The following is a 56,382-nucleotide window of genomic DNA, read 5'->3' on the forward strand; positions in this document are numbered from 1 at the left end:
AAGCCTTTCTCGCCCAGTCGCTTGGCCTTCACATAACCCCGTGAACTGTACTCATGCAACGCCCAATGGGGCATGCCGCATACGCCGCGACCGCTGGCCACCAGTTGCATCATCATCACTGTCAGTTCCGAGGTGCGCACCTGCGCCGGTTCAATGTCGGCCGGCTCCAGGAAGCGGGTGAAGATGTCCAGCCGATCGCGTTCCACCGGGTAGGTGATCAAGGTTTCCGTGAGCAGATCTTCGGGCACGATGTACGGCTTGCTCGCCAAGCGGTGCTGGTTCGCCACCGCGAGCATGGCTTCGTAGGTGAACAACGGCACGTAAGTGATGCCGACCAGTTCCAGCGGATCGGAGGTCACCACCAGGTCCAGGTCGCCTCGGGCCAGCGCCGGCAGCGGGGCGAAGGAGAACCCCGAGGCCAGGTCCAGTTCGACTTCCGGCCAGGCATCGCGGAACTGGTCGATGGTCGGCATCAACCACTGGAAACAACTGTGGCACTCGATCGCCATGTGCAAACGCCCTGCTGTGCCACCGGCCAGCCGTGCAATGTCACGCTCGGCACTGCGCAGCAACGGCAGGGTAGCGTCGGCCAGTTGCAGCAGGCGCAGACCGGCACTGGTGAAGCGCACCGGTTTGGTCTTGCGCACGAACAGCGGCATGCCCATGCGTTCTTCCAGCTCCTTGAACTGGTGGGACAGCGCCGACTGGGTCAGGTGCAGGCGGTCGGCCGCATCCACCAGGCTGTCGGCTTCGCGCAGGGCGTGCAGGGTTTTCAGGTGACGGATTTCAAGCACCGGGGGCTCCATGAGGAAAACTTGTGATCAACACGAAAAAGTTGAGTTTGTCTCATGTTGGGTGAGCTGTCGACAATAGCGCATCTTTTACAGGGAGGATTCTCATCATGGCATTGGCCCATACCCTAGGTTTCCCGCGCATCGGCGCTGACCGCGAACTGAAAAAAGCCCTCGAAGCCTACTGGAAGGGCGACCTCGATCAGGACGCGCTGAACAGCGTCGGTCGCCAACTGCGCGCCACCCACTGGCAATTGCAGAAAGACGCCGGCATCGACCTGCTGCCCGTGGGCGACTTCGCCTGGTATGACCAGGTGCTGACTCACTCGCTGACCTTCGGTGTGATCCCCGAGCGTTTCGACAGCGCCAGGGATGAACGTGGCCTGCCGACCCTCGACACCCTGTTCGCCATGGCGCGTGGTGCCACCGCGACCTGCTGCGGCGGCGAACATGCCAAGGCGCAATACGCCCAGGAACTGACCAAGTGGTTCGACACCAACTACCACTACCTGGTCCCGGAGTTCAGCGCCGACCAACAGTTCAAACTGAGCTGGGAACAGTTGTTCGATGAAGTCGAAGAAGCCAAGGCCCTCGGCCACAACGTCAAACCGGTGATCATTGGCCCGCTGACTTACTTGTGGCTGGGCAAAGCCAAAGGCAACGACTTCGACAAGCTCGACCTACTGGAACGCCTGCTGCCGATCTACGGTGAAATCCTCGGCCGCCTCGCCGCCCAAGGCGTGGAGTGGGTGCAGATCGATGAGCCGATCCTGACCCTCGACCTGCCGCAGGCCTGGAAAAACGCCTTCGAACGCGCTTACCACATCCTCCAATACTCGCCGCTGAAAAAGCTCGTGGCCACCTACTTCAGCGGCCTGGAAGACAACCTCGGACTGGCGGTCGGCCTGCCGGTGCAAGGTTTGCACATTGACGCGGTGCGTTCGCCGGATCAGCTCGGCCAGGTTTTGGATCGACTGCCAACCTACAAGATTCTGTCCGTGGGCCTGGTCAACGGCCGCAACGTCTGGCGCTGCGAACTGGAGCAAGCCCTGGCACAACTGCAATTTGCCCAGGAGCGCTTCGGCGATAACTTGTGGGTCAGCAGCTCTTGTTCGTTGCTGCACAGTCCGGTGGATCTTGCGCGTGAAGACAAGCTCGACCCTGAATTGAAAAGCTGGCTGGCGTTTGCCGTGCAAAAGTGCGGCGAAATCGCCGTGCTGCGCGATGCCCTGAACGATCCGCAAGCGCCGAAAGTGCAAGCCGCCCTGGCTGAAAGCCGTGCGATCCAGGCCAGCCGCGCCCAATCGCCGCGCATCCACAAGGCGGCTGTTCAGGCCCGAATCAACGCCATCGGCGCGGCGGACAGCCAACGTCACTCGCCGTTTGCCAAACGCATCGAGCAACAACAGGCGCGGCTGCAACTGCCGGCGTTCCCGACCACCACTATCGGCTCGTTCCCGCAGACCGCTTCAATCCGTCTGGCTCGCCAGGCCTTCAAGCAAGGCAAGCTCTCGGCCAACGATTACACCGATGCCATGCACAGCGAAATCCGCCACGCCGTGAAAATCCAGGAACGCCTGGGGCTGGATGTGCTGGTGCACGGCGAAGCCGAGCGCAACGACATGGTCGAGTACTTCGCCGAACAACTGGACGGCTACCTGTTCACCCGGTTCGGCTGGGTCCAGAGCTACGGTTCGCGTTGCGTCAAACCGGCGATCATCTACGGCGACCTGAGCCGCCCGAACGCCATGACCGTAGACTGGATCAGTTACGCCCAGAGCCAGACCGACAAGGTCATGAAAGGCATGCTTACCGGGCCCGTGACCATGCTGATGTGGTCGTTTCCGCGCGAAGACGTCTCGCGCAAAGTCCAGGCGCAGCAGTTGGCGTTGGCCCTGCGAGACGAAGTGGTCGACCTGGAAACCGCCGGCATCAAGATCGTGCAGATCGACGAAGCTGCGTTCCGCGAAGGTCTGCCGCTGCGCCGGGCGCAGTGGCAGGAGTATCTGGACTGGGCAGTGGAAGCGTTCCGCCTGAGCGCCTCCGGCGTGCGCGATGAAACCCAGATCCACACCCACATGTGCTACAGCGAATTCAATGACGTGATCCAGTCCATCGCCGACATGGACGCCGACGTGATCACCATCGAAACTTCGCGTTCGGACATGGAATTGCTGGAGGCCTTCGAAGCGTTCGACTACCCGAACGACATTGGCCCGGGCGTCTACGACATCCACTCGCCACGGGTGCCGGACACCGCTGAGATGGTCAAGTTGATGAGCAAAGCGGTCAAGCGTATTCCGGCGGAGCGGTTGTGGGTGAACCCGGATTGCGGGCTGAAGACCCGGGCGTGGCCGGAGACTGAGGCGGCGTTGGTCAATATGGTGGCGGCGGCGCGGCAGTTGCGGAGTCAGTTGGCCTAAATCCTGCGGCGCCTGTTCTGGCGCCTTCGCGAGCAAGCCCGCTCCCACAGGGGTAGAGGTCGATCACAGATTGTGTGTACGACATCAATCCTGTGGGAGCGGGCTTGCTCGCGAAGAACGATAACGCGGTCTTGAAAATGACCGTTCAGCACTCTTCATCAAACTGTCACGCAACTGTGGCAGCGCGCTTGAACAAACTTCATCAGACTCGCGCTCTACTGGGGTTCTGCGTTTCGGTGTTTTTCATGCGTGCACGATTTTTATCCACAGCGGTCTTTCTGATCGCTGTGTTGTTCAATTTCCCGTCTTTGGCGGCGTCTCGTTGCGACGTTAACGTTCCAACCGAATATGCCGATCTGGCGCAGGTGAGTCTGGCGTACCAGAGCATCGGCCGTGCGTCCGACCCTGCGTTGTTGCTGGTGATGGGCCTGGGCGGGCAGTTGATTCACTGGCCGGATGAGGTAGTGGTCGCGCTGTGTCAGCAGGGTTTCCGGGTGATTCGTTATGACAATCGCGATGTCGGCCTGTCCACTTGGCGCCAGGCGCCGGTCGAGGCCAACCTGACGTTCGAAGTGCTGCGCTACAAACTCGGTTTACCGGTGGCCGCGCCTTATACGCTGACGGACATGGCTGATGATGCACTGGGGCTGATGGACGCCTTGCACGTCGAGCAATTTCACGTGCTGGGTGCCAGCATGGGTGGGATGATCGCCCAGCATCTGGCGGCCATGGCGCCGCAGCGTGTCGAGAGCCTGACGCTGTTGATGACCAGTTCGGGGGCCGAAGGCTTGCCGGCGCCGAGTGCGGCGCTGGTGCAGCTGCTCGCGCGACGTGGCGCGCCGAATCGTGAAGTGGCGCTGGAGCAACAGGCTGATTTGCTGGCGGCGCTGGGCAGTCCTTCGGTCACTGATGATCGGCAGGCGTTGCTGCATCAAGCGGCGCTGTCTTATGACCGGGCGTTTAACCCTGAAGGCGTGAAGCGCCAGATCATGGCGATCCTTGCCGAGCGCAGTCGTGTGGATCTGCTCAACCAATTGCGCGTGCCGACGCTGGTGGTTCACGGCACCGCTGATCCGTTGTTGCCGGTGATGCATGGCGTGCATCTGGCGGCACACATTCGTGGCAGTCAATTGAAGTTGATTCCGGGGCTGGCCCATCGTTTTCAAGAGGCGTTCAAGGCGCCATTGCTGGCGGCGGTGTTACCGTATTTACAGGCCCATCGCGAAGACACCTCGCATTGGGCGCAGATTGCTCCGGTGGCTGAGCACAACCTTCTCTGATACCCCAATCCAATGAATGAAATGGTTCCCCCCGACCCCCGTGTAGGAGCTGCCGAAGGCTGCGATCTTTTGATCCTGATCTTGATCTTCAGCGATCTGGAAGAAGATCAAGATCAGGATCAAAAGATCGCAGCCTTCGGAAGCTCCTACGGGTGTATCGTTCGAATTTTGCGGCATGATTCAAGTCTGCGAGGTGAGCGATGAGTACCCCCCTGAAAATCGATTTCGTCAGCGATGTGTCTTGCCCCTGGTGCGTCGTCGGCCTGTACGGCCTGACCCGGGCCCTGGATTTGCTGGGTGACGAAGTCCAGGCCGAAATCCGTTTCCAGCCGTTTGAGCTGAACCCGAAGATGGGCCCCGAAGGGCAGAACATCACCGAACACATCAGCGAAAAGTACGGCTCGACGCCTGAACAGTCGCAGAAGAACCGCGAAATGATCCGCGCGCGCGGCGCCGAGGTCGGGTTTGCCTTTCGCACGGACGGCAACAGCCGTATCTACAACACCTTCGATGCCCATCGCTTGCTGCATTGGGCGGGGCTGGAAGGGTTGCAGTTCAACCTCAAGGAAGCGTTGTTCAAGGCGTATTTCACCGAGGGCGGCAATCCGTCCGATCACGGGCAATTGGTGCAGATCGCGCAAGGCGTGGGGCTGGATCGGCAGCGGGCCGAGGCGATTCTGGCTTCGGACGAATTCGCCAAAGAGGTTCGCGAGGAAGAACAGTTGTGGTTATCGCGCGGCGTGAGTTCAGTGCCGACGGTGGTGTTCAACGGGCAGTACGCCGTCACTGGTGGTCAGCCGGTGGAAGCGTTTGTTGGCGCGATTCGGCAGATCATGAGTGAAGAAAAAGGTGGACGCGTGAGCTGATCGCGGTAGCGGAGCGCTTTTGTGGCGAGGGAGCTTGCTCCCGCTGGGCTGCGAAGCAGCCCCAATAACGGCGACTGTTTCCGTCAGGCATACCTGGTACACCGGTTTTGCGGCTGCTGCGCACCCGAGCGGGAGCAAGCTCCCTCGCCACAGTTCACAAGTCTTAGATCTCAATGGGGTTAGCCGTGCAGGCGCACCCACACGCTGACCAGCACCGTCGCTGCCATCAACCACGCCACCGCCGCCACCGCCAACGAAGCCTCCAGCCGCATCCGGTCGACCATCACATACAAGGTCGCCAGATAGACGAAGTACGGAATGATCGACCACATGCCAAACACGATGGTGGTCTTCAGATCATCCAGCGAACGCCCCTTGCCGACGATGTAGTGAGCGATCAGCGCAAAGGTCGGAAACAGCGGCACCAGGCCTGCGATATAATAGTTTTTGGTCTTGGCCAGCATGGCGAGGATCACCACTACCGCCGCGCCCAGGGTTGCTTTGAAAATCAGGTCCATTAATGGCTCAGCCCGTATTTCTTCACTTTGTCGAACAGCGTGGTCTTGGCCATTCCCAGCTCCTGGCTGGCCTGGGTCAAGTTACCGCCGCTGCGTTGCAAGGCATCGCTGAGCAGGTTGCGTTCGAAGGCTTCCACCGCTTCGGCAAAGGCCAGGCCCTGGTTGCCGCCACTGGCGCCGGTTTTTTTGAAGGCCGGCAGGCCGAGGGCGAAGCGTTCGGCGACGTTGCGCAGTTCGCGCACGTTGCCCGGCCAGTCGTGACTCATCAGAATCGACACGGTCTGGTTGTCCAGTTCAGGCAGCGAGCGATCGAAGCGCAGGGATGACTGCTGCAAAAAGTGCTCGAACAATTGCAGGATGTCTTCGCGGCGTTCGCGCAGCGGCGGCAGTTCCAGAGTGACCACGTTCAGACGGTAATACAGGTCGCTGCGAAACTCGCCGGCCTTGCTCGACTCATCCAGATCGGACTTGGTTGCGGCAATCACCCGGCAATCCACCGCCACGCTCTGGTTCGAACCCAGGCGTTCGAGGGTGCGTTCCTGCAATACCCGCAGCAGTTTGATCTGCAACGGCAGCGGCATGCTTTCCACTTCGTCGAGGAACAACGTGCCGCCATCGGCGTGTTCGATCTTGCCGATCCGCCGCTTGCCGGCACCGGTGAAAGCGTTGGCCTCGTGGCCGAAGATTTCGCTTTCGAACAGGTTCTCCGGCAGGCCACCGCAGTTCAGCGCGACGAACTGTTTGGTGTGCCGGCGGCTGAAGTCGTGCAGGCAGCGTGCAACCAGTTCTTTACCGGTGCCGGTCTCGCCTTCGATCAGCACGTTGGCCGACGTATCGGCGACGTTGGCAATCAGTTCCCGCAGGTTCTGCATGGCCGGCGAGCGACCGATGATCCGGCCTTCGAGGGAATCGCGTTCCGCCAATTGCCGGCGCAACGAAGAGACTTCCCGCGCCAGGCTTCGTTGCTCCAGCGCGCGGCGGGCGACGTCCACCAGGCGTTCGGGGGAGAAAGGTTTCTCCATGAAATCGTAGGCGCCTTTCTGCATCGCGCCGACGGCCATCGAGATGTCGCCGTGGCCGGTAATCAGCACCACCGGCAGGCTGCGATCGCGCGCCTTGAGCCGGGTCAGCAGTTCCAGTCCATCGATGCCCGGCAGGCGGATGTCGCTGATGACGATGCCGGCGAAATTGTCGCCGACCCGCTCCAGCGCTTCTTCGGCGCTGCCGACGCCGATGCAGGGAATGTCTTCGAGCGTCAGTGCCTGTTGGCAACCGAGCAGCACATGGGGGTCGTCTTCGACGATCAGCACACTAAGGTCGTTGTTCATATTGGCTCGGCGGGAGTGGGGCTTACCAACGGTAAACTGAGGACGAAGGTGGTGCCACCGCTGGCCGGGTGTTCGACACCCAGATGCCCGCCCGTAGCGGCGGCCAGGCTCGCCGACAGGGTCAGGCCGAGGCCCAGGCCCTGTTCGCCGGGTTTGGTGGTGAAGAACGGTTCGAACAGATGCTTGCGCGCTTCGGCATCGATGCCGTGGCCGTTGTCGCGCACCCTCAGCCGATACTTGCCGTCGAATTCCTCGCCTTCGAGCCACAACGTCGGTTGGGGCTGCGACTGCATGGCATCGAGCGCATTGCCGATCAGGTTGACCAGGATCTGCTCCAGACGGGTCTGGTCGATCTGCACCTGCACGTCGGTGAAATCGCGATGCAATTGCAGCGGCAGGCTTTCCATCCGGCTGCCCAGCAATTGCAGGGCGGCGTCCACGCCTTTGCCGAGGCTGGCCTGGCCCTGGTCATCGCCGCGCCGGGCGAAGGAACGCAGGCTGGCGGTAATCCGGCCCATGCGGTCGATCAGTTCATTGATCGTCTTGAGATTGGTGCTGGCCACATCCAGTTGGCCTCGTTCCAGAAAGCGCACGGTGTTGCCGGACAAGGTCCGCAATGCCGCCAGTGGCTGGTTCAGTTCGTGGGCAATGCTGGTGGACATCTGGCCGATGGCTGCCAGTTTGCCGGCCTGGACCAGCTCATCCTGGGCGCGGCGCAAGGTTTCTTCAGCCTGCCGACGCTCACGAATCTGGCCCTTGAGCCGTTCGTTGCTGGCGCGCAGGTCGGTGGTGCGTTCGGTAATCCGACGCTCCAGTTGATTGTTGGCTTCCTGCAAGGCTTCCCGCGCCGCGAGGCGGGTGGCGATCACCTTGCGCCGCTCGTTCCAGGCGATCAGCAGGAAGGCCACCAGGGCAAACGCCACCGCTACCAGAATCCCCTGATTGATCGCTTCACGCCGCAGGTCTTGCAGGGGTGTGAGCAGGGTGAAATTCCACGGGGTGTCGCTCAGCGGCCGGGTTTGCGACAGGTAGCTGATGTTTTCTTCCTCGGACATCAGTTCGCTGTTGGCAGGGAAGGTCAGTTTTTCCTCGCCTTCAGCCAGTTTCTCCCGCGCCAGCGGTTGCAGTTCATTCAGCGGGAACCAGTAGTACTGGAGGCTGCGGGCCAGGCGTTCCTTGGTGTCGTCGCTCAACGGCAGCACCGACTTGAGCCGCCGCGCCGGATCGCTGGAGAGAATGATGATGCCGTTCTCGTCGCTGACGAACGCTTCCAGACGCGCGCGCTGCCAGCGTTCTTCCATGGCTTCGAGGCGCACCTTGACCACCGCGACGCCGGTGATCTTGCCGTGCTCTTCCAGGCCATGAGCCAGGTAATAGCCGGGTTCGCCGCTGGTGCTGCCAATGCCGTAGAAACGTCCCGGCTGACCGCGCACGGCGTTCTGGAAGTAGGCACGGAAGGACAGGTCTTCGCCCAGATAACTGTCGACATCGCGCCAGTTGCTGGTGGCCAGTACGCGACCGGTGGTGTCCATCACATAAATGGCCCGACTGCGGCTGCGCCGGTTCAGGCCTTCGAGGTATTCGTTGACTGTCTGCCGGTGCTCCGGCGACGGGTCGGCCAACAGCCTGGAAACACTCGATTCGAGTTCCAGAAGGCTGGGCAGGTAGGTGTATTTGCTGATCTCGCTCTCGACGGCACGGGCGTGCAGTTCCAGCTGACGCTGGCCATTCTCGCTGAGGCTGCGAATACCGTAGTGTTCACTGACCCAGAAGCCGATGTAACCCAATCCGATCATCAGGGCAATGATCAGCGGCGGCAGGAACAGATGGCGAATCAAACGGGGTTTCACGGCGAGTGATGGCGGCGCTGCGCGATAGAGGATGGAGTCGCATTTCATCACAGATGCCTTGGGTCAACCAGCGTGGTAACGGGCTTGTCCTGGTTTCCAGTCGAACACGGAACCTGTGGCGAGGGAGCTTGCACCCGCTCGGCTGCGAAGCAGTCGTAAAACCATCAAATGCGGTGTGTCAGACAAAATGCATTTGCAGGTTTTGGGGCCGCTGCGCGACCCGGCGGGAGCAAGCTCCCTCGCCACAAGGACAAGTCAGTACCGTCTTAGTGCTGCAGAATCTTCTCGAGGAAATGCTGCGCACGCTCGGAGCGGGCGTTGATATCACCGAAGAATTCTTCTTTCTTGCAGTCTTCGATAATCTTGCCGGCGTCCATGAAGATCACCCGGTCCGCGACCTTGCGGGCGAAGCCCATTTCGTGGGTCACGCACATCATGGTCATGCCTTCGTGGGCCAGTTGCACCATCACGTCGAGTACTTCGTTGACCATTTCCGGGTCCAGCGCCGAGGTCGGTTCGTCGAACAGCATGACGATCGGGTCCATCGCCAGCGCACGGGCAATCGCCACACGCTGTTGCTGGCCACCGGAAAGCTGGCCCGGGTGCTTATGCGCATGGGCAGACAGGCCGACGCGCTCAAGCAGTTGCAGGCCTTTCTTGGTGGCTTCTTCCTTGCTGCGGCCCAACACCTTGATCTGCGCGATGGTCAGGTTTTCGGTGATGGTCAGGTGCGGGAACAGTTCGAAATGCTGGAACACCATGCCCACGCGCGAACGCAGTTTCGGCAGGTTGGTCTTCGGGTCGGCGATGGAGGTGCCGTCGACCACGATGTCACCTTTCTGGAACGGTTCCAGGGCGTTGACGCACTTGATCAGGGTGGATTTGCCGGAACCGGACGGCCCGCACACCACAATCACTTCGCCTTTTTTGACCTCGGTGCTGCAATCAGTCAGTACCTGGAAGTCCCCATACCACTTGTTGACGTTCTTGATAGAGATCATACGGCGAACCTTTTTTGCAGACGCTTGACCAGCTGCGAGGCGGCAAAGCTGATGATGAAGTACGTGAGACCTGCGAAGATCAGGAACTCATTGGAGCGGCCGATGATGTCACCACTGGCACGCGAGGCATTGAGGAAGTCCACCAGGCCAACCGCGTAGACCAGCGAGGTGTCCTGAAACAGGATGATGCTCTGTTGCAACAGCAGCGGGGTCATCTTGCGGAACGCTTGCGGCAGGATGATCAACCGCATCATCTGGCCATACGTCATGCCCAGGGCCTGGGCAGCGCCCATCTGGCCCTTGGGAATCGACTGCACACCAGCCCGGACGATTTCGCAGAAGTACGCTGCTTCGAACATCATGAACGCCACGATGCATGAGGCAAACGCGCCGATCGGGGTGTCTTCGCCGGTGATCCAGCGCAGTACGAACGGCACCGCCAGGTAGAACCAGGTGATGACCAGCAGCAGCGGAATCGAGCGGAAATAGTTAACGTAGGCGCCGGCAATGTTCGACAGCAGTTTGCTGTGGGACAGGCGCATCAACGCCAGGATCGTGCCGAGGATGATCCCGCCGCTCACGCCCAGGGCCATCAGCTTGAGGGTCATGACCATGCCGTTCCACAAACCCGGCAGGGACGGAATGATGCCCGAGAAGTCGAATTCCATCATTTACCCCCTACGGAAATCAGGCCCGGTACAGCGACTTTCTTCTCGACCGCGCGCATCAGCAGCATCAGGCTCATGTTCAGGGTGAAGTAGATCAGCGTTGCCAGGGTGAAGGCTTCGAACAGGTTGGCGGAGAACTCGGCGGTCTGTTTGGTCTGCGCGAGCAGCTCCATCAGGCCGATCAGCGACGCGACGGAGGAGTTCTTGAACACGTTCAGGAATTCCGAGGTGAGCGGCGGAATGATGATCCGATAGGCTTGGGGCAGCAGCACGTTCCAGTAGATCTGCGGCAGCTTGAAACCCATGGCGCGGGCAGCGGATTCCTGGCCGCGGGGCAGCGCCTGGATACCGGTGCGCACTTGTTCGCAAACGCGAGCGGTGGTGAACAGGCCCAGGCAAACTACGACGCTGATGAAGGCCGAAGTCGTCGGGTTCAGGTCCTGCTTGAACCATTCCTGCAGGTTTTCAGGCAGCAGGTCGGGTACCAGGAAGTACCAGATGAACAGCTGAACCAGCAGCGGTACGTTACGGAAGAGTTCGACGTAGCAGGTGGCGATGCCCGATACGATGCGGTTCGGCACCGTGCGCATGACGCCCAGAATCGAGCCCAGTGTCAGGGCGATGATCCAGGCCATGACGGCGATGGCGATGGTCCAGCCCAGGCCGGAAATGAACCAGTCGAGATAGGTCTCGCTGCCCACGCCGGTGGACTTGAAGAACACGCCCCAGTCCCAGTTGTAATTCATTAGGGTCTCCCCTCGGATTCGATCGATATACAAGTGCCCGCTTGGGGAAGCTCCGTTCCCGCCCAACCATGATGGTCGGGCACACGCGAACGGCTCGACAACCACCGGTTCGAGTGTTTCCAAAAATGCCAGCAGGGAGTGACAACCCCCTGAAAGGGCAGAGGCCTTCTCAGGGGGATAAGGTTAGTCAGAAATCAGGATTTCTTTTCGTCAGCCGCTTTGTCGGTCGGATTTGCGATCAGGGTCTTGAGCTCGTTGCTCATCGGGAAGTTCAGGTTCAGGCCCTTTGGCGGGATTGGCTGCATGAACCATTTTTCGTAGATCTTGTTGATCTCGCCCGACGCGTAGGTGGCCTTGATGGCATCGTCCACAGCCTTCTTGAACGGCTCGTCGCCCTTGCGGACCATGCAGCCATAGATTTCGTAGGACTGTGGAGTACCGGTCACGGCCCAGTCATCGGCTTTCTTGGCCTTGGCGGCTTCACCAGCCAGCAGTGCGTCGTCCATCATGAACGCAACGGCACGACCCGATTCCAGCATCTGGAAGGACTCGCCGTGGTCTTTGGCGGAGATGACGTTCATGCCCATCTGCTTGTCGGCGTTCATCGACTTGAGGATGCGCTCGGACGTGGTACCGGCGGTGGTCACGACGTTTTTGCCGGCCAGATCCGGGAAATCCTTGTACTTGGAGTCTTTCTTCGACAGCAGGCGAGTACCGATTTCGAAGATGCCGACGGAGAAGTCAACTTGCTGCTGACGCTCGACGTTGTTGGTGGTGGAGCCGCACTCGAGGTCCACGGTGCCGTTCTGCACCAGCGGGATACGAGTTTGCGAGGTCACCAGGTTGTATTTGACCTGGAGATTCGGCATGTCGAGGTCTTTTTTCAGCGCTTCGACGACTTTCAGTTGGATATCGTGGGAATAGCCAACCGGTTTGCCGGAAGCGTCCGCGATGTAGGAAAACGGAATGGAAGCGTCACGATGCCCGAGGGTGATGGTGCCGGACTCTTTGATCTTCTTCAGTGTGCCGGTGAGTTCGGCGGCGAAAACTGGAGTGCTAATCAGAGCGGCAGCAATGGCTGCGCCCAGGAGATGGGGAACGATGCGCATCAAATTTTCCTCGACATTGTTTTTATATGGAGCCAGTTCATCGGCCCTTTTTGGTGCTTCGAATGCCTCGCGGCTCCTGAAGGAGTAGCGCAATAAACATTCGTCCAAGAGTGTAGAGCATGACTCGTGCCATACCAGGCGATATGGATCAAGTAATTGATTTATAAGGGGATTAAATATTTATGGCGTTGAATTTTCGGCTGAGTGATCCGGTTTACCGAACCGACCGACAAGTCGCGTTCGGAAAACCGAATGCAAAAGATCGCAGCCTTCGGCAGCTCCTACATTTAAATCGGGATGCACTCGAATCCTGTAGGAGCTGCCGAAGGCTGCGATCTTTTGATCTTCCAAACAAAAGCCCCTGAATCATGAGATTCAGGGGCTTTGGCTAAACCGGATACCCGATCAGGCCGCTTCGATCTTGCTGCGGTTCTGTTCGAGCTTGTTCAGGTAGTCCTTGAGCTTTTGCTGTTCCGCCGGGGTGGTGAACAGCCCAAGCTTGCTGCGCCGCCACAGAATATCGTCGGCGGTGGTCGCCCATTCTTCGCTGCACAAGTAGTCGACTTCACGGGTGTAGAGGCCGCCGCCGATGTGCTCGCCCAGGTCGCCGAGGTTTTCCACGCCTTCGAGCATGCGCCAGGTGCGGTTGCCGTAAGTGGTGGACCAGCGACGGGCGATTTCGGTGGGCACCCAGTCGAACTTGTCGCGGATCCGCGAGCTCAACGCCTGCGGGGTGGTCATGTCTTCGCCACCGGGCAGGGGGGCGCTGGCGGTCCAGCTTGGTTTGATGTGCGTGAAGTACGGAGCCAGTTGCGCCAGCGCCGACTCGGCCAGTTTGCGGTAGGTCGTCAGCTTGCCGCCGAATACCGACAGCAAAGGCGCTTCTTCGCCAGAGCCCGACAATGCCAGGGTGTAGTCGCGGGTGACGGCCGACGGATTGTCGGATTCGTCGTTGCACAGCGGACGAACGCCGGAATAGCTGTGCAGGATGTCCGCGCGGCTGAGTTGCTTCTTGAAGTGGGCATTGACCACTTTGAGCAGGTAATCGGTTTCGCCTTCAGTGATCGCAACTTTTGCCGGGTCGCCAGTGTACTCGCGGTCGGTGGTGCCGATCAGGGTGAAGTGGTTCAGGTACGGAATGGTGAAGACGATGCGCTGATCTTCGTTTTGCAGAATGTGCGCGTGTTCGCCTTCGTACAGTTTTGGCACGATCAGGTGGCTGCCCTGGATCAGACGGATGCCGTACGGTGATTCCATCTTCAGGTCGTCACGAATGAACTGGGCGACCCATGGGCCAGCAGCATTCACCAGTGCCTTGGCGCGGATCGAAAACAGGCTGCCATCGGCGCGTTCCAGGTTCATGTGCCACAGGCCCTTGGTGCGACGGGCACTGACGCAGCGGGTTTGTGTATGAACGTGGGCACCTTTCTCGCGGGCGGCCATGGCATTCAGCACCACGAGGCGTGCGTCATCGACCCAGCAATCGGAGTATTCGAAGCCTTTGGTGATTTCGCTTTTCAGCGGGCTGTCCGGGCCGAACTTCAGGCTTTTCGAGCCTTCGAGTTTTTCCCGTTTGCCGAGGTGGTCATAAAGGAACAGGCCGGCGCGGATCATCCAGGCCGGACGCAAGTGCGGGCGGTGCGGCAGCACGAAGCGCATCTGTTTGACGATGTGCGGTGCCTTGGCCAGCAGCACTTCGCGCTCGGCCAGGGCTTCGCGCACCAGGCGGAATTCATAATGCTCCAGGTAGCGCAGGCCACCGTGGATCAGCTTGCTGCTGGCCGACGAGGTGTGGCTGGCCAGATCATCCTTTTCGCAAAGGAACACCGAAAGGCCGCGACCGGCGGCATCCGCTGCGATCCCCACGCCATTGATCCCACCACCGATGACGGCGATATCGTAGACCTCGGCGAGAGGGGGCGTAGGCAAGGTAGAAGTGGGCATCGGCTGGCCTCGGGCTTTTTGGATTTCTATATTTGAATTCGAACATTAATGTTCATTTGCGAAAATACTAGCCCATAAAGACGCCCACAGCCAGTGTGATTCGATTGAAAATACTGATCGAAGGGCCGTTAAAGGAAAATTTTCGAACATTGAATGATGGTTGGGAGTGCTTTTGTGGCGAGGGAGCTTGCTCCCGCTGGGCTGCGAAGCAGCCCTAAAACCGGCAACCGCGGTATTTCAGGACGAACATGTTGTTTGATTGGCGTCTGCTGTGCAGTCGAACGGGGGCGAGCCCCCTCGCCACAGGGGACCGATGTGCTTACACGACTTCCAACCGAATCTTGTGCTGACTCAACAACTGCGCCAGGGCCGGCGAAGGCGGTTGGTCGGTGACCAGGCAATCGATCAGGCTGATCGGCCCCAGGCGAATCATGGCGTTGCGCCCGAATTTGCTGGAGTCCGCCGCGAGAATCACCTGCCGGGCGTTGGCGATGATCGCCTGGGACACCCGCACTTCCTGATAATCGAAGTCCAGCAAGCTGCCGTCTTCATCGATACCGCTGATGCCGACCAGGGCGAAGTCGACCTTGAACTGGTTAATGAAGTCGACGCTGGCCTGACCGACCACGCCACCGTCACGCCGTACATTGCCACCGGTCAGCAGCACGTCGAAGTCGTCCTTGGCGCTGAGCATCGAGGCCACATGCAGGTTGTTGGTGATGATCTTCAGGTGGCTGTGGTTGAGCAGCGCCCGGGCAATGGATTCGGTGGTGGTGCCGATATTGATGAACAGCGAAGCGTGATCGGGAATCTGCGCCGCAATGGCTTCGCCGATACGCTGCTTTTCATCGCGCATCTGATCGGCGCGCATGGCGTAGGCGGTGTTTTCGACGCTGGAGTCGTAGGCTGCGCCGCCGTGATAGCGGCGCAACAGATTCACTTCCGCCAGTTGATTGATATCGCGGCGGATGGTTTGCGGTGTAACGACGAACAGCTGGGCCATTTCCTCGATGCTGACATAGCCGCGTTCGCGGACCAGTTCGAGGATTTGCTGCTGACGGGGAGGCAGATTCATGGGGCTTCCTTTGGGCTGCCGTGCAAAATTTGCCCATGATGCCGCAGGAATCCGCTCCCGACCAGTTACAACCGGATACGAGTCCGGTCCGTGGCTTACTCAGCGCCTTCGTGTGGTTCCCAATCGCGAGTGCGGCTGACGGCTTTTTTCCAGCCAGCGTAGAGTTTTTCCTTCGCGGTTTCGTCCAGCGCCGGTTCGAACTCGCGCTCGATCACGGCCTTGCCGCGCAACTCGTCCAGGCTGCCCCAGAAGCCGCACGCCAAACCCGCCAGGTAAGCGGCGCCCAGCGCGGTGGTTTCGCGCATTTTCGGACGCTCGACCTGAGTGCCGAGGATGTCGGCCTGGAACTGCATCAGGAAGTTGTTCGCCACTGCGCCGCCGTCCACGCGCAGGGCTTTCAGGCGTTCGCCGGAATCCTGCTGCATGGCGTCCAGAACGTCACGGGTCTGGTAGGCAATCGACTCAAGCGCTGCACGAATGATGTGATCCACGCGTACGCCACGGGTCAGGCCGAACAGCGCGCCACGGGCATACGGATCCCAGTACGGAGCGCCCAGGCCGGTGAAGGCCGGCACCAGGTACACGCCGTTGCTGTCCTTGACCTTGTTGGCGAAGTATTCGGTGTCGTGGGCGTCGTTGATGATCTTCAGTTCGTCACGCAGCCACTGCACGGTGGAACCACCGTTGAACACCGCGCCTTCCAGCGCATAGGCCACTTCGCCACGCGGGCCGCACGCGATGGTGGTCAGCATGCCGTGCTTGGACTTCACCGCTTTGTCGCCGGTGTTCATCAACAGGAAGCAACCGGTGCCGTAGGTGTTTTTCGCCTGGCCTGGCTCGACGCACATTTGGCCGAACAGGGCGGCCTGCTGGTCGCCGGCGATACCGCCAATGGCGATGCCGCTTTTCGTGTGGCCGTAGATTTCGGACGAGGACTTAACTTCCGGCAGCATCTCGCGCGGGATGTCGAGGACGTCCAGCATCTTCGCGTCCCACTCCAGCGTGTGGATGTTGAAGAGCATGGTGCGCGAGGCGTTGGTGTAGTCGGTGACGTGCACCTTGCCGCCGGTAAATTTCCAGATCAGCCAGCTGTCGACGGTGCCGAACAGCAGTTCACCCTTGCGCGCCCGCTCACGGCTGCCTTCGACATTGTCGAGGATCCACTTGAGCTTGGTGCCGGAGAAGTACGGGTCGGTGACCAGGCCCGTGGTGTCGCTGATGTATTGCTCGTGGCCATCGCGCTTGAGCTGCTGGCAGATTTCGGTGCTGCGGCGGCACTGCCAGACGATCGCGTTGTAGATCGGGCGGCCGGTGGTCTTGTCCCAGACCACGGTGGTTTCGCGCTGGTTGGTGATGCCGATGGCCGCGACCTGGTCGTGATGCAGGCCGGCTTGAGCCAGGGCCTCGACCATCACGGCGCTTTGGGTGGCGAAGATTTCCATCGGGTCATGTTCGACCCAGCCGGCTTGCGGGTAATGCTGTGCGAATTCACGCTGGGCGGTGCAGACCACGTTCGCGTCGCGGTCGAAAATGATCGCGCGGGAGCTGGTCGTACCCTGATCGAGGGCAATGATGTAGTTCTTATTCTGAATGTCGGTCATGTCGATTGCCTTGGACGAAATAAGGAAGTGAAGTCAGGCGCGGGACCAAAATGGGCAGGATCACGCGCCAACGGTTTCAAGACGTTCTTGGTTTGCCGTCAATGGCCAGTGCTGCGTCCTTTGTAGCAGGTATGGCGCTGGGCAGATGACGGGCAATCAGCCCGCGATAAGCTGCAGCACCGAGACAGGCACCGACAATCGGTGCAAAAACCGGAATCAGGAAGTACGGGATATCGCGTCCGCCAGTGAAGGAAATTTCACCCCAGCCTGCGAAGAAAGTCATTAGTTTAGGACCGAAGTCGCGGGCCGGGTTCATCGCGAAACCGGTCAGCGGGCCCATCGAGCTGCCGATCACGGCAATCAGCAGGCCGATCAGTAACGGCGCCAGCGGTCCTTTGGGCAGGCCATTGTTGTCGTCGGTAAGCGACATGATCACGCCCATCAGAATGGCGGTGATGATCACTTCAACCAGAAAGGCCTGGCCCGTGGACAGGGCAGGGTTCGGGAAGGTGGAGAACACCGAGGCCAATTCAAGGCTGGCTTCGGTACCACGAACCATTTGGTGAGTTTGTTCGAAATCGAAGAACAGGTTGCTGTACAGCGTGTAAACCAACAATGCCCCGCAGAAGGCACCGGCGACTTGGGAGAAGATATAGAAAGGCAGTTTGCGCTTTTCGAAGTCAGCGAAAATGCTCAGCGCGATACTCACGGCAGGGTTGAGGTGCGCACCGGAAACGCCGGCGGTGAGGTAGATCGCCATGCTGACGCCAACTCCCCAGATGATGCTGATTTCCCACAGCCCGAAGCTGGCACCCGCGACCTTGAGCGCGGCAACGCAGCCGGTACCGAAAAAGATCAGCAGTGCAGTACCCAGAAACTCGGCCATGCATTGGCTCGAGAGCGAAGGTTGTTGTAAAGCAGTTGTCATTGAAAACCTCGTTTTTGTTGTTGTCTGGCGCTTTTCCATCAAGGTCAAAGCGCGATTTTCACCGAGGCAGGATCCCCATCCTGTGCTCGGCTTACTGCCGGGTGCTGCGGTGAGATATTCGTACAGTATTCACATTCGAAAAAATATAGACAAGAAACACTGCTGTCAAAGGTCGAAAGTGAACCATCTGTCATATTTAAACTATTAGTCTTGTGAATGATCGCATCGTTCATCTGGCGAGAAGCGCGTGGATGAACGGCCGAAAGCCTGGCAAGGCCTTTGAAATAGCGCCGAAATAGAGCCTTTTATCGATCAATGACCTAGAATCCTGCGCAGTATTTTTCTTCTGCCGCCAAGTCTGGAGCTGTCATGACCCCCGCATTGGATTTGTTGAAAAAAGTTCGTTCCGAACATCGCGTGCACAGTTACGAACATGATCCGAAGGCAGCGTCCTATGGTCTGGAGGCCGCGGAAAAACTGGGCCTGGACCCCGCGCAGGTGTTCAAGACGTTGCTGGCGGCCAGCGAGAAGGGAGAGTTATTGGTGGCGGTGGTGCCGGTCGTCGGAAGTCTGGACTTGAAGGCGCTGGCACAGGCCGCAGGCGTGAAAAAAGTCGAAATGGCCGATCCTGCTGCTGCGCAGCGTTCGACGGGGTATCTGTTGGGCGGTATCAGCCCGCTCGGGCAGAAGAGGCGCCTGCGCACGTTTATCGATCATTCGGCCCAGCCGTTTTCCAGCATCTTCGTCAGCGCCGGGCGGCGCGGTCTGGAAGTCGAACTGGCGCCTGCTGTGTTGGCCGAACACACCCAGGCGAAGTTCGCCGATATCGGTCGTGCCTGAGCAAAAGGTCTTGGGCTTACAACCCGGCGCTGTATGGTGGAAATTGGTTCGTTCTGTCACTGGTAAAGGGCTGTGCCTGGCTTCATGCTCGGCGACCTGAAGAAAGGGAGAAGTGTCATGCAGCTTGAGTTTCATCAGATCGATGCGTTCAGTGATCGGCCGTTCAGTGGCAACCCGGCGATGGTGTACCGGCTCGACAGTTGGCTCGATGATGAGTTGATGCAAAAAATCGCCGCCGAACACAACCTCGCCGAAACCGCGTTCCTGGTGCGTGAGGGCTCTGTCTGGCGCATCCGCTGGTTTACCCCGACCACCGAAGTTCCGTTATGCGGTCATGCGACCCTGGCCAGCGCCTACGTGCTGTTTGAACTCTATAAAGAACCGGCCGAACGACTGGACTTCATCTGCAAGTCCGGCCCGCTGAGCGTCAGCCGAGAGGGTGAGCGCTTGTGGCTGGATTTCCCGGCAGTCGTGCCGTCGGAAGTGGGCGTGACCCTGGATGTCGAGCGCGCCTTGGGTGTGAAAGCAGTCGATGTGTTGGGTTCGAAAGAATTGTTCGTGGTACTGGAGTCCGAGCAAGCTGTGCTCGATTGTCAGCCGGACATGATTGCGCTGGCAAAACTGCCGTGGCCGGGCGCCATCGTGACAGCCAAAGGCAACAAGCATGACTTTGTGTCGCGCTACTTTGCCCCGGCGATCGGCATCAACGAAGACCCGGTGACCGGTTCAACCCATTGCAGCCTGATTCCATACTGGTCGAAACGCTTGAGCAAGTCGAGTCTGACGGCTTATCAGTGCTCGGCGCGGGGCGGGGAGTTATTTTGTCAGTTGGAAGGGGATCGGGTGAGTATTGGCGGGAATGCGACGCTGGTCGCTAGCGGCAAATTATTGCTCGCGTGATATCCCGTAGGAGCGAGGCTTGCCCGCGAAGGCGTCATCCCAGTCGACATCATCATTGGCTGGCATGACGCCTTCGCGGGCAAGGGCCAGGCGCCCCCTGCTCCTACGGATTCAGGTGTCAGCTGGCGGTACTGTAGCGCCGAACACCGGACTCGATCATCGGAATCTGCGCCGCTGTGCTGCCGGAGGCCTGGAACAGCACCAGATGTTCCGCCGCCACCCGAATGCCGACTTCAGCACCGACCAGATGATCGGCATGACTCGGGAAAATCGACTCCAGCTGTGCGCCCGTAGGCAACTGCAGGCGGTACAGCGTTGATGCACCCTGGAAGCTCTTACCGACAATCTGTGTTCTCAGTGGGCTGTCCGGCGCATAGACGATGTCGTCCGGACGCAACAACACGTCCACGGCGCCACCGATCGGCCAGGTGTAGGCACGGTTGCCGCGCAATTCCCCCAACTCGGTCTGCACCGACTCCGGACTGCTCAACTGACCGCGAATGAAGTAACCCTGGCCAATGAAACTGGCCACATATGGTGTCAGCGGTTCGTGATAGAGGTTGTAGGGCGTGTCCCACTGCTCCAGGCGACCTTCCTTGAAAACACCGACATGGTCGCTGACCGCGAAGGCTTCTTCCTGGTCGTGGGTCACCAGAATCGCACTGGTGCCGCGAGCCTTGAGAATGTCGCGTACTTCATGGCTGAGCTTGCGTCGCAGTTCACCGTCGAGGTTGGAGAACGGTTCATCGAGCAACAACAGTTGCGGCTCCGGCGCCAGGGCGCGGGCCAGTGCAACCCGCTGCTGCTGGCCACCGGACAGCTCATGGGGAAAGCGCTTGCCGAGGTTTTTCAGGTTGACCAGTTCGAGCAATTCTTCGGTGACGCGATCCTTTTGCGGATGCTTGCGGATCCCGAAGGCGATGTTCTCGGCCACGCTCAAATGCGGAAACAGCGCGTAATCCTGGAACACCATGCCGATCCGGCGTTTCTCCGGGGCGAGGGTGAAACCGGCGCTGGAGATGGTCTCGCCCGCCAACTGGATTTCACCTTCGTGCACCGGTTCAAAACCGGCAATCGCTCGCAGGGTGGTGGTTTTGCCGCAGCCCGAAGAGCCCAGCAGGCAACCGATATCGCCGGCATTCAAATGCAGGTTGAGGTTCTGCACAACCCGCTGGTTTTGATAACCACAGGCCAGATTGCGCAGGTTCAGCAGTAATGGCTGGCTCATGCGTGGTGGTACGAAGGTGGGACGAGAAATTCGAGCAAGGCCTTTTGTGCATGCAGACGGTTTTCGGCTTGATCCCAGGCTACCGAACGCGGGTCGTCGAGCAGGTCGAGGCTGATTTCCTCGCCACGGTGGGCCGGCAGGCAATGCATGAACAGCACGTCCGGTGCGGCCAGGTCGAGCAGGGCACGGTTGACCTGGAACGGTGCGAACAGCTTCAGGCGCTTGGCGGTTTCCTCTTCCTGGCCCATGGAGGTCCAGACGTCGGTGCTCACCAGATGCGCGCCGCGCACGGCTTCCTGAGGATCGCGGACGATGCTTACCAGATCGCCGGCCTTGGCTACGAATTCAGGGTTGGGTTCGTAACCCTCCGGGCAGGCGATGCGCAACTGGAAGTCGAACTGGATCGCCGCTTCTATATAGCTGTTGCACATGTTGTTGCCGTCGCCGATCCAGGCCACGGTCTTGCCTTGGATCGAACCGCGATGTTCGAGGAAGGTTTGCATGTCGGCCAGCAACTGGCACGGGTGCAGATCATCGGACAGGCCGTTGATCAGCGGGACTCGCGAATTGGCGGCGAATTCGGTCAGGGTGCTGTGCGAAAACGTACGGATCATCACTGCATCGAGCATGCTCGACATGACAATGGCGGCGTCGCCGATCGGTTCGCCACGGCCCAGCTGAGTGTCGCGCGGCGACAGGAAGATCGCCTGGCCACCGAGCTGGATCATGCCGGCTTCGAACGAAATACGGGTACGGGTCGAGGACTTCTCGAAAATCATCCCCAGGACGCGGTTTTTCAAAGGCTCGAACAGTACGCCGCGGTTACGCAGGTCCTTGAGCTCAACGCCTCGACGGATCACGCTGACCAGCTCTTCGGGCGTGCAATCCATCAGGGAGAGAAAGTGCCTTGCGCTCATCATTGACTACCTTTTTGCAACAGACCGCAGATACTCAAAGCCTTGTTTAACTGAAAAACGGGCGAGACCTGCGGCGTAAGCCGCACGGGGCGACGAAATAGGGGAAGGCGCGATATTGACATTAAATGTCGCGTTTTTCCAATGGGCTACGGTGTTTAGAGGATTTCAGAGAGGCTACGGGGTGACCGCGGTAGCACTTTTGAAGCCTGTGTCCTGACAGCAGCTGACCATTTGTACACTGGGCTCGCCGGGCTTGGCAATCAGACAGGACGCGGGCGACATACTGGCAGTCGGTTTTTGACCTGTCATTCGAGCCTTTGGCGGGCAATGTGTCTGGTCTGAAACATTTGCTAATGCAAAGTGCTGGGTTATAACTAAAGCACGAGCGACGCAGGAAGCCTCAGGAATGGAATCGAAAGAACAGCTGTTAATGGAACTACTCGGCCTTACGGCTCGCTCTCTGACGCACCTCACTGCTTCCATGACCTCGATGTCTTTCGAGTTGTTACGCAGTGAAGACGAAGTCACCAAGGCGGCTGGCCGGCGCATGATCGACCGCATGGCCACCATTAGCGCCGGGCTCGACGAGCATTGGCGGCTGATCGGCGAGCTCACCGGCGTGCATGTCGCCCACGAGCAGATCGAAACCATTGAGGAAATCCAGCTGCAGGCGCCGCCGAGTCTGCCGCCGAACTGATCCCCTTGCTGCCATCGGTCGGCCTGATGGTCGTCGATTCACAAGACGAACGTCGCTGGCGCGGTGGCAAGTCACGCGCCATAGTTTTGTTCCCGCGGCCGACATTACCCGCCCAGAACAAGACAGAGACTGGCCATGACCAAGACTCTCCATCACCGTGCGTGCCACCTGTGTGAAGCCATCTGCGGCCTGACCATCGAAACCACTGAGGTTGAAGGCAGCGGCGTGCAGATCACCTCGATCAAGGGTGACCCTCAGGACAGCTTCAGCCGTGGGCATATCTGCCCCAAAGCGGTTGCCCTGCAAGACATTCAGAACGATCCGGATCGCCTGCGTCAGCCGATGCAGCGAGTGGGCGGTGAATGGCAGCCTATCGAGTGGGAAGATGCGTTCAGCCTTGTAGCCGAACGCCTGGCGGCGATTCAGGAGCGTCACGGGCAGAACGCGGTGGCGGTTTATCAAGGCAACCCCAGCGTGCACAACTACGGGTTGATGACCCACAGCAATTACTTCCTCGGCCTGTTGAAAACCCGTAACCGGTTTTCTGCGACGTCGGTCGATCAGTTGCCCCATCACCTGACCAGTCATTTGATGTACGGCCATGGCTTGCTGTTGCCGATCCCGGACATCGATCACACCGATTTCATGCTGATCCTGGGCGGCAATCCGCTGGCCTCCAACGGGAGCATCATGACCGTGCCGGATGTGGAGAAGCGCCTCAAGGCGATTCAGGCCCGGGGCGGCAAAGTGGTAGTGGTGGATCCGCGCCGCAGCGAAACGGCGGCGATTGCCGACCAGCATCTGTTCGTGCGCCCCGGTGGTGATGCGGCGCTGCTGTTCGGGCTGCTCAATACGTTATTCGCTGAAGGCCTGACCCGCGACAGTCATTTGCCGGTCGATGGTCTGGATGAAGTGCGTCAGGCGATCGCAGGTTTCACTGCCCAGGCCATGAGCCCGCTGTGCGCAGTACCTGCCGAACAGATCCGTCAACTGGCGCGGGACTTCGCGGCGGCGCCGACGGCAGTCTGCTATGGCCGGATGGGCGTCTCGACCCAGGCCTTTGGCACCTTGTGCCATTGGCTGGTGCAACTGATCAATCTGGTGACCGGCAACCTTGATCGTGTCGGCGGTGCGTTGTGCACCGAACCGGCGGTGGACCTGGTGGCGTCCACTTCGGGCGGGCATTTCAATCTGTGGCAAAGCCGCGTGTCCGGGCGTCCTGAATACGGCGGCGAGTTGCCGGTGTCGGCGCTGGCCGAAGAGATGCTCACCGAAGGGGAAGGGCAGGTCCGTGCGCTGATCACCGTGGCGGGTAATCCGGTGCTGTCCACGCCCAATGGCCGACAGCTGGAGCAGGCGCTGGACGGACTGGAGTTCATGGTCAGCGTCGACCTGTACATCAATGAAACCACGCGTTATGCCGACCTGATCCTGCCGTCGACTTCGGCGCTGGAAAACGATCATTACGACACCACGTTCAATATGTTCGCGGTGCGCAACGTCACCCGTTTCAACCGGGCGATTCTCGCCAAGCCGCAAGGCGCGCTGCATGACTGGGAGATCTTCGTGGGGCTGGCCAAAGCCTTTGCGGCGAAAACCGGCAAGGAACTGAAGCCTACCGTCGCACCGGCGCAGATGATCGACCGAGGGCTGCGGATGGGGCTGTATGGCGATGCTTCAGAGTACAAGCTGTCGCTGGCAACCTTGTTCGATCACCCTCACGGTGTCGATCTCGGCGCGCTCAAGCCCAGCCTGACGCCTCGTCTGAAAACGGCCAATCAGCGCGTCCAGGCGGCGCCTGTGGAGATCCTCGCCGATCTGGCACGCTTTGCGGCGCTGCAAGCACCGGCCGCCGATGAGTTGCTGATGATCGGTCGCCGCCATGTGCGCAGCAACAACTCATGGATGCACAACTATCACCGCCTGGTGAAGGGCAAGCCGCGCCATCAACTGCTGATGCACCCGGACGACCTGGCCAGCCGCGGGCTCAGCGATGGGCAGCGGGTGCGCGTCAGTTCACGGGTCGGCGTGATCGAGGTTGAAGTGGTCGCCAGCCTCGATATGATGAAAGGAGTGGTCAGCCTGCCCCACGGTTGGGGCCATGCGCGACCGGGCGTGCAGATGACGATTGCCAGTGGTCAGCCAGGTTCCAGCGCCAATGACCTGACTGACGAATGTCAGCTCGATGAGTTGTCGGGCAATGCGGCATTGAACGGCGTGCCGGTGACCGTGGCGGCGGCGTGAACATGTCTGTCGGGGAGGCCGAGCATGGCGCTCGGGTTTCCGTTACAATGCGCCACCGTGCCGACCACTGAGTCGGAAAGTTCAGCCGAGGTGCTCCATGGATATCATCGAAACGATTAAAGAGCAGATTGCCAACAACACCATTCTGCTTTACATGAAAGGCTCGCCGAATGCCCCGCAGTGTGGGTTCTCCGCGAAAGCCGCCCAGGCTGTTATGGCCTGTGGTGAAAAGTTTGCCTATGTGGATATCCTGCAGAACCCGGAAATCCGCGCCAACCTGCCAAAGTACGCCAACTGGCCAACCTTCCCGCAACTGTGGGTTGCCGGTGAGCTGGTCGGTGGTAGCGACATCATGACTGAAATGTCTGCCGACGGTTCGTTGCAGGCACTGATCAAAGACGCCGCCGCCAAAGCCGCCGCTGCCAAGACCGAAGCCTGATTCGGTTCCTGTAGGAGCGAGGCTTGCCCGCGAAGCAGGCGCCGCGCTTCTTCAGATACACCGCGTCATCGTTCTTCGCGGGCGAGCCTCGCTCCTACACGAGCAGCGCACATAAAAAAGCCCCGCCTCTGTAAAGAGAGCGGGGCTTTTTATTGCGTCGGGGTTAGGGGCGTAGAACTTACTCTTCGCCCATCTGCGATTGCAGATAGTTCTCAAGACCGACTTTATCGATCAGGCCCAGTTGGGTTTCCAGCCAGTCGATATGTTCTTCTTCGGATTCAAGAATGTCTTCGAGCAATTCACGGCTACCGAAGTCGCCAACGGTTTCGCAATGAGCGATCGCGACTTTCAGGTCGGCATGGCCGTCGCGCTCGATCTTCAAGTCGCACTCAAGCATTTCCTTGGTGTGTTCGCCGATGTGCAGCTTGCCCAGGTCCTGGACATTCGGCAGGCCTTCAAGGAACAGGATGCGCTTGATCAGCTTGTCAGCGTGCTTCATCTCGTCGATGGATTCGTGGTACTCGTGCTTGCCGAGCTTGTTCAGGCCCCAATCCTCATACATGCGCGCATGCAGGAAGTACTGATTGATCGCGACCAGTTCATTGGCAAGGATTTTGTTGAGATGCTGGATGACTGTAACGTCGCCTTTCATGGTGGGAGTCCTGCCCTGTATTAGCTGTATATAAGGCAGAGTTTGAGCCGCGTAATTAACAGTGTCAAACCTAAGTTATTGAAACTTAAATGAAAATTAATCGGAATAAGAATGTTTGTGTTCCGCGTCTAGGGCCTAAGCGATTGATTTTCAGACATAAAAAAACCGGACATCAAGTCCGGTTCTTCGAAATACGGTAGTTATGCGGCTGTAAATTCTACGGGGTAGGGGATTGCCGCCTGGGCCGTTTGCAGTTTGCCCAGTGTTTCACGCACCACTTCCTTGGCCAGGCAAGCGCATTTGCCGCATTGGCTGGCTACGCCGGTAGCCAGACGGACTTCTTTGTAGCTGCAGCAACCTTCATAGATTGCATCGCGGATTTGACCGTCGGTGACGCCGGTGCAGAGGCAGACATACATAAGTGAGAACCGTCGCTGGTTGTGACTCAATTGCGATGGATCTTAATGTTAACGAGAATGATTGTCAAAGTGGTTTCTGAAGGGTTTTTGTCATGAGGGCCTTTGACTGACGAACGGTTTCCTCTCGCGCCTTGTGAAAAAAATATAGCAGCGGCCATTTTGCCCGTCAGAAAAAAACCGCTAAGGACAGGCGAAAAACGCGGTGTATGATGGTCGGCCTTTTGCGAAGGAGGTTCGTGTCACAGGGCTGTCGCCTGAGGGTGACAGGCTGGCATGAGCCCTGTTCTTCAACGTTATTACACCAGGAGATATCCAATGAGCGTACTCGTAGGCAAACAAGCCCCTGACTTCACCGTACCGGCCGTACTCGGCAATGGCGAAATCGTAGACAGCTTCACCCTGTCCTCGGCCATCAAAGGCAAATACGGCCTGGTGTTCTTCTACCCACTGGACTTCACCTTCGTTTGCCCGTCCGAGCTGATCGCTCTGGACAACCGCATGGCTGACTTCAAGGCACGCAACGTTGAAGTGGTCGCCGTTTCGATCGACTCGCACTTCACCCACAACGCGTGGCGCAACACCCCGGTGAACAATGGCGGTATCGGCCAGGTTCGTTACACCATGGCTGCTGACATCAAGCAGGAAATCATGAAGGCTTACGACGTTCAGTCCGCTGACGGCGTGGCTTTCCGTGGTGCGTTCCTGATCGACGACAAAGGCGTTGTCCGCTCGCAGATCATCAACGACCTGCCGCTGGGCCGTAACATGGAAGAGCTGATCCGTCTGGTTGACGCTCTGCAATTCCACGAAGAGCACGGCGAAGTTTGCCCTGCCAACTGGAAAAAAGGCGACAAAGGCATGAACGCTTCGCCAGAAGGCGTTGCGGCTTACCTGACCGAGCACGCTGCTGCGCTGTAAGCCAGGCGTCCGGCAATAAAAAACCGGCCTCACTGAGGCCGGTTTTTTTATGGGCGGGATAAACCGGCGACCGGCATCAGTCGTTGTAGTCTTCCCAGCCGCCCATCTGTTTCCAGCGATTGACGATGCCGCAGAACAGCTCAGCGGTCTTCTCGGTGTCGTAGCGAGCCGAATGAGCCTCGCGACCGTCGAAGTCGATGTCCGCTGCCTGACAGGCCTTGGCCAGTACGGTTTGACCGTAGGCAAGACCGGCGAGGGTCGCGGTGTCGAAGCTGGAGAACGGGTGAAACGGGTTACGTTTCATGTCCAGGCGCGCGACAGCCGCGTTGAGGAAGCCCAGGTCGAAGCTGCTGTTGTGACCGACCAGAATCGCCCGTTTGCAACCGTTGGCTTTCAGGGCCTTGCGAATGCCGCGGAAGATATCGGTCAGCGCAGCTTCTTCGCTCACTGCCATGCGCAACGGGTGATCGAGTTTGATCCCGGTGAATTCCAGGGCTGCTGCTTCGATGTTGGCGCCTTCGAAAGGCTCGACCCGGAAGAAGTAGGTGTGATCGGGGTACACGAACCCTTTTTCATCCATGGCGATGGTGGTTGCAGCAATTTCCAGCAGCGCGTCGGTGGCCGAGTTGAAACCACCGGTTTCTACGTCGACGACAACCGGCAGGTAACCACGGAATCTGGCAGCCATTGGATGACGAGGACCACCTCCACCGCCTTGACCGTCCTGTTCGTCGTCGAAATGGTCTTCACTCACGCGTGTTCCTCCAGCAGGCGCCAGCGCAGTTTTTCACCGGCGCGCAGCGGGATAACGGTCAGCTCGCCGAATGGCAGGCTGGTTGGGGCGGTCCACTCGTCGCGGACCAGGGTGATGCGATCGGTGTTCGCCGGCAGACCGTAGAAACGCGGGCCATTGAGGCTGGCGAAGGCTTCGAGCTTGTCCAGCGCATTACGCTGTTCGAAGGCTTCGGCATACATCTCGATCGCGGCATAAGCGGTGTAGCAACCGGCACAACCGCAAGCCGCTTCTTTGGCGTGCTGGGCATGGGGGGCCGAGTCGGTGCCGAGGAAGAACTTGTCGCTGCCGCTGGTGGCGGCGTCGAGCAGGGCTTCCTGGTGGGTATTGCGCTTGAGGATCGGCAGGCAGTAGAAGTGCGGCCGAATCCCGCCCACCAGCATGTGGTTGCGGTTGTACAGCAGGTGATGCGCGGTGATGGTGGCGCCAACGTTGGCCGAAGCCGCGTTGACGAACTGCACGGCATCGGCGGTGGTGATGTGTTCGAACACCACTTTGAGCGTCGGGAAACGCTCGACCACGCGACGCATGTGTTCATCGATGAAGATTTTTTCCCGATCGAAAACGTCGACATCGCCACGGGTGACTTCACCGTGAACCAGCAAGGGCATCCCGACTTCGGCCATGGCCTCCAGTGCAGGGAAAATCTTGTCGATGCTGGTGACGCCAGAGTCCGAGTTGGTGGTCGCGCCGGCCGGGTACAGCTTGGCGGCGTGAATGAAACCGCTAGCCTTGGCCTCACGAATTTCTTCGGGCTGGGTGCGGTCGGTCAGGTACAGAACCATCAGCGGTTCGAAACGGCTGCCGGCCGGACGTGCGGCGAGAATCCGCTGGCGATAGCCATCGGCTTCAGCAGCGTTGCGCACCGGAGGTACCAGGTTGGGCATGATGATGGCGCGACCAAAGGTGCGCGCGACATCCGCGACGGTATTGGTCAACACGGCACCATCGCGAAGATGAATGTGCCAGTCGTCGGGACGCAGCAGGGTCAGGCGGTCGGACATGAGGGGATTCCAGGCGGGTCAAACTCAGGGGAATGCTACCGGAAAAGACTCTTCCAGGCACTCGCTATCAAGTTTTACGACAAGCTTCCGATACCCAACAGGCAGGCCGTGAATTTGTGTGTCGGTCTTTTTGTCGTAGAAGCCAGTGGAGCCTCCCGTGCGCCAGCGTTATTTAGCCTTGCTCAGTGTGTTTGCCAGCCTTCCCGCGATGGCGCTCACTTTCCAGACTCGTCTGGAGAGCATCGAGTGGACGGTCGAAGGTGACAAGTTCGAATGTCGCCTGACTCAGCCGATCACTGATTTCGGCTCGGGTGAGTTCGTGCGTCGCGCCGGCGAGCAGGCGACATTTCGTCTGAAGGCCTACAACTCAATGATCGGTGGGGGTTCCGCGACCTTGCTGGCGGCGGCTGCGCCATGGCAGCCGGGGCGTGGCGACATTAACCTGGGCTCGGTGAGAATCGGTAGTGGCAACGTGCTGTTCAACAGCTCGCAAGTGCAGGCCGGGCGCCTGATCAGCGGGTTGATGGAGGGGCGCAGCCCGGTCGTTCGACACTCATCAGGCGACGGTCGGGTGTCTGAAGTGCGTCTGCTGCCGGTCAAGTTCAACAAGGCCTACGGTGACTATCAGGGTTGCGTGGCCAAGTTGTTGCCACAGAATTTCGAGCAAGTGAAGCAATCCGAGGTCGGCTTTCCGGGGGAGGGTATCGATCTCGATGCCAGGGCCAAGGCCCAGTTGCAGGTCATGCTGGAGTTCATGAAGGCCGATCCGACGGTCAACCACATTGAACTCGACGGCCATTCCGACAACAGTGGCAACCGGCTGACCAACCGTGAACTGTCACGACGCCGGGCGCTGGCGGTGATGGATTTCTTCAAGGCCAATGGTGTGCAGGAATCGCAGATCACCCTGCGTTTTCACGGTGAGCGCTATCCGCTGGCGCCCAACAACAATGCCGCCAACCGGGCGAAGAACCGCCGGGTTGCCGTACGTCTCGAACGGGTTGCACCGACCGAGAAACCGGCGCCGCAAGCCACGGCCGCCGCGAGCAGCGCGACGACCTCCTGAACCTGCTGATTTCGTCGCTCGCTCGACATAATCTGTCGCTTCGTCGTCATAAGCTGTCGCGCCTCTGTAAATTATCCTGCATGAGCGGTAGACTTGACAGCTTTCCGTAGAACCCCGTGGAGTGATGGCATGGCGGACGTAAACAAGGTCGTTCTGGCGTATTCCGGCGGCCTGGACACTTCGGTGATCCTCAAGTGGCTGCAGGATACTTATAACTGTGAAGTAGTGACCTTCACCGCTGACCTGGGTCAGGGCGAAGAGGTCGAACCGGCCCGCGCCAAGGCACAGGCCATGGGCGTAAAAGAAATCTATATCGACGATCTGCGCGAAGAATTCGTGCGTGATTTCGTGTTCCCGATGTTCCGCGCCAACACCGTTTACGAAGGCGAGTACCTGCTGGGTACTTCCATCGCTCGTCCGTTGATCGCCAAACGCCTGATCGAAATCGCCAACGAAACCGGCGCTGACGCCATTTCCCACGGCGCGACCGGCAAGGGCAACGACCAGGTTCGTTTCGAACTGGGCGCCTACGCCTTGAAGCCAGGCGTGAAAGTGATCGCTCCATGGCGCGAATGGGACCTGCTGTCCCGTGAGAAGCTGATGGACTACGCCGAGAAGCACGCGATTCCGATCGAGCGTCACGGCAAGAAAAAATCCCCGTACTCGATGGATGCCAACCTGCTGCACATCTCCTATGAAGGCGGCGTGCTGGAAGACACCTGGACCGAGCACGAAGAAGACATGTGGCGCTGGACCGTCTCCCCGGAGAACGCTCCTGACAAACCGCAGTACCTGGAACTGACCTACCGCAACGGCGACATCGTTGCACTGGACGGCGTCGAAATGACCCCGGCCACCGTGCTGGCGACCTTGAACCGTATCGGTGGCGAACATGGTATCGGCCGTCTGGACATCGTCGAAAACCGCTATGTGGGCATGAAGTCCCGTGGTTGCTACGAAACGCCTGGCGGCACCATCATGCTGCGCGCTCACCGTGCGATCGAATCGATCACCCTGGACCGCGAAGTGGCTCACCTCAAAGACGAGCTGATGCCTAAATACGCCAGCCTGATCTACACCGGTTACTGGTGGAGCCCTGAGCGTCTGATGCTGCAACAGATGATCGATGCTTCCCAGGCCCACGTGAACGGCGTAGTGCGCCTGAAACTGTACAAGGGCAACGTGATCGTCACCGGACGCAAGTCCGACGAGTCGTTGTTCGACGCCAACATCGCAACCTTCGAGGAAGATGGCGGCGCCTACAACCAGGCCGATGCGGCGGGCTTCATCAAGCTCAACGCCTTGCGCATGCGTATCGCGGCGAACAAAGGCCGCAAGCTGTTCTGAGACCTTTGATGCGGTAATGGAACTGTGGCCTTGTCGATGACAAGGCCACAGTTCTGAAAAAGGGCTGCTGCATATTACGTTTCGCTTTCTGCTGGTTTCTTCTAACCGTTCCTTCTGCTGCCTGCCTTTGATCTCACTTCAAGGGCTGCCTTGCTCTGTGCGACAGGTCAAAACCTAGCCCATAATCGTCACGCCATGTGAGCTCAAATTGTAAGAAACACAGAACGTTGCGTTGTTGCGTTTCTTTAGTTGTTTCCAGTATTTGAGCGCGCTGTCCTTCAGCACAATCTCCGAATCGGCGCACGTGAGAAATACGATCACTTGTGCAGGATTATCCGGAGCGTGCTGGATACTCTCCATCAGGGCGCTGAGCGCCATTTTTTTGGTTATCCAGCGTGCATCAATGATGTGCAGATCCTTTAGCGGTGCAGGCAGCTGCACATGGTGTTGGGCCGAGCGTTCAGGCGATACTCTGGAAGTGCTGTTTCCCGAGTGATCAGCGTTGTCCATGACTTTTATAAAATGCTTTCCCTTCTCGAAATCGGAAGGCGCGTAAAGCGATCGATAATTGAAGTTGAGTGTGGCGAAGAAAAGAAAAAGCAAATAAAAGGGAAAGCTGATCAGAAACCAGACGTAGAGCTCTCTCTCCTTGTTGTCAAGAAAGGGCAGCGATACAGCAGCTGATGTTTCGGACAATGCTGCAAATATTGCAATGATTGTCATGGGGTTGGTGATTCTTTTTTTGAGTTTTATCATGTTTTTTACTCATTAGATATTATCTTTTTCTCTGTTGGTTTATAGGGTGTGTCTTGGTGGTGATAATGCATGTATGAGTGTTTTTTGTTTTTGTTGTTGTAAGTTCCTTTTTGCTGTGTGGTTGAGGTTGATATAGTAACTGCATTGTTCTGGGTCTGGGTATGGCTGTTTATTTGTTTTAAAGTTGTGTGGGTTTGTTTTGCTTGTGAAGTGTTGCTGTGTGTAAGATTTTTTGAGGAGTTCGGGCCGGGTTATGTAAGATTCTGCAAGATGCTCGTTACCTTTAAGGGTAGCTTAATAGTCGAGGTCTGTCGGACCAAGGACGTTGAACCCTGTTTTTTTGGGTGTGAATTGTTACAAAGAAACTGTCGAAGCGTTTAGCAGTGTTCGGCCAATAAAATCTCTGGCTCATCGTGTGCAATGATTTCTTGTAGGAATAATCCGTGTTGTTTGTAGGTAATGTCTCTCGGTGCGAGTGGTCGAGGGGGACGGCATGCCATGGGTGAAACGACTAGGCTATGGTGCGGGCTCTAAAAATTCGAACAGCGAAAATTGGACTTGCCCATGAATAAAGTGCTGATCGTGGATGATCACCCCGTCATTCGTCTTGCGGTACGTATGCTAATGGAGCGTCATGGCTACGAAGTCATTGCAGAAACAGATAATGGTGTGGATGCATTACAAATTGCCCGTGAACTTATGCCGGATATTGTCATCCTGGATATTGGAATACCAAAACTGGATGGGCTGGAAGTTATCGCGCGCCTGACATCGGCGGCGATGCCTCTTAAAGTGCTGATATTGACATCCCAGGCTCCAGGGCATTTTTCCATGCGTTGCATGCAATCGGGTGCCGCCGGATATGTCTGTAAACAACAGGATCTTACTGAGTTGCTCAGTGCAATAAAGGCCGTGCTGTCAGGTTATAGCTACTTTCCCAATCAGGCGCTGCATACTGTGCGCTCCAGTCTTGGGAATGCCAGTGAAGCCGACATGGTGGATCGATTGTCCGGGCGGGAAATGATGGTCCTGCAGCAGTTGGCCCGAGGAAAGACAAACAAGGAAATCGCCGATGGAATGTTCCTCAGCAATAAAACCGTCAGTACTTACAAGACTCGCCTGTTACTAAAACTCAATGCTCGCTCACTGGTCGATCTTATTGAATTGGCTCAACGTAATGGCCTGGTATGAATACGCCAGCATTTGACGAGGGGCGATGAGCGGGCGTTTGTCGGGGATGAGCACTTAGGGGATGGGCACTTAGTAAAAAGCCTCCGTTTCGGGAGGCTTTTAGGTGTCATAGGTCAAAATCGTAATCGGCCAATTGCTTTTGCAGTCGGCGCTCCTCCAGCAGATTGTCGATGGTGCGGCGTTTGCTCAGGTTGGTCTTCGCTACTTCCACCACCGGTTCTGCGTCATCGGCCTCAACGGGGGTGAAGTCGTCTTCTACGTCCAATTGCTCTTTGCCAGTGCTCATAAGGTTAACTCCAGGCTAAGACTGCCTTTGGCGCTCCTTATATCGACAATTTCCCGGCGGGTAAAAAAGATTTTTTCAATCGGCTAATCAATAAAACTAATAGAGCCTCAATCGTCCGAGGTCTTTTGCTTGTATTCGCATAAGTCCTCGATCCGGCAGCTGCCACAACGCGGCTTGCGGGCCAGGCAAACGTAGCGTCCGTGGAGAATCAGCCAGTGATGGGCGTCGAGCAGATACTCCTTCGGCACGAATTTCATCAGTTTCTGCTCCACCTCGACCACATTCTTGCCCGGAGCAATGCCGGTACGGTTGCTGACCCGGAAAATGTGGGTGTCCACGGCCATGGTCAGCTGACGAAAGGCGGTATTGAGCACCACATTGGCGGTCTTGCGACCGACGCCGGGCAACGCTTCCAGCGCTTCGCGGGTTTGCGGCACTTCACCGCCATGGTGTTCTACCAGCAAGCGACAGGTTTCGATCACGTTTTTTGCTTTGCTGTTGAACAGGCCGATGGTCTTGATGTATTCCGACAGCCCTTCGACGCCCAAGGCATAAATCGCCGCCGGCGTGTTGGCCACCGGAAACAGTTTGGCGGTGGCCTTGTTGACGCCGACATCGGTCGATTGCGCCGAGAGAATCACGGCGATCAGCAGTTCGAACGGCGAGGAATAGGCCAGCTCGGTCTTCGGTTCAGGATTGTCTTCGTGAAACCTGCGGAAAATTTCCAGACGTTTTGCGGCATTCATGGGCGATGCGTTTCCTCGAAGGAGGTCAATGTGGGTGTCGGGCGGGTCCAGGCCTGACGTGCGGCGATCAGCAGCCCCAGCAGAATAAACCCGCCGGGGGCCAGCGTGGCCAAGCGCAGGCCACCGTCAGCGGTGAGCACCCAACCTTGCCAGTCCGGTTGCGTAGCACCGGTCAGCCAGGGCAGATGGCTACCCAGTGTCCCGTTGCCAATGAGCTCGCGCAGCAGGCCCAGGCCAATCATCAAGGCGCCGAACAGGCCGCACAGGCACAGGCGATCACGCCTTGTGCTCTGGAAAAAACCGTTATGTTCCAGCACGACGCATTGCAAGGCGATCAATCCGGTATAGAACCCCAGATGCTGGTGCCATTGAAGCGACCAGGCTTGTGTGGCGAGTTCCGCACAACTGGTCAGTGTGGCAGCCAGCAGGAGGCAGGCCAGTAAATGTGTTGCCGGAATCAGTCGCGAGCGCAAGACGCCCATGCTCACGCCATAAACACTGAGCACCAGAGCGAACATCAGCCATAGGCCCAGAGCTGTTACCAACGAATCAGTGACGCCGATCAGAGGCGCAAACATCAGCGAATTCTGCAGGGTTGATGACTTATTCATGGGCACTGCTCCCGATCAACGGTTGCCGGTGTTCGTCGAAGTAGCGCAATGCATCGTGGGTGGCATTGATCACCGCTCTTGAGGTGATGGTCGCGCCCGCGATCTGATCGAATTGACCTTGGTCCTTTTTCAAGGCCCAGCCAGTGTCACCTGGTTCGCCTAGAGACTTGCCGGTAAACACTTGCAGCCAGGCATTGGGCCACTCGGCGAGCTTGCCGCCCAGCCCCGGGGTTTCCGATTGCTTGAGGGTTTTGACCCCCAGCAACTTGCCATGGGGGTCGATGGCGATCAGCAAATCGATGGAGCCGGCGTAGCCCGGTGTCTGGCTGCGCAGCAGCACGGCGCTCGGTTGGCCGGCCTTGGACGCCAGGTAGCCATTCAGCAGCGTGCTGTTGGGCAGACGAGTGTTTTCGACGCTGAGGGGGTGTTCCAGTGGCTGATTGTCGTAACTGTCGGGCGCTAGCAGGTCCAGCAAATTGCGACTGTCGATCAGGCGTTGTTCGGCGGCAATGCGTGCGGCGCTGGTGTGCTGCACGAAGTAAGTCGCGCCTGTCCCCAGGCCTGCCAGTAATACCAGGACCACAACGCTTGTCGCTCGGTTCATGGGCTAACCTGCGCTTGCCTGGAGGCGGCAAACCGCTCCAGCGCCGGTACACAGAGGTTCATCAGCAGGACGGCAAAGGCCACCCCGTCGGGATAGCCGCCCCACGTGCGAATCAGGTAAGTCAGCAGCCCCACGCCGGCGCCGAACAGCAACCGGGCCGTGGGGTTTTTCGCGCCGGATACCGGTTCCGTCACGATGAAGAAGGCACCCAGCATGCTCGCGCCGGTGAGCAGATGAAACAGTGGTGAGCCATGGGAATCGGAGCCCGAACCGTTCCAGCACAACAGGCTGATGACGAACAGGCTGGCGAGCATGCCGACTGGAGCATGCCAGCTGAACACCCGTCGTTGCAGCAGAAACGCACCGCCGGCCAGAAAGGCCAGGTTGACCCATTCCACGCCCCGGCCGCCGAAATGGCCGAATGCCGGGTTGCCGGCAAACAGTTCGTCCATGGTCAGGCTTTTGTTGATTCGCAGGCTGTCCAGCGCGGTGGCCTGGGTCCACGCGTCTGGTGTCTGGCCGAGGCTGAAGCCGAACACTTGCTGCAGGCCTGCGAGCAAGTCCATGCCATGGGACGACGGCCAATGGGTCATTTGCTGGGGAAATGTCACTAAAGCCAGGGCAAAACCGAGCATCGCCGGGTTGAAAGGGTTCCTGCCGACGCCGCCATACAGGTGCTTGCCGAAAAAAAGTCCGAATGCCGCCGCGCTGACCGTCAGCCACCATGGGCAGTAAGGCGGCAAGGCCAGGGCCAACAGGGTCGCGCTGACCAGCGCACTGCCATCGCTCACTGTCGGTCTTACAGGTTGCTTGCGCAGCTGCAACACCGCTGCTTCAACGGCCAGTGCGGTAGCCGCCGTCAGAATCAGGTTGATCAACACGCCCCAACCGTACAACCAAAACAACATCAGCATTCCCGGCAGGGTGGCCAGCAACACCAGCTTCATGGCCTGCTGAAGGCGTTCGTCCACCGATTCAAGGGGCGGCATAGGCATCCACCTGCCGCTCGGCTTCGCTGAGCGCATGTTGCAACGCTGCGATCTGTTCGGCCGACGCTTCGCTTGTTTGAGCCTTCTTCAGTTCGGCGCGGCGCATGGCCAACTGGATCTTCGCCCGTTTCAGCTCGGCATCGTTCGCCGGAGCCGGTGTCGCAGCGACTTGCGGCGCACTGCTTTCCAGCAGCAACAGCGCCTGTTCGGCGGCTTCGAACTGTTGTTGCAACACGATCAGTTGCGATTGCTGTTCAAAGGTCGGTGGATGCCCGAAGGCCTTGAGCGATTTGTTCAGCTGCGCCCGACTCATCGCCAGATCGACCTTGGCCTTTTTCAGTGCCGCATCGGCATTGGCGGCCTTCTGTGCGCGCACGCGTTCCAGCGCGGCCTGAACCGGGTCGAGCGTCACTTCACTGTGCTGCACGGCGCGTTGGGCGCGGGCCTGGCGTTCGGCGAGTTTCTGTTGCTCTTCGCGGTGTAAGCGGGCATTGCGCTGTTCGAAGCGACGGCGCGCACGATTGCGTTTGGCGGCCCGGGCCTGTTGTTCCTCCAGGCTGAACGCCAGCCCACCGACAATCGGCAGCGTGGCCAGCGGTAGCGGATGCATCTCGATGCAATCCACCGGGCAGGGCGCCACGCAGAGGTCGCAACCGGTGCATTCGTCGACGATGACCGTGTGCATGAATTTCGCCGCGCCGACAATCGCGTCGACCGGGCAGGCCTGAATGCATTTGGTGCAGCCGATGCATTCGGCTTCGCGGATGTACGCGATTTGCGCTGGTGCCGAGCCGCGACTGACGTCCAGTTCCAGCACCGGCACTTTCAGCAGCTCGGCGAGGGCCGCGATGGTTTCGCTGCCGCCCGGTGGGCACTTGTTGATCGGCTCGCCGCTGGCGATGCCTTCGGCGTACGGTTTGCATCCGGGGTGGCCACACTTGCCGCATTGGGTCTGCGGCAAGAGGGCATCGATGCGTTGAATCAGACTCATGTTTTGATCAGCCCGCTGAATCCGAGAAAAACCACTGCGATCAATCCGGCGCCGATCAATTCGATCGGCAGGCCGCGAAAGGGCAGGGGGACATCGTTATCGAGTGTGCGCTGGCGCAAGTCGCTGAACAGGCTCAGCACCAGCCAGAAACCCAGCCCGGCACCGAGGCTCAGGGCTATGGCGTGGAAAAGTCCCTTGTCGTCCTGAGCATTGAGCAACGTCAGCCCAAGCACGCCGGCATTGCCCAGCAGCAGGGGCCAGAGACCCTCGAATGAAAGCTTGGCAAATAGCCGTGGAAGCAACTTCAGCAGCGGGCCGATCAGCAGAACGCTCAGCGGCAGGAACACGAACAGACGCAATGATGTCAGCCCCAACGGCACCAGCAGCCAGTGGTAGAGCGCATGGCCGAGCGTGCCGACAACCAGCATCAGGCACGTCGTCGCGATGCCCAATGCATGCACCTGTCGCCGCTCGCTGCCCAGCACCGGATCGACGCCCAGCGGCCAGTGCAACACGAGGTTGTTGATCAGGGCAGCGCTGATAAGCGTAAGAAGCAGTTCGGTCATGATCGTGCCGGTAAGAACGGGGCTTTCTTAAAGGGCTCTCTAAAAAGAGATTAGGCATTATCCGGCAAGGAAGGAGGGTGGGCCAGACATGAAAATCCCACAGTCGCGCCGGGCACGACTGTGGGATCGGTTTAGCGCAGAACCTTACTTGATGCGCTGACCTGGCTTGGCGCCGCTGTCGGGGCTCAGCAGGTAGATTTCCTCACCGCCAGGGCCGGCCGCCATCACCATGCCTTCGGAGATCCCGAATTTCATTTTGCGCGGCTTGAGGTTGGCAATCATCATGGTCAGGCGACCTTCAAGCTTGGCCGGGTCCGGGTAGGCGCTCTTGATGCCGGAGAGCACGTTGCGTTGCTCGTCACCGATGTCCAGGGTCAGGCGCAGCAGTTTGTCGGCACCTTCGACGGCTTCGGCCTTGAGGATCAGGGCGACGCGCAGGTCGACCGCGGCAAAGGTATCGAATTCGATCTCCGGCGACAGCGGATCCTTGGTCAGTTCGCCGTTGCCTTGAGGCGCGGCAGCTTCGCCGGTGTCGGTCTGGCTGGCGGTCAGGTCTTCTTTCGAGGCGTCGGTCATGGCTTGCACTTTTACCGGGTCGATGCGGGTCATCAACGGTTTGAACTCGTTCAACTGATGGTTGCTGAGCAAGGTGGCGTGGTCGTTCCAGGTCAGCGGTGCGACGTTCAGGAACGCCTCCGCATCGGCGGCCAGCAGCGGCAGCACCGGCTTGAGGAAAATCACCAGTTGGCGGAACAGGTTGATGCCCAAGGCGCAGATGGCCTGGACTTCATCCTGCTTGCCTTCCTGTTTGTTCAGCGACCACGGTGCCTTGTCGGCGATCCAGGCGTTGGCACGGTCGGCCAGGCCCATGATTTCGCGCATGGCCCGGGCAAAGTCACGAGCCTCGTAGGCTTCGGCGATGCTCGGCGCTGCGGCCAGGAACGCTTCGGTCAGCTCCGGCGCGGCGTTGCCGGCCACCAGCACGCCAGCGTTGCCTTTGTGGATGAAACCGGCGCAACGGCTGGCGATGTTGACGACTTTGCCGACCAGATCCGAGTTGACCTTCTGCACGAAGTCTTCGAGGTTCAGGTCCAGGTCATCGACGCCACGGCTCAGCTTGGCCGCGTAGTAGTAGCGCAAGTATTCCGGCGACAGGTGATCCAGATAGGTCCGGGCCTTGATAAAGGTGCCACGGGACTTGGACATCTTCTGGCCGTTGACGGTCAGGTAGCCGTGCACGTTGATGCCGGTCGGTTTACGGAAACCCGCGCCTTCGAGCATCGCTGGCCAGAACAGGGCGTGGAAGTTGACGATGTCCTTGCCGATGAAGTGGTACAGCTCGGCGGTGGAGTCCTTGCCCCAGAACGCGTCGAAGTCCAGTTCCGGCGTACGGTTGCACAGGTTCTTGAAGCTGGCCATGTAGCCGATCGGCGCGTCCAGCCACACGTAGAAGTACTTGCCCGGCTCGTCGGGAATCTCGAAGCCGAAGTACGGCGCATCGCGGGAGATGTCCCACTGCTGCAGGCCGGCATCCAGCCATTCGGCGATCTTGTTGGCCACGGCCTCTTGCAACGTGCCGCTGCGGGTCCAGGTTTGCAGCATTTCCTGGAAGTCCGGCAGCTTGAAGAAGAAGTGCTGGGAATCCTTGAGCACCGGCGTGGCGCCGGAAATCGCCGACTTCGGATCTTTGAGGTCGGTCGGCGCGTAGGTTGCACCGCATTTTTCGCAGTTGTCGCCGTACTGGTCTTCGGTGCCGCATTTCGGGCAAGTGCCCTTGATGAAGCGGTCGGCCAGGAACATTTTCTTTTCCGGGTCGAAGTACTGCGTGATCGAGCGCGTGGCGATGTGCCCGGCGTCGCGCAGCTTCAGGTAGATCTGGCTCGACAGCTCACGGTTTTCTTCGGCGTGAGTGGAGTGGAAGTTGTCGAAGTCCACCAGGAACTCGGCAAAGTCGGCGCTGTGTTCAGCCTGGACGTTGGCGATCAGTTGTTCCGGGGTGATGCCTTCCTTTTCCGCGCGCAACATGATGGCCGAACCGTGGGCGTCGTCGGCGCAGACATAAATGCATTGGTTACCGCGATGCTTCTGGAAGCGCACCCACATATCGGTCTGGATGTATTCCAGCATATGGCCGAGGTGGATCGAACCATTGGCATAGGGCAGGGCGCTGGTGACGAGGATCTTGCGTGGCTCGGACATGGGGCTCGGCTACTTGATGAAACGGAGGTCGGCCACTATAAAGCGCCGGCGCATATTTTTCACCCTTCGGGCCTGTTTCCGGATGCATCGCCCCTGAAAAGAGTGGTGATGAGTTTGCTTGGTGCAAGAGGACTTTTGTGGCGAGGGAGCTTGCTCCCGTTGGGTGGCGAAGCCGCCCCACCCCCTGCAACCCGATTCCGGCAGAAGGATCGCGTCAACTTGACTACGGCTGCTTCGCAGCCGAACGGGAGCAAGCTCCCTCGCCACAAATGTGTGTCCGGCGTAGGATACCCGCCTGATTTTCCAGTCTTGCTATCGGAGTTGCCCATGAGCGCCGTCAATCGCGCAGCGGTGGAAGCCGTCCTTCGCCAATACACCGACCCTTATCTGAACCAGGACCCGGTCAGCGCCGGGTGCGTGCGCAGCATCGATATCCAGGGCGATCGCGTCAGCGTCCAGCTGGAGCTGGGTTACGCCGCCGGTCTGTTCAAGAGTGGCTGGGCGCAGTTGCTGCAACTGGCCATCGAGGGCCTGGACGGCGTGGTCACTGCCCGTGTCGAGATCACCAGCGTGATTGCCGCGCACAAGGCCCAGGCACAGATTCCGGGGTTGGCCAACGTCAAGAACGTGGTGGCCGTGGCGTCCGGCAAGGGCGGTGTGGGCAAGTCCACCACGGCTGCCAACCTGGCGCTGGCGCTGGCTCGTGAAGGCGCCAAAGTGGGGATTCTCGACGCGGACATCTACGGACCGAGCCAGGGCATCATGTTCGGCATCCCCGAAGGCACCCGACCACAGGTCAAGGATCAGAAATGGTTCATTCCGATCGAGTCCCATGGCGTCGAAGTGATGTCCATGGCGTTCCTGACCGACGACAACACGCCGATGGTCTGGCGTGGGCCGATGGTATCCGGCGCCTTGTTGCAACTGGTCACGCAAACGGCCTGGGGCGACCTGGATTACCTGGTCATCGACATGCCGCCAGGCACCGGCGACATCCAGTTGACCCTGGCGCAGAAAGTCCCGGTGGCCGGTGCGGTGATCGTGACCACCCCGCAGGATCTGGCGTTGCTGGATGCGCGCAAAGGCGTGGAAATGTTCCGCAAGGTCAACATCCCGGTGCTGGGCGTGGTCGAAAACATGGCCGTGCACATCTGCTCCAACTGCGGGCATGCCGAGCATCTGTTCGGTGAGGGCGGCGGTGTGAAGCTGGCCAACCAGTACGGCGTCGAATTGTTGGCTTCGTTGCCGCTGTCGATGCTGATCCGCGAACAGGCCGACGGCGGCAAGCCAACGGTGATCGCCGAGCCTGACAGCCAGATTGCGATGGTTTACCAGGAACTGGCCCGCCATGTCGGCGCGCGGATTGTGTTGCAGGAAGCTGCGACGCCGGCGATGCCGAACATCTCTGTCAGCGACGATTAAATCGCTGAAAAGAGATCGCAGCCTCGCTTCGCTCGACAGCTCCTACAGATATAAGCCAATCCATGTAGGAGCTGTCGAGCGAAGCGAGGCTGCGATCTTTTGATCTTGCTTCAGATGCGCAACCCGCCATCCAACTCCAGAATCCGGCCGGTGTAGTAGTCATTCTCGAAAATGTAGGCCGCCGACTGGGCGATCTCTTCGGGCTTGCCCATGCGTTTGAGCGGAATCCCGGAAGTCATCTTTTCCAGCGCTTCCGGCTTCATGCTCAGGGTCATTTCAGTTTCGATGAAGCCGGGCGCAATGCCCGCCACGCGAATCCCATAGCGCGCCAGTTCCTTGGCCCAGGTCACGGTCGCCGCAGCGACACCGGCCTTGGCGGCGGAGTAGTTGGTCTGGCCGATGTTGCCGGCGCGCGAGATCGACGAGATATTGATGATCGCGCCGCTGTTGTTCAGCTCGACCATTTTTGCCGCGACTTCACGGGTGCACAGGAACACACCGGTCAGGTTGACGTCGATCACCGCCTGCCATTGGGCCAGGCTCATCTTGGTCATTTCGCCATCCTTGACCTTCAGCAACAGGCCGTCGCGCAAAATGCCGGCGTTGTTGATCAGACCATGGATCGCGCCGAAATCGTCGGCCACCTGGCTGACCATGTGGGTCACTTGCTCTTCATCGGCGACGTTGCACAAGTAGGCACGGGCCTCGACACCCTTGGCCTTGCAAGCGGCGACGGCGGCGTCGAGTTTTTCCTGGTTCAGGTCCACCAGGGCCAGCTTCGCGCCACGACCTGCAAGATACTCGGCCATGGAACGACCTAAACCCTGGCAACCGCCGGTGATAATGATTACTTTGTCAGTGAGTTGCATTCGCATAGCCCCATAGCCGATCGGAGTGTTTCTCCTTCTAGAGGGCCTCTCGATCTGAGCCTGATGTGGCCTGGCTGCACATGAGAACTGCCCCTGTGGCGTACTGGAACTTTCACCCAGACGCCTGTCCGTTTTCTCGACGGAATCTATATAAGGAGTCATAAATTGAGCGTTGTAGTGGCTAAGCATGCCCGAGAATTGCTTCTCAAGGAATACCGTGGAGTGCTCTCTACGCACTCCAAAGCGATGCCCGGTTTCCCGTTTGGCTCCGTGGTTCCGTACTGTCTGGACGAACAGGGCCGGCCGCTGATCCTTATCAGCCGCATCGCTCAGCACACTCACAACCTGCAGAAGGATCCGAAATGCTCGCTGCTGGTAGGTGAACGCGAGGCCGAAGACGTGCAAGCCGTTGGTCGGCTGACCTACCTGGCCGAAGGGGAAAAGCTTGCGGACGCCGCAGCCATCGAAGCGGCAGCCGAGCGTTACTATCGCTATTTCCCGGATTCGCAGAACTATCACAAGGCCCACGATTTCGATTTCTGGGTGCTCAAACCGGTACGCCACCGTTACATCGGCGGTTTCGGCGCGATTCACTGGGTTGACCAACTAACCCTCGCCAACCCGTTCGCCGGCAAGGCTGAAGTGAGCATGGTCGAGCACATGAATGCCGATCACGCCAAAGCCATCGCCCACTACGTCGACCTGGCGGGCCTGCCGAAAACCGTGCCGGCGCAATTGGTCGGCATCGACACCGAAGGCATGCATTTGCGCATCGGCCAGGGGCTCTACTGGCTGCCGTTTCAAGTGCCTTGTAATACGCCGACACAAGTCCGGGAAGCCTTGGTTTTCCTGGCTCACGCCGAGCATTGGCCGAAAAATGAAGTGGCCGACGCTTGAATTCACGAAACGGCGACGTCATCTAAGGAACACTGGCAAGGCTTACTTGCGTTGAGGAACCATTTGATGCGCCCTTTTTTGTTGCTCTTTGTACTGTTTCCGGTGTTGGAGCTGTTCGTATTCGTCAAGGTCAGCGGGGCGATCGGGTTTTTCCCGGCCCTGCTACTGATCATTCTCGGCTCGATGCTCGGCGTGTTCGTGCTGCGTATCGCCGGTCTGGCTACTGCGCTGCGCGCTCGTGAAAGCCTGAGCCGCGGCGAGTTGCCGGCCCAGACCATGCTCGAAGGCCTGATGCTGGCCCTGGCGGGTGGTCTGTTGATTCTGCCGGGCTTCGTCACCGACGTGCTGGGTCTGATTATGTTGCTGCCGATCTCTCGTCGACTGCTGGCCAATAAAATGCGCCAGCGCGCCGAGGAACAAGCGATGCGCCAGCGTGCGTTTGCCGATGACCTTCAGCCGCGGGGCGGTCCTGCGCCACGCCAGCCGTTGGGCCGTGAGCCCAACGTGATCGAAGGCGAGTTCGAACACCGCGACTCCAAGTAACACGTCCATCGACACGGCACCTTCGGGTGCCGTGTTCGTTTTCAGGGGATCGACGTAAAAAATTCGCTCACGGCCCTTGAAATAGGCTCGCGCGCCCTTATGTAACGGTCACCGCAAGGTTTCTGGCAATTGCGCCAGACAGACTTCCGCGGTTCGCTCGACGAACCGCACCCGGCGCCGCCGGATTTGTTAAACCCGCCGGGACTACACCGGCCGATGAAAACCACAATTAGGAGAGATCGACAATGAAGCTTCGTCCTCTGCATGACCGCGTCGTTATCCGTCGCAGCGAAGAAGAAAAGAAAACCGCTGGCGGTATCGTCCTGCCAGGTTCGGCTGCTGAAAAGCCAAACCAGGGTGAAGTCCTAGCTGTAGGCCCAGGCAAAGTGCTGGACAACGGCGAAGTGCGTGCACTGTCCGTGAAAGTGGGTGACAAGGTGGTGTTCGGCCCGTACTCCGGCAGCAACACTGTGAAAGTCGATGGCGAAGACCTGGTGATCATGGCTGAGAACGAGATTCTCGCTGTTGTCGAAGGCTGATTCCCCGCTCATTTTCCCGCTACTACAAAGTATTTAAGGAATATCGATCATGGCTGCTAAAGAAGTTAAATTCGGCGACTCCGCCCGCAAGAAGATGCTCACCGGTGTCAACGTTCTGGCTGACGCGGTAAAAGCGACCCTGGGCCCGAAAGGCCGTAACGTGATCATCGAGAAGAGCTTCGGCGCTCCGACCATCACCAAGGACGGCGTTTCCGTAGCCAAAGAAATCGAACTCGAAGACCGCTTCGAAAACATGGGCGCGCAGCTGGTCAAAGACGTTGCCTCCCGTGCCAACGACGACGCAGGCGACGGCACCACCACCGCTACAGTTCTGGCTCAGTCGATCGTCAACGAAGGCCTGAAAGCCGTCGCTGCCGGCATGAACCCGATGGACCTGAAGCGCGGTATCGACAAAGCGACCATCGCGATCGTCAAAGAGCTGAAGAACCTGTCCAAGCCTTGCGCTGACACCAAGGCAATCGCTCAGGTGGGTACCATCTCCGCTAACTCCGACAACTCCATCGGCGACATCATTGCCGAAGCCATGGAAAAAGTCGGTAAAGAAGGCGTGATCACCGTTGAAGAAGGCTCGGGCCTGGAAAACGAACTGTCGGTTGTTGAAGGCATGCAGTTCGACCGCGGCTACCTGTCCCCGTACTTCGTCAACAAGCCAGAGACCATGACTGCCGAGCTGGACGGTCCGCTGATCCTGCTGGTCGACAAAAAGATCTCGAACATCCGCGAAATGCTGCCAGTACTGGAAGCCGTTGCCAAAGCCGGCCGTCCACTGCTGATCGTGGCCGAAGACGTTGAAGGCGAAGCCCTGGCGACTCTGGTTGTGAACAACATGCGTGGCATCGTTAAAGTCGCAGCCGTCAAGGCTCCAGGCTTCGGCGACCGTCGCAAGGCCATGCTGCAGGACATCGCTGTTCTGACCGGCGGTACCGTGATCTCCGAAGAGATCGGTCTGAGCCTGGAAAGCACCACCCTGGAACACCTGGGTAATGCCAAGCGCGTGATCCTGTCCAAAGAAAACACCACCGTGATCGACGGCGCCGGCGTTGAGGCTGACATCCAGGCTCGCGTGACCCAGATCCGTCAACAAGTGGCCGACACTTCGTCCGACTACGACCGTGAAAAACTGCAAGAGCGCCTGGCCAAACTGTCTGGCGGCGTTGCAGTGATCAAGGTTGGCGCTGGCTCCGAAGTTGAAATGAAAGAGAAGAAAGCCCGCGTTGAAGACGCCCTGCACGCTACCCGTGCAGCCGTTGAAGAAGGCGTGGTACCTGGCGGCGGCGTGGCACTGATCCGTGCCCTGCAAGCCATCAGCGAACTGAAAGGCGACAACGCCGATCAGGACGTCGGTATCGCTGTTCTGCGTCGTGCGGTCGAAGCGCCACTGCGTCAGATCGTTGCCAACTCCGGCGACGAGCCAAGCGTGGTTGTCGACAAGGTCAAGCAGGGTGCAGGTAACTTCGGTTACAACGCTGCCACCAGCGAATACGGCGACATGATCGAAATGGGCATCCTGGACCCAACCAAGGTAACCCGTTCGGCTCTGCAAGCTGCATCCTCGATTGGCGGTCTGATCCTGACCACCGAGGCCGCTGTTGCCGAAGCACCGAAGAAAGATGGCGCAGCTGGCGGCGGTATGCCAGACATGGGCGGTATGGGTGGCATGGGCGGCATGATGTAAGCCAGCCTTACCCCTATAAAAAAGCCCCGCCTGCGTTGAGCAGGCGGGGCTTTTTATTGCCTTCATTTTGGTAGGTCCGCAGATCGCATCGCGGCCATCGCGGGCAAGCCACGCTCCCACAGTGGATTGCGTAAACCTGTGGGAGCGGGCTTGCCCGCGATGGCGTCGGTTCAGGCGCTGACCGGTTTTGCCTTGTTCGCCTGTTCAGTCTTGGAGGCCGGCCGGTAGAGGATGTAGTAATACGCCCCCAGACAGAACAGCCAGCAGAAAATCGCCGTCCACACGTTGTGCGAGAAGAAGTGCGCGCCCTGCATCATCCGGCCGAGGGAAAACACCGAGCCCAATGTGAAAGCGAAGACAAACGCACTGCGTGCCAGCCGCGGACGTCGGTCGCGCAACACAAAGAACAACGCAAACAGGGTGAAACCGGTCGCCGCATGACCACCGGGCCAGCAGCGGCCTGGTTTATCGGTGTGCGGGCGAGGGCTCAGCAGTTCGCTGTAGGTTTCGTGCCCGCCGAATTGTTCCAGGCTCCATGGGCATTGCACCGCCGTCACCGCTTTGAGCGGGGTGACAAAGGAGGTTGCCAGCGCCAGAGACAACACCAGGCAACCCAATTCACGTTTGAACGGTTTGAGCCTTTCAATGAAAAAGGAGCCGACAAAGCCCAGGATGGACAACACCGAAAAGGCAATGACCACTTGCTTGGCCCGGTCATGCAGGATGTTTTCCAGGAAATAACTGTGGCGCCCGATGAACGCACCGGCGACCGGATCATAGAACAGCTTGGCAAGGTCCATGTCCAGGGACGTCAACTCGAGCAGCAGCAGGGTGATCGCCGCAATGGCGGGCACTCCCAGGCACAGCCAGAAGTTGAGCGGGCGGGAGACGGGACGGACAGCGGTTGATGACATGGTGGATCCTGATGAATGGAAAAACCCCGGGGCATCAGCCCGGGGCCATTCGATTAACGGTCGCTGACTTGGCGGGTGCCCTCCTTGGGCGCTTTCCAGCCGAGCAGCTGTTGCTTGAAGCCATGACTGGCCGTTTGGTAATAAGTGATTGCACGGGTGATCAACGGATCATCGGCGGTGGCCCGTGATTCGCGACTGTCGGTCAGTGCATCGTCGTGGCGCCGCAGACCCTGACGAGGGCTCAGGATCGCTAAATCCTTGCCGTCGAACAAGCCCAGATGTTGATAGTTGCCAACCACCACTCGCGGCGGCAGTGGATTGTCCTGCAATAGGTTGCGACCGAAGAACGTCGATTGGTAATCCAGGTTCAGCAGCCCGAGTAGCGTTGGCGCCAGGTCGATCTGACTGGCCAGCTGTGCGGTTTCCCGAGTCTCGATCAGCTTCGGCGCATAGATGAACAGCGGAATCTGATAGTTGCTGATTGGCAAGTCTTCTTTGCCGGCGCTGCCAGCCGTGTGGTCGGCGACGAAGACGAAGATCGTGTTATCGAACCAGGGCTTCTTGCGTGCCTGATCGAGGAACTGACCAATGGCAAAGTCGGTGTACTTCACCGCACCGTCGCGTCCGTTACCGGACTTGATGTCGATCCGATTATCCGGGTAGGTATAGGGGCGATGGTTGGAGGTGGTCATCAGCTGCAGCAGAAACGGCTGTTGTTTGGCGTAGTCGGCGTCGGCCAGTTTCAGGGTTTGGTTATAGAGGTCTTCGTCAGCCATTCCCCAGGCGTTCTTGAACTGAATCTCTGATTCATCAACGCTGCTCTGGTCAACGACGCGATAGCCGTTGCCGCTGAAGAACGCGTTCATGTTGTCGAAGTAACCGCGCCCGCCATACACGAATACGCTGTCGTAACCCACGGCGCTGAGTTGCTGGCCGAGGCTGGCGAAACCGCTTTCACGACCCACACGCTTGACGATCGAGCGCCCCGGCGTCGGTGGAATGGCCAGGGTGATGGCCTCCAGGCCGCGATCGGTGCGGGTGCCGGTGGCGTAAAAATTATTGAAGTACAGGCTTTGTTTGCGCAAGGCATCGAGGTTTGGTGTCAGGTTGCGATCGTCGCCATTGCTGCCCATGTACTTGGCGCTGAAGCTTTCGATGGTGACCAGCACGATGTTGGGTTTTCGTTCGGTGCCGGGATTATCGATCATCCGGCGGATGTCCTGCGGATCCTCGCCGATGAAGCGAGCGTTGGGCTCGGTCAGTTCAGCGCGAATCTGTTGTGCGACGACGGCGCTCGGCAGGGTGCTGTAGAACTGCGGGTAATCCAGTTCGTTATTGCGAAAGGCGGCGAAGAACTGGTACGGGCCATTGCTCGCCAGTTCGTTCTGATAGGCATTGCCACCCTGAGCGCGCGGCGCATCCTGGCTGAGCAGTTGCACACTCAGGCCCGTGACGATCAGCAGGCCGAGCGCATTCAGCAGACGCCCGCGCATGGCAGGCAATGGTGCGTCCAGCGCAGCGTTGAAGGATTTGCGCAGGGCAAAGCTCAGGACCACGGCCAGCACCGCGAGCATGCTCAGCAGTTTGCCGATCGGGTACGACTCCAGCAGGTTATTCAGCACTTCGTCGGAGTACACCAGGTAATCGACGGCGATGAAGTTGAAACGCACACCGAACTCATCCCAGAACAGCCATTCGGCCACCGAAGTGAACAGCATGGCAAACAGGCTGACGGTCAGCAGGCCCTGAAGGAACCAGCGATGGCCACGGCGGCGCCACAGGGCCGGCGGGCATAGCAGCAGATAGAGGCCCATGGGCAGCGCCGCGTAGGCAATGAAACCCAGGTCATAGAGCAGGCCGATGCCAAACACTGACAGGAATCCGCTGCCGGCCTCATCCAGGTGAGTGAGGAGCAGAACGCTTCGGGTCAGGAGAAAAATTACCAGCCAGGAACCGGTTACCAGCAGCAGAAGGCGCATTGGCGCCGTCTTCAAACAATCCATTATCTACATTCCCTATATCAATCGCGCGAAAGTTTGTCTTGAACGCTGTAGTCAGGTTGTGAACCAGCAGTGAAAAACTTGTTATCACCATTATTTGGTTGAGCGCATCGATTCTACGACCGGCCGCCCTAGCCCTGAGTCACACTTGGCCTTAAGCTGCGCGGGCCAAGACGGCCGTTACTGTATACGGAGGAGGTGCCGATGCGAATTCTATTGGTTGAAGACAACCGCGATATCCTGGCCAACCTGGCCGATTATCTGGGGCTCAAAGGTTACACCGTGGATTGCGCGCAGGACGGTTTATCTGGCCTGCACCTGGCGGCCACCGAGCATTACGACTTGATCGTACTCGATATCATGCTGCCCGGCATCGATGGCTACACCTTGTGCAAACGCCTGCGCGAAGACGCCCGCCGTGATACGCCGGTGATCATGCTCACCGCGCGCGATCAACTGGACGACCGTCTGCAAGGCTTCAAGTCCGGTGCCGACGATTACCTGATCAAACCCTTTGCCCTGTCCGAACTGGCAGCGCGCATCGAGGCGGTCATGCGCCGTGCCCAGGGTGGCGGTCGCCGTGCCTTGCAGGTCGGCGATCTGAGCTACGACCTCGATACCCTGGAGGTGACGCGCGAAGGCCGTCTGCTGAAACTCAACCCGGTGGGCCTGAAGTTGCTGGCCGTGTTGATGCAGAAAAGCCCGCATGTGCTGCGCCGGGAAATTCTCGAAGAGGCCCTGTGGGGCGACGACTGCCCGGACAGCGACAGCCTGCGCAGCCACGTCCATCAATTGCGCCAGGTGATCGACAAGCCGTTCGCCAAACCCCTGCTGCACACGGTACACGGCGTCGGTTATCGCTTGGCCGAGGGCCGTGATGGAGTTTAAGCAGAGCCTTTCGCAACGGATCATCATCGCCTTTGCGTTGATGAGCGCATTGGTCGCGGGAGCCTTCGCGATAGGCATCATAGCGACCGTGCACCTGGTGGAAGAGAAACTGATTTCGTCAGGTCTGGGTGGCGATTTGCAACGCCTGTTGCTGATGGACAGCGTGACGGACTGGAGCCACCGCCCCGAGCCGGACCAGTTGTTCTATTTCAGCGGCGGGCCGGGCGACTTTGAGTTACCCAAGGATTTGCGGCACCTGGACTCGGGTTTTCATGAAGTCTTTCGCGACCATCTGTCGTATCACGCGATGGTCGAAATCGTCGACGGACGGCGTTACGTGCTGTTGCAGGACCAGAGCGATTTCGAAGAGCGTGAACGGGTGCTGTTTGCCGTAGTGCTGGTGGGCTTCGTGCTGAGCCTGGCGCTGGCGGTATTTCTGGGCTGGGTGCTGGCGCGCAAGGTGATGGCGCCGGTGGTGCGACTGGCCCGCCAGGTGCGCCATCGCGATCAGCTGTTGGGCCTGGCACCGCCACTGGCTCCGGATTATGCCGCCGATGAAGTGGGCGAGCTGGCCGTGGCCTTCGACGCTACCCTCGGGCGCTTGCGTCAGGCGTTGACCCGTGAGCGATTGTTCACCAGTGACGTCAGCCACGAACTGCGCACGCCATTGATGGTGTTGGCCAGTTCCTGTGAATTGTTGCTGGAAAACCCCGGCATCGATCAACGCGGGCGTGCCCAGGTCGAGCGGATCGCCCGGGCTTGCGCAGAGATGCGCGAGTTGGTGCAAACCTTCCTCATGCTGGCCCGCGCTCAGCATGAGGACGCCAGCATGGGACCCCAGCAGAGCCTCAGTCAGGTGGCCGACGGGTTGCTTTGCCAATGGCGCGAACCGATCGAAACCAAGGGCCTGACGTTGAACGTCGAGTTGGGCAACCCGCCGGACACTCGCTATAACGCGACGCTTCTGCACGCGGTGATGGGCAACCTGTTGCGTAATGCGCTGCACTACACCGAGCACGGGTTTATCCGCTTGGCCCTGACGGATACGGGGTTCGTGGTCGAGGACAGTGGTGTAGGCATTCCCGAGGAAAAACGCGAGGCGATGTTCGAGCCTTTCGTACGCGGCAGCGAAAAGAGAGGCGAGGGCCTGGGGCTGGGACTGTCGCTGGTGCAGCGGATCTGCGAGAACCAGGGCTGGAGTGTCAGCCTGACGAACATGGAACCCAACGGTTGTCGCTTTCAGGTGGAGTTGAGTCAGAAATAGCGGTGAATGGGTTGAAAATTAAATCGGCTCCGCAAAACCCTGAAATGATTCCGGGCTTTACCTGACGAAATTTTCACCAAGGCATGACCTGACGCTGACACCACGCAACTTAAGGTGGTTGTCATCAGAAGCTCAGGAGATTGCAGTCATGGCTGGCCCGATAAAGCTCGGCTTCTCCGAAAAATACGACGATCAACCCGCACAGAAGAATTTGCGCCAGCACCAGGTGGGGCTCGGTCGCCGACTCTCCCAATGGCGTGACGAACACCTGGCGCGAAAGGCCCTGGCGTTGGCCGGTGAACCTGGCCTGCTCCTCGATTTGCCCTGCGGTGCCGGGCGTTTCTGGCCGTTGCTCGCGGAAAAACACAACCGTGTCATCATCGGGGCCGACAACTCGGTGTCCATGCTCAAGACTGCCATGCGCACGCAACCCGCCGACGTGGTCAAAAGGGTACAACCCTTGCACACGTCTGCATTCGACATTGCCTTGCCCGATAACGCGGTCGACAGTATTTTCTGCATGCGTCTGCTCCATCACATCGGTGAAGCCGAGCAACGACTGACCATCCTGCGTGAATTCGAGCGTGTCACCCGCGACAGCGTGATTGTTTCGTTGTGGGTAGACGGCAATTTCAAGGCCTGGAAACGCAAGCGCGCCGAGAGGCAGCGTGGGCAGGAAGGTTACCAGACTCGATTTGTGTTACCGGCTGCTACGATTGAAAAGGAGTTCGAGCAGGTGGGTTTCCGTATTCAGGAACACCTGGATTTCTTACCGCTCTATGCCATGCGGCGGGTCTATGTATTACGCAAGAGGTAACAGAATGACAGCGCACTATGCAGCCGCGGCCCATGACCTGAAGCAACTGCGTCGCCACTCGTCGTTCAGCGATACAGACTGGAAAAAACTCGTCTACTTTTATAACAAGGCGTTTGGCAGCGCTATCAAAGGCTTATAGCGATGAAACTCGAAATTGCGCGAGGTTTGTTTTTAGCCGGAGCCTTGGCAGTTGCTTCTTTGGCGGTGGCTGCCTGGGAGCAGCCCCGCACGCAAGTCCTCAGTTCAGTGCACGGTGACGCGCATTGTCCGGTGCCCCGGGTAGCCAAAGCACCCGTGGCCACTCAACCTGATCATGACTTGTTACTGTTCATGTTCGGACTTTCTCAAGGACTGAGGCCACAGAGTTGAACAGATTGAAGCCCAAATAAAAGGCCTCGCGGATGCGAGGCCTTTTGCTTTTTGACGCTAAGGTTTATCGGGTTTGGCCAGCAATGTGTAAATGCACGGCAGCACGAACAAGGTGAACAGCGTCCCGATCGACATCCCCGTTGCGATCACCGTGCCGATGTCGAACCGGCTGACGGCCCCCGCGCCCGTGGCGATGATCAACGGCACCATGCCGAACACCATCGCCGCCGTGGTCATCAATACCGGACGCAGGCGAATGGCCGCCGCTTCCTCCACCGCTTCGCGAGGTGTCAGGCCTTTCTCCTTGCGTAACTGGTTGGCGAACTCGACGATCAGGATCCCGTGTTTGCTTATCAGCCCGATCAACGTCACCAGCCCCACCTGGGTATAGATGTTCATGCTCGACCAGCCGAGGAATAGCGGGATCAGCGCGCCACAGATCGACAGCGGCACAGTCACCAGAATCACCAGCGGATCGCGGAAGCTTTCGAACTGGGCCGCCAGCACCAGGAAGATGATCGCCAAGGCCAGGGCGAAGGTGACCCACAGCGCGCTGCCTTCCTGAACGTATTGCCGTGAGACACCGGCATAGTCGACGGCGTAACCCGTCGGTGCCTCTCCCCGGGCGATCTGGCGCACGGTGTCGATGGCTTCACCCATGCTGACCAGCGGGACCCCGGAAAGAATCGCCGAGTTGAGTTGCTGGAACTGGTTCAACTGACGCGGCCGCGCGCGGTCGGTCACGGTGATCAGGGTCGACAGGGGCAGCAGTTCGCCCTTGGTGTTCCTGACGTAATAATGGTTCAGCCAGTCAGGGTTATCGCGGTAAGGCCGTTCCACCTGAGCGATGACTTTGTAGCTGCGACCTTCGATGGTGAACCGGTTGATTTCCGCCTCACCCAGCAAGGTCGCCAGCGTCCCGCCCAGGTCCTGCATGGACACACCCATCTGCGCGGCCTTGGCGCGATCGATATCCACCACCACTTCGGGTTTGTCGAAGGCCAGGTCGACGTCGACGAAAGCGAACTTGCCGGATTCCATCGCCCTTTTTTTCACCCGGTCCGTCACCTCCAACAACGATTCGTAGGTATTGGCCGAGTTGATCACGAATTGAAACGGCAAGCCTTCGCCGGTGCCCGGCAGGGACGGCAGGTTGAAGCCGAAGATTTGCAGCCCGGGAATGCTTTCCAGCTTGCTCTGGACCTCGGGCAGGATCTGCATCTGAGTCCGGTGGCGTTCGTTCCAGGGTTTGAGCAGGAAGCCGCCGATCCCTGATTGCACGCCGTTGAAGCCGTTGATCTGGAACGAGGAGTAGTACTCGGGGAACGCCTTGAATATCGCGACGAACTCGTCGGTGTAGGCGTTCAGGTAGTCGAGGTTGGCCGTCTGCGGGGAGTTGGCCATCATGAAAATCACGCCCTGGTCTTCGTCCGGCGCCAGTTCCGACTTGGTGAACTTGAGCAACACCGGAATCAGGCACAGCACGATCACCGCAAACACCAGCACTACCGGCCGGGTGTTGAGGGTGCCGTGAAGCACGCTCTGGTAGCGGCGCTTGAGGCCTTCGAAGATCACGTCCAGGCGATGGGCCAGGCCGCTGGGGTTTTCATCGTGGCGCAGCAACAAGGCGCACATCATCGGCGACAGGGTCAGGGCGACAATGCCGGAGATCACTACCGCCCCGGCCAGGGTCAGGGCGAACTCCTTGAACAGCGCCCCCGTCAGGCCGGTCAGGAAACCGATCGGCGCATAGACCGCCGCCAGGGTAATGGTCATCGATACCACCGGCATGGCGATTTCCCGGGCACCCTCGATGGCCGCATCCAGTGGCGTCTTGCCTTCTTCGATGTGGCGGTGGATGTTTTCCACCACCACAATGGCGTCGTCCACCACCAGCCCGATGGCCAGGACCATCGCCAGCAAGGTCAGCAGGTTGATCGAGTAGCCCATCATCTGCATGAAGAACATCACGCCGATCATCGACAGCGGAATGGTGACCACCGGGATCACCACCGAACGCAGGGCGCCGAGGAACAGGAACACCACCACGATCACGATCAGCACTGCTTCAAACAGGGTTTTCAACACTTCGTCGATGGAGGCCTGGATGAACAGCGTGGCGTCGTAGGCGATTTCGCCTTTGAGGTTCGGCGGCAGCTGGGCCTCCAGGTCCGGCATGATCTTGCGCACTTCCTTGATCACGTCCAGCGGGTTGGCGCCAGGTGTGGCCTTGATGCCGATGTACACCGAGGGCGTGCCGCCGAAGGAACTGACGGAGTTGTAGTTTTCCGCGCCCATCTCGACCCGTGCCACGTCTCGCAGCAGCACACGACTGTCGCCGTCGACCTTGAGCGGGATCGCGCCAAAGGCCTCGGCGGATTTGAGTTCGGTGTTGGCGTTGATGCTGGTGACCACGTACTCGCCTTTCACTTCGCCGGCGGCGGAGAGGAAGTTGTACTGGCGCACGGCATTGGTCACATCGCTGGCACTCAGGCCGAAACCGGCGAGCTTCACCGGGTCCAGCCACAGGCGCATGGCGAACACCTGGTTGCCGAGAATCTCGGCTTCGGCCATGCCCGGCAGGGTCGCCAGTTTCGGCTGGATAACCCGGGACAGGTAGTCGGTGATCTGCGGGTTACTCAGCTCGTTGCTGAAGAAACTGATGTACATCAGCGCCGAGGCGCCGGCGGCTTCCTTGCTCAGCACCGGGTCCTCGGCGTCCTGGGGCAGCTGGTTCTTGACCTCGTTGGCCTTGGCCAGCAGTTCGGTGAACAGGCGGTCGGTGTTGGAGCCAATGCGCGCGTAGATCGAGATCACCGAGAAGTTCTGGCGACTGACCGAGGTCATGTAGTCGATGCCCTCGGCGCTCGCCAGGCTTTGCTGCATCGGTTGGGTGATGTAACCCTGAATGGTTTCGGCGTTGGCCCCGGGATAAGCGGTGGTCACCGTGATCAGAGCGTTTTCCATTTGCGGGTATTGGCGCAGCGGCAACTTGCTCCACGCCTGGAAGCCCAGCAGTACAATCAACAGGCTGACCACGGTGGCGAGCACCGGGCGGCGGATGAACGGATCGGTAAAAGCCATGGGGATTCCTTGATCAGTCAGCGCGCGGCTGACTGCTCTTCTCGGCTAGGGTCTTGTCGTCGCTGATGGCGATGTGCGCGCCGTGGTCCAGTTTCATCTGGCCGCCGGTGACCACTTTTTCGCCGCTCTGCAAGCCTTTGATGATCATGACCATCCCGTCGCGGCGCTCGCCGGTTTCGACAAAGCGTCGTTCGGCGATCAGAACCGGTTCGCCCTTGTCGTTCTTTTCGAGGCTGCCGTCTTCGGCCTTTTTCTGCGCGACGACGTACAGCGAGTTGCCATAAAGGGTGTAGGTGATCGCGCTCTCAGGCACGACGATGTGCGGCTGCGGGTCGGGCAACATCACTTGCAGGCTGGCGAACATCCCCGGCAGGAGTTTGCCATCGGGGTTGGCCAGGGTTGCGCGCACCAGCACGTTGCGGGTGGTGTTCTCGACCTTCGGGTTGATCGCACTGATGGTGCCCGGGAAGTTTTCTGTCGGGTAGGCCGAGACAATGACTTGTACCGGTTGGCCAAGGGCGATCTTCGGCACCGACTGCTCGGGTACGA

At 59.1% G+C, this 56,382-nt stretch carries 54 protein-coding genes (2 of these 54 running past the window's edge); 22 read left to right on the plus strand and 32 right to left on the minus strand.

Annotation, left to right across the window (positions count from 1 at the left end; translation table 11 throughout):
• Positions 1–794, minus strand: the 5' portion of a protein-coding gene (gene metR, locus AC1RO5_RS15220; RefSeq protein WP_018926627.1) for a transcriptional regulator MetR. The gene continues 124 nt to the left of window position 1, outside the view; the window shows 794 of its 918 coding nt (coding positions 1–794); the start codon lies at positions 792–794; the stop codon falls past the left edge of the window.
• A 107-nt stretch (positions 795–901) separates the two neighbouring features.
• Here metR and metE point away from each other — a divergent pair, with 107 nt between their 5' ends.
• From metE to AC1RO5_RS15235, 3 genes are all read left to right on the plus strand, one after another.
• On the plus strand, positions 902–3,214 hold the full coding sequence (gene metE / locus AC1RO5_RS15225; protein WP_493175967.1) for a 5-methyltetrahydropteroyltriglutamate--homocysteine S-methyltransferase: 2,313 nt from the start codon (positions 902–904) through the stop codon (positions 3,212–3,214).
• A 245-nt stretch (positions 3,215–3,459) separates the two neighbouring features.
• The gene (locus AC1RO5_RS15230) at positions 3,460–4,494 is read left to right on the plus strand and encodes an alpha/beta fold hydrolase (RefSeq protein WP_493175969.1); all 1,035 of its coding nucleotides are present in this window, start codon (positions 3,460–3,462) and stop codon (positions 4,492–4,494) included.
• 200 nt (positions 4,495–4,694) lie between these two features.
• The gene (locus AC1RO5_RS15235; RefSeq protein ID WP_493175971.1) at positions 4,695–5,360 is read left to right on the plus strand and encodes a DsbA family oxidoreductase; all 666 of its coding nucleotides are present in this window, start codon (positions 4,695–4,697) and stop codon (positions 5,358–5,360) included.
• Positions 5,361–5,539: 179 nt separating this feature from the next.
• Here AC1RO5_RS15235 and AC1RO5_RS15240 read toward each other — a convergent pair whose 3' ends face one another.
• The 11 genes from AC1RO5_RS15240 to AC1RO5_RS15290 form a co-directional block, all read right to left on the minus strand.
• Positions 5,540–5,869 carry a GlpM family protein gene (locus tag AC1RO5_RS15240; RefSeq protein ID WP_176466865.1) on the minus strand — a complete coding sequence of 110 codons (330 nt, stop codon included), beginning with the start codon at positions 5,867–5,869 and terminating at the stop codon, positions 5,540–5,542.
• Positions 5,870–5,877: 8 nt separating this feature from the next.
• Positions 5,878–7,206 (minus strand): two-component response regulator AauR, encoded by a 1,329-nt coding sequence (gene aauR / locus AC1RO5_RS15245; protein WP_493175973.1) that lies wholly within the window; start codon positions 7,204–7,206, stop codon positions 5,878–5,880.
• Positions 7,203–9,104 (minus strand): two-component sensor histidine kinase AauS, encoded by a 1,902-nt coding sequence (gene aauS / locus AC1RO5_RS15250; protein WP_493175975.1) that lies wholly within the window; start codon positions 9,102–9,104, stop codon positions 7,203–7,205. Before aauS ends, aauR begins: the two co-directional genes overlap by 4 nt.
• A 218-nt stretch (positions 9,105–9,322) precedes the next feature.
• Positions 9,323–10,057: an amino acid ABC transporter ATP-binding protein gene (locus AC1RO5_RS15255; RefSeq protein WP_007938941.1), complete on the minus strand. Its 735-nt coding sequence runs from the start codon at positions 10,055–10,057 to the stop codon at positions 9,323–9,325.
• Positions 10,054–10,725, minus strand: a complete 672-nt coding sequence (locus AC1RO5_RS15260; protein ID WP_493175976.1) for an amino acid ABC transporter permease — start codon at positions 10,723–10,725, stop codon at positions 10,054–10,056. The genes AC1RO5_RS15255 and AC1RO5_RS15260 overlap by 4 nt, the downstream gene beginning before the upstream one ends.
• Complete coding sequence (locus AC1RO5_RS15265; protein WP_493175978.1) at positions 10,725–11,471, minus strand: amino acid ABC transporter permease; 747 nt, start codon at positions 11,469–11,471, stop codon at positions 10,725–10,727. The genes AC1RO5_RS15260 and AC1RO5_RS15265 overlap by 1 nt, the downstream gene beginning before the upstream one ends.
• A gap of 194 nt (positions 11,472–11,665) precedes the next feature.
• Positions 11,666–12,580 carry a glutamate/aspartate ABC transporter substrate-binding protein gene (locus AC1RO5_RS15270; protein ID WP_493175980.1) on the minus strand — a complete coding sequence of 305 codons (915 nt, stop codon included), beginning with the start codon at positions 12,578–12,580 and terminating at the stop codon, positions 11,666–11,668.
• Between the two features lie 405 nt (positions 12,581–12,985).
• Positions 12,986–14,524 carry a glycerol-3-phosphate dehydrogenase gene (gene glpD / locus AC1RO5_RS15275; RefSeq protein WP_493175982.1) on the minus strand — a complete coding sequence of 513 codons (1,539 nt, stop codon included), beginning with the start codon at positions 14,522–14,524 and terminating at the stop codon, positions 12,986–12,988.
• Positions 14,525–14,843: 319 nt separating this feature from the next.
• Positions 14,844–15,599, minus strand: a complete 756-nt coding sequence (locus tag AC1RO5_RS15280) for a DeoR/GlpR family transcriptional regulator (RefSeq protein ID WP_007938932.1) — start codon at positions 15,597–15,599, stop codon at positions 14,844–14,846.
• Between the two features lie 95 nt (positions 15,600–15,694).
• Positions 15,695–17,200 carry a glycerol kinase GlpK gene (gene glpK, locus AC1RO5_RS15285; RefSeq protein WP_018926616.1) on the minus strand — a complete coding sequence of 502 codons (1,506 nt, stop codon included), beginning with the start codon at positions 17,198–17,200 and terminating at the stop codon, positions 15,695–15,697.
• Positions 17,201–17,276: 76 nt separating this feature from the next.
• On the minus strand, positions 17,277–18,128 hold the full coding sequence (locus AC1RO5_RS15290) for an MIP/aquaporin family protein (protein WP_019581559.1): 852 nt from the start codon (positions 18,126–18,128) through the stop codon (positions 17,277–17,279).
• A 369-nt stretch (positions 18,129–18,497) separates the two neighbouring features.
• Between AC1RO5_RS15290 and ybaK the strand changes: the two genes are divergently transcribed.
• Both ybaK and AC1RO5_RS15300 read left to right on the plus strand, forming a co-directional pair.
• Positions 18,498–18,968, plus strand: coding sequence for a Cys-tRNA(Pro) deacylase (gene ybaK / locus AC1RO5_RS15295; RefSeq protein ID WP_493175984.1), 471 nt, complete (start codon positions 18,498–18,500; stop codon positions 18,966–18,968).
• A 117-nt stretch (positions 18,969–19,085) separates the two neighbouring features.
• Entirely contained in the window at positions 19,086–19,868 is a 783-nt protein-coding gene (locus AC1RO5_RS15300) for a PhzF family phenazine biosynthesis protein (RefSeq protein WP_493175986.1), read from the plus strand.
• A gap of 118 nt (positions 19,869–19,986) precedes the next feature.
• Here the strand turns inward: AC1RO5_RS15300 and AC1RO5_RS15305 are convergent, their stop codons facing one another.
• Positions 19,987–21,096 (minus strand): ABC transporter ATP-binding protein, encoded by a 1,110-nt coding sequence (locus tag AC1RO5_RS15305; RefSeq protein ID WP_493175988.1) that lies wholly within the window; start codon positions 21,094–21,096, stop codon positions 19,987–19,989.
• Positions 21,093–22,013, minus strand: a complete 921-nt coding sequence (argF, locus tag AC1RO5_RS15310) for an ornithine carbamoyltransferase (RefSeq protein ID WP_493175990.1) — start codon at positions 22,011–22,013, stop codon at positions 21,093–21,095. Before argF ends, AC1RO5_RS15305 begins: the two co-directional genes overlap by 4 nt.
• A gap of 406 nt (positions 22,014–22,419) precedes the next feature.
• Here argF and plzR point away from each other — a divergent pair, with 406 nt between their 5' ends.
• The 3 genes from plzR (at position 22,420) to grxD (ending at position 25,393) form a co-directional block, all read left to right on the plus strand.
• The gene (gene plzR, locus AC1RO5_RS15315; RefSeq protein ID WP_018926610.1) at positions 22,420–22,710 is read left to right on the plus strand and encodes a PlzR type 4 pili assembly inhibitor; all 291 of its coding nucleotides are present in this window, start codon (positions 22,420–22,422) and stop codon (positions 22,708–22,710) included.
• A gap of 135 nt (positions 22,711–22,845) precedes the next feature.
• Positions 22,846–24,954 carry a molybdopterin oxidoreductase family protein gene (locus tag AC1RO5_RS15320; RefSeq protein ID WP_493175992.1) on the plus strand — a complete coding sequence of 703 codons (2,109 nt, stop codon included), beginning with the start codon at positions 22,846–22,848 and terminating at the stop codon, positions 24,952–24,954.
• 97 nt (positions 24,955–25,051) lie between these two features.
• Positions 25,052–25,393: a Grx4 family monothiol glutaredoxin gene (gene grxD, locus AC1RO5_RS15325; protein WP_007938922.1), complete on the plus strand. Its 342-nt coding sequence runs from the start codon at positions 25,052–25,054 to the stop codon at positions 25,391–25,393.
• Between the two features lie 178 nt (positions 25,394–25,571).
• Here grxD and bfr read toward each other — a convergent pair whose 3' ends face one another.
• A complete protein-coding gene (bfr, locus tag AC1RO5_RS15330; protein WP_007898512.1) occupies positions 25,572–26,045 on the minus strand; it encodes a bacterioferritin in 474 nt (157 codons plus the stop codon).
• A gap of 200 nt (positions 26,046–26,245) precedes the next feature.
• Positions 26,246–26,464, minus strand: coding sequence for a bacterioferritin-associated ferredoxin (locus AC1RO5_RS15335; protein WP_493175994.1), 219 nt, complete (start codon positions 26,462–26,464; stop codon positions 26,246–26,248).
• Between the two features lie 315 nt (positions 26,465–26,779).
• Between AC1RO5_RS15335 and AC1RO5_RS15340 the strand changes: the two genes are divergently transcribed.
• A complete protein-coding gene (locus AC1RO5_RS15340; protein ID WP_007938920.1) occupies positions 26,780–27,382 on the plus strand; it encodes a peroxiredoxin in 603 nt (200 codons plus the stop codon).
• A gap of 76 nt (positions 27,383–27,458) precedes the next feature.
• Here AC1RO5_RS15340 and rnt read toward each other — a convergent pair whose 3' ends face one another.
• Together rnt and pyrC are read right to left on the minus strand one after the other, a co-directional pair.
• On the minus strand, positions 27,459–28,136 hold the full coding sequence (gene rnt / locus AC1RO5_RS15345) for a ribonuclease T (RefSeq protein ID WP_007938919.1): 678 nt from the start codon (positions 28,134–28,136) through the stop codon (positions 27,459–27,461).
• Positions 28,133–29,179, minus strand: a complete 1,047-nt coding sequence (gene pyrC, locus AC1RO5_RS15350; protein WP_205887390.1) for a dihydroorotase — start codon at positions 29,177–29,179, stop codon at positions 28,133–28,135. The genes rnt and pyrC overlap by 4 nt, the downstream gene beginning before the upstream one ends.
• 157 nt (positions 29,180–29,336) lie before the next feature.
• Here pyrC and AC1RO5_RS15355 point away from each other — a divergent pair, with 157 nt between their 5' ends.
• Positions 29,337–30,245, plus strand: a complete 909-nt coding sequence (locus AC1RO5_RS15355; RefSeq protein ID WP_413695005.1) for a flagellar protein MotY — start codon at positions 29,337–29,339, stop codon at positions 30,243–30,245.
• A gap of 129 nt (positions 30,246–30,374) precedes the next feature.
• Positions 30,375–31,592 (plus strand): argininosuccinate synthase, encoded by a 1,218-nt coding sequence (locus tag AC1RO5_RS15360; RefSeq protein ID WP_007938916.1) that lies wholly within the window; start codon positions 30,375–30,377, stop codon positions 31,590–31,592.
• 174 nt (positions 31,593–31,766) lie between these two features.
• On the opposite strand, the gene AC1RO5_RS15365 is transcribed toward AC1RO5_RS15360, so the two are convergent.
• Positions 31,767–32,348, minus strand: a complete 582-nt coding sequence (locus tag AC1RO5_RS15365) for a hypothetical protein (protein WP_493175996.1) — start codon at positions 32,346–32,348, stop codon at positions 31,767–31,769.
• Positions 32,349–32,912: 564 nt separating this feature from the next.
• Between AC1RO5_RS15365 and AC1RO5_RS15370 the strand changes: the two genes are divergently transcribed.
• Positions 32,913–33,539 carry a response regulator transcription factor gene (locus tag AC1RO5_RS15370; RefSeq protein WP_007938913.1) on the plus strand — a complete coding sequence of 209 codons (627 nt, stop codon included), beginning with the start codon at positions 32,913–32,915 and terminating at the stop codon, positions 33,537–33,539.
• Positions 33,540–33,645: 106 nt separating this feature from the next.
• Here the strand turns inward: AC1RO5_RS15370 and AC1RO5_RS15375 are convergent, their stop codons facing one another.
• The 8 genes from AC1RO5_RS15375 to metG form a co-directional block, all read right to left on the minus strand.
• Positions 33,646–33,825, minus strand: coding sequence for a PA3496 family putative envelope integrity protein (locus tag AC1RO5_RS15375; protein WP_007898493.1), 180 nt, complete (start codon positions 33,823–33,825; stop codon positions 33,646–33,648).
• A 107-nt stretch (positions 33,826–33,932) separates the two neighbouring features.
• Complete coding sequence (gene nth, locus AC1RO5_RS15380; protein ID WP_493175998.1) at positions 33,933–34,571, minus strand: endonuclease III; 639 nt, start codon at positions 34,569–34,571, stop codon at positions 33,933–33,935.
• Complete coding sequence (locus AC1RO5_RS15385) at positions 34,568–35,182, minus strand: Rnf-Nqr domain containing protein (protein WP_493176000.1); 615 nt, start codon at positions 35,180–35,182, stop codon at positions 34,568–34,570. Before AC1RO5_RS15385 ends, nth begins: the two co-directional genes overlap by 4 nt.
• On the minus strand, positions 35,175–35,786 hold the full coding sequence (locus AC1RO5_RS15390; protein WP_493176002.1) for an RnfABCDGE type electron transport complex subunit G: 612 nt from the start codon (positions 35,784–35,786) through the stop codon (positions 35,175–35,177). The genes AC1RO5_RS15385 and AC1RO5_RS15390 overlap by 8 nt, the downstream gene beginning before the upstream one ends.
• Positions 35,783–36,775 (minus strand): RnfABCDGE type electron transport complex subunit D, encoded by a 993-nt coding sequence (locus AC1RO5_RS15395; protein WP_493176004.1) that lies wholly within the window; start codon positions 36,773–36,775, stop codon positions 35,783–35,785. Before AC1RO5_RS15395 ends, AC1RO5_RS15390 begins: the two co-directional genes overlap by 4 nt.
• Entirely contained in the window at positions 36,762–37,766 is a 1,005-nt protein-coding gene (gene rsxB, locus AC1RO5_RS15400) for an electron transport complex subunit RsxB (protein WP_493176006.1), read from the minus strand. Before rsxB ends, AC1RO5_RS15395 begins: the two co-directional genes overlap by 14 nt.
• The gene (locus AC1RO5_RS15405) at positions 37,763–38,332 is read right to left on the minus strand and encodes an Rnf-Nqr domain containing protein (protein WP_493176008.1); all 570 of its coding nucleotides are present in this window, start codon (positions 38,330–38,332) and stop codon (positions 37,763–37,765) included. Before AC1RO5_RS15405 ends, rsxB begins: the two co-directional genes overlap by 4 nt.
• 144 nt (positions 38,333–38,476) lie before the next feature.
• Complete coding sequence (gene metG / locus AC1RO5_RS15410; protein WP_493176010.1) at positions 38,477–40,531, minus strand: methionine--tRNA ligase; 2,055 nt, start codon at positions 40,529–40,531, stop codon at positions 38,477–38,479.
• 327 nt (positions 40,532–40,858) lie between these two features.
• Between metG and apbC the strand changes: the two genes are divergently transcribed.
• On the plus strand, positions 40,859–41,953 hold the full coding sequence (gene apbC / locus AC1RO5_RS15415; RefSeq protein ID WP_493176012.1) for an iron-sulfur cluster carrier protein ApbC: 1,095 nt from the start codon (positions 40,859–40,861) through the stop codon (positions 41,951–41,953).
• Between the two features lie 110 nt (positions 41,954–42,063).
• On the opposite strand, the gene AC1RO5_RS15420 is transcribed toward apbC, so the two are convergent.
• A complete protein-coding gene (locus AC1RO5_RS15420; RefSeq protein ID WP_018926591.1) occupies positions 42,064–42,822 on the minus strand; it encodes an SDR family oxidoreductase in 759 nt (252 codons plus the stop codon).
• A 165-nt stretch (positions 42,823–42,987) separates the two neighbouring features.
• Between AC1RO5_RS15420 and AC1RO5_RS15425 the strand changes: the two genes are divergently transcribed.
• From AC1RO5_RS15425 to groL, 4 genes are all read left to right on the plus strand, one after another.
• Complete coding sequence (locus AC1RO5_RS15425) at positions 42,988–43,719, plus strand: HugZ family pyridoxamine 5'-phosphate oxidase (protein ID WP_493176013.1); 732 nt, start codon at positions 42,988–42,990, stop codon at positions 43,717–43,719.
• Between the two features lie 66 nt (positions 43,720–43,785).
• Positions 43,786–44,262, plus strand: coding sequence for an FxsA family protein (locus tag AC1RO5_RS15430; RefSeq protein ID WP_019651370.1), 477 nt, complete (start codon positions 43,786–43,788; stop codon positions 44,260–44,262).
• 245 nt (positions 44,263–44,507) lie between these two features.
• Positions 44,508–44,801 (plus strand): co-chaperone GroES, encoded by a 294-nt coding sequence (locus tag AC1RO5_RS15435; protein WP_018926588.1) that lies wholly within the window; start codon positions 44,508–44,510, stop codon positions 44,799–44,801.
• A 49-nt stretch (positions 44,802–44,850) separates the two neighbouring features.
• Entirely contained in the window at positions 44,851–46,497 is a 1,647-nt protein-coding gene (gene groL, locus AC1RO5_RS15440) for a chaperonin GroEL (RefSeq protein ID WP_019651371.1), read from the plus strand.
• Between the two features lie 170 nt (positions 46,498–46,667).
• On the opposite strand, the gene AC1RO5_RS15445 is transcribed toward groL, so the two are convergent.
• Positions 46,668–47,411: a phosphatase PAP2 family protein gene (locus AC1RO5_RS15445; protein WP_493176015.1), complete on the minus strand. Its 744-nt coding sequence runs from the start codon at positions 47,409–47,411 to the stop codon at positions 46,668–46,670.
• Positions 47,412–47,464: 53 nt separating this feature from the next.
• Complete coding sequence (locus AC1RO5_RS15450) at positions 47,465–49,414, minus strand: LTA synthase family protein (protein ID WP_493176017.1); 1,950 nt, start codon at positions 49,412–49,414, stop codon at positions 47,465–47,467.
• Positions 49,415–49,615: 201 nt separating this feature from the next.
• Between AC1RO5_RS15450 and colR the strand changes: the two genes are divergently transcribed.
• The 5 genes from colR (at position 49,616) to AC1RO5_RS15475 (ending at position 52,749) form a co-directional block, all read left to right on the plus strand.
• Positions 49,616–50,299: a two-component system response regulator ColR gene (gene colR / locus AC1RO5_RS15455; RefSeq protein WP_007938890.1), complete on the plus strand. Its 684-nt coding sequence runs from the start codon at positions 49,616–49,618 to the stop codon at positions 50,297–50,299.
• Positions 50,289–51,563: a sensor histidine kinase gene (locus tag AC1RO5_RS15460; RefSeq protein WP_493176019.1), complete on the plus strand. Its 1,275-nt coding sequence runs from the start codon at positions 50,289–50,291 to the stop codon at positions 51,561–51,563. Before colR ends, AC1RO5_RS15460 begins: the two co-directional genes overlap by 11 nt.
• 148 nt (positions 51,564–51,711) lie before the next feature.
• Positions 51,712–52,380: a class I SAM-dependent methyltransferase gene (locus AC1RO5_RS15465; RefSeq protein WP_493176021.1), complete on the plus strand. Its 669-nt coding sequence runs from the start codon at positions 51,712–51,714 to the stop codon at positions 52,378–52,380.
• Positions 52,381–52,384: 4 nt separating this feature from the next.
• Positions 52,385–52,519 carry a hypothetical protein gene (locus tag AC1RO5_RS15470; RefSeq protein WP_493176058.1) on the plus strand — a complete coding sequence of 45 codons (135 nt, stop codon included), beginning with the start codon at positions 52,385–52,387 and terminating at the stop codon, positions 52,517–52,519.
• Between the two features lie 2 nt (positions 52,520–52,521).
• Positions 52,522–52,749, plus strand: coding sequence for a hypothetical protein (locus AC1RO5_RS15475; protein ID WP_493176022.1), 228 nt, complete (start codon positions 52,522–52,524; stop codon positions 52,747–52,749).
• Positions 52,750–52,806: 57 nt separating this feature from the next.
• On the opposite strand, the gene AC1RO5_RS15480 is transcribed toward AC1RO5_RS15475, so the two are convergent.
• Positions 52,807–55,833, minus strand: a complete 3,027-nt coding sequence (locus AC1RO5_RS15480) for a multidrug efflux RND transporter permease subunit (RefSeq protein ID WP_493176023.1) — start codon at positions 55,831–55,833, stop codon at positions 52,807–52,809.
• Positions 55,834–55,846: 13 nt separating this feature from the next.
• Positions 55,847–56,382, minus strand: the 3' portion of a protein-coding gene (locus AC1RO5_RS15485; protein ID WP_493176025.1) for an efflux RND transporter periplasmic adaptor subunit. 613 nt of this gene lie beyond the right edge of the window; only the last 536 of its 1,149 coding nucleotides appear in the window; its start codon lies off the right edge, out of view; its stop codon occupies positions 55,847–55,849.

The sequence above is a fragment of the Pseudomonas sp. GW822-FHT02G04 genome (assembly GCF_058802085.1).

Coding starts and splice junctions, on each gene's coding strand:
- metE (WP_493175967.1), top strand. CDS start 902: ATGGCATTGGCCCATACCCTAGGTTTCCCGCGCATCGGCGCTGACCGC.
- AC1RO5_RS15230 (WP_493175969.1), top strand. CDS start 3,460: ATGCGTGCACGATTTTTATCCACAGCGGTCTTTCTGATCGCTGTGTTG.
- AC1RO5_RS15235 (WP_493175971.1), top strand. CDS start 4,695: ATGAGTACCCCCCTGAAAATCGATTTCGTCAGCGATGTGTCTTGCCCC.
- aauR (WP_493175973.1), bottom strand. CDS start 7,206: ATGAACAACGACCTTAGTGTGCTGATCGTCGAAGACGACCCCCATGTG.
- aauS (WP_493175975.1), bottom strand. CDS start 9,104: ATGAAATGCGACTCCATCCTCTATCGCGCAGCGCCGCCATCACTCGCC.
- AC1RO5_RS15255 (WP_007938941.1), bottom strand. CDS start 10,057: ATGATCTCTATCAAGAACGTCAACAAGTGGTATGGGGACTTCCAGGTA.
- AC1RO5_RS15260 (WP_493175976.1), bottom strand. CDS start 10,725: ATGGAATTCGACTTCTCGGGCATCATTCCGTCCCTGCCGGGTTTGTGG.
- AC1RO5_RS15265 (WP_493175978.1), bottom strand. CDS start 11,471: ATGAATTACAACTGGGACTGGGGCGTGTTCTTCAAGTCCACCGGCGTG.
- AC1RO5_RS15270 (WP_493175980.1), bottom strand. CDS start 12,580: ATGCGCATCGTTCCCCATCTCCTGGGCGCAGCCATTGCTGCCGCTCTG.
- glpD (WP_493175982.1), bottom strand. CDS start 14,524: ATGCCCACTTCTACCTTGCCTACGCCCCCTCTCGCCGAGGTCTACGAT.
- AC1RO5_RS15280 (WP_007938932.1), bottom strand. CDS start 15,599: ATGAATCTGCCTCCCCGTCAGCAGCAAATCCTCGAACTGGTCCGCGAA.
- glpK (WP_018926616.1), bottom strand. CDS start 17,200: ATGACCGACATTCAGAATAAGAACTACATCATTGCCCTCGATCAGGGT.
- AC1RO5_RS15290 (WP_019581559.1), bottom strand. CDS start 18,128: ATGACAACTGCTTTACAACAACCTTCGCTCTCGAGCCAATGCATGGCC.
- ybaK (WP_493175984.1), top strand. CDS start 18,498: ATGACCCCCGCATTGGATTTGTTGAAAAAAGTTCGTTCCGAACATCGC.
- AC1RO5_RS15300 (WP_493175986.1), top strand. CDS start 19,086: ATGCAGCTTGAGTTTCATCAGATCGATGCGTTCAGTGATCGGCCGTTC.
- AC1RO5_RS15305 (WP_493175988.1), bottom strand. CDS start 21,096: ATGAGCCAGCCATTACTGCTGAACCTGCGCAATCTGGCCTGTGGTTAT.
- argF (WP_493175990.1), bottom strand. CDS start 22,013: ATGAGCGCAAGGCACTTTCTCTCCCTGATGGATTGCACGCCCGAAGAG.
- plzR (WP_018926610.1), top strand. CDS start 22,420: ATGGAATCGAAAGAACAGCTGTTAATGGAACTACTCGGCCTTACGGCT.
- AC1RO5_RS15320 (WP_493175992.1), top strand. CDS start 22,846: ATGACCAAGACTCTCCATCACCGTGCGTGCCACCTGTGTGAAGCCATC.
- grxD (WP_007938922.1), top strand. CDS start 25,052: ATGGATATCATCGAAACGATTAAAGAGCAGATTGCCAACAACACCATT.
- bfr (WP_007898512.1), bottom strand. CDS start 26,045: ATGAAAGGCGACGTTACAGTCATCCAGCATCTCAACAAAATCCTTGCC.
- AC1RO5_RS15335 (WP_493175994.1), bottom strand. CDS start 26,464: ATGTATGTCTGCCTCTGCACCGGCGTCACCGACGGTCAAATCCGCGAT.
- AC1RO5_RS15340 (WP_007938920.1), top strand. CDS start 26,780: ATGAGCGTACTCGTAGGCAAACAAGCCCCTGACTTCACCGTACCGGCC.
- pyrC (WP_205887390.1), bottom strand. CDS start 29,179: ATGTCCGACCGCCTGACCCTGCTGCGTCCCGACGACTGGCACATTCAT.
- AC1RO5_RS15360 (WP_007938916.1), top strand. CDS start 30,375: ATGGCGGACGTAAACAAGGTCGTTCTGGCGTATTCCGGCGGCCTGGAC.
- AC1RO5_RS15365 (WP_493175996.1), bottom strand. CDS start 32,348: ATGATAAAACTCAAAAAAAGAATCACCAACCCCATGACAATCATTGCA.
- AC1RO5_RS15370 (WP_007938913.1), top strand. CDS start 32,913: ATGAATAAAGTGCTGATCGTGGATGATCACCCCGTCATTCGTCTTGCG.
- AC1RO5_RS15375 (WP_007898493.1), bottom strand. CDS start 33,825: ATGAGCACTGGCAAAGAGCAATTGGACGTAGAAGACGACTTCACCCCC.
- nth (WP_493175998.1), bottom strand. CDS start 34,571: ATGAATGCCGCAAAACGTCTGGAAATTTTCCGCAGGTTTCACGAAGAC.
- AC1RO5_RS15385 (WP_493176000.1), bottom strand. CDS start 35,182: ATGAATAAGTCATCAACCCTGCAGAATTCGCTGATGTTTGCGCCTCTG.
- AC1RO5_RS15390 (WP_493176002.1), bottom strand. CDS start 35,786: ATGAACCGAGCGACAAGCGTTGTGGTCCTGGTATTACTGGCAGGCCTG.
- AC1RO5_RS15395 (WP_493176004.1), bottom strand. CDS start 36,775: ATGCCGCCCCTTGAATCGGTGGACGAACGCCTTCAGCAGGCCATGAAG.
- rsxB (WP_493176006.1), bottom strand. CDS start 37,766: ATGAGTCTGATTCAACGCATCGATGCCCTCTTGCCGCAGACCCAATGC.
- AC1RO5_RS15405 (WP_493176008.1), bottom strand. CDS start 38,332: ATGACCGAACTGCTTCTTACGCTTATCAGCGCTGCCCTGATCAACAAC.
- metG (WP_493176010.1), bottom strand. CDS start 40,531: ATGTCCGAGCCACGCAAGATCCTCGTCACCAGCGCCCTGCCCTATGCC.
- apbC (WP_493176012.1), top strand. CDS start 40,859: ATGAGCGCCGTCAATCGCGCAGCGGTGGAAGCCGTCCTTCGCCAATAC.
- AC1RO5_RS15420 (WP_018926591.1), bottom strand. CDS start 42,822: ATGCAACTCACTGACAAAGTAATCATTATCACCGGCGGTTGCCAGGGT.
- AC1RO5_RS15430 (WP_019651370.1), top strand. CDS start 43,786: ATGCGCCCTTTTTTGTTGCTCTTTGTACTGTTTCCGGTGTTGGAGCTG.
- AC1RO5_RS15435 (WP_018926588.1), top strand. CDS start 44,508: ATGAAGCTTCGTCCTCTGCATGACCGCGTCGTTATCCGTCGCAGCGAA.
- groL (WP_019651371.1), top strand. CDS start 44,851: ATGGCTGCTAAAGAAGTTAAATTCGGCGACTCCGCCCGCAAGAAGATG.
- AC1RO5_RS15445 (WP_493176015.1), bottom strand. CDS start 47,411: ATGTCATCAACCGCTGTCCGTCCCGTCTCCCGCCCGCTCAACTTCTGG.
- AC1RO5_RS15450 (WP_493176017.1), bottom strand. CDS start 49,414: ATGGATTGTTTGAAGACGGCGCCAATGCGCCTTCTGCTGCTGGTAACC.
- colR (WP_007938890.1), top strand. CDS start 49,616: ATGCGAATTCTATTGGTTGAAGACAACCGCGATATCCTGGCCAACCTG.
- AC1RO5_RS15460 (WP_493176019.1), top strand. CDS start 50,289: ATGGAGTTTAAGCAGAGCCTTTCGCAACGGATCATCATCGCCTTTGCG.
- AC1RO5_RS15465 (WP_493176021.1), top strand. CDS start 51,712: ATGGCTGGCCCGATAAAGCTCGGCTTCTCCGAAAAATACGACGATCAA.
- AC1RO5_RS15470 (WP_493176058.1), top strand. CDS start 52,385: ATGACAGCGCACTATGCAGCCGCGGCCCATGACCTGAAGCAACTGCGT.
- AC1RO5_RS15475 (WP_493176022.1), top strand. CDS start 52,522: ATGAAACTCGAAATTGCGCGAGGTTTGTTTTTAGCCGGAGCCTTGGCA.
- AC1RO5_RS15480 (WP_493176023.1), bottom strand. CDS start 55,833: ATGGCTTTTACCGATCCGTTCATCCGCCGCCCGGTGCTCGCCACCGTG.